At 64.4% G+C, this 57,671-nt stretch carries 48 protein-coding genes (2 of these 48 cut by a window edge); 19 read left to right on the forward strand and 29 right to left on the reverse strand.

What is annotated here, in order from left to right; all coding sequences use genetic code 11:
- The 3 genes from glcE to NCR34_RS02755 all read right to left on the reverse strand — a co-directional run.
- Window positions 1–1,060 carry the 5' portion of a glycolate oxidase subunit GlcE gene (gene glcE, locus NCR34_RS02745; protein WP_206467544.1) on the reverse strand. 29 nt of this gene lie to the left of the window's left edge, so only the first 1,060 of its 1,089 coding nucleotides appear in the window; it begins with the start codon at window positions 1,058–1,060; the stop codon falls past the left edge of the window.
- 132 nt (window positions 1,061–1,192) lie between these two features.
- A complete protein-coding gene (locus NCR34_RS02750) occupies window positions 1,193–2,758 on the reverse strand; it encodes an FAD-linked oxidase C-terminal domain-containing protein (RefSeq protein WP_241269821.1) in 1,566 nt (521 codons plus the stop codon).
- Between the two features lie 123 nt (window positions 2,759–2,881).
- The gene (locus NCR34_RS02755) at window positions 2,882–4,297 is read right to left on the reverse strand and encodes an FAD-binding oxidoreductase (RefSeq protein WP_248321222.1); all 1,416 of its coding nucleotides are present in this window, start codon (window positions 4,295–4,297) and stop codon (window positions 2,882–2,884) included.
- A gap of 202 nt (window positions 4,298–4,499) precedes the next feature.
- On the opposite strand from NCR34_RS02755, the gene NCR34_RS02760 reads away from it, so the two are divergent.
- The 3 genes from NCR34_RS02760 (at window position 4,500) to NCR34_RS02770 (ending at window position 6,314) form a co-directional block, all read left to right on the forward strand.
- Window positions 4,500–5,054 (forward strand): cob(I)yrinic acid a,c-diamide adenosyltransferase, encoded by a 555-nt coding sequence (locus NCR34_RS02760; RefSeq protein ID WP_248321224.1) that lies wholly within the window; start codon window positions 4,500–4,502, stop codon window positions 5,052–5,054.
- A 435-nt stretch (window positions 5,055–5,489) separates the two neighbouring features.
- A complete protein-coding gene (locus NCR34_RS28315) occupies window positions 5,490–5,723 on the forward strand; it encodes a hypothetical protein (RefSeq protein ID WP_502800038.1) in 234 nt (77 codons plus the stop codon).
- A gap of 60 nt (window positions 5,724–5,783) precedes the next feature.
- Window positions 5,784–6,314, forward strand: a complete 531-nt coding sequence (locus NCR34_RS02770; RefSeq protein ID WP_248321228.1) for a hypothetical protein — start codon at window positions 5,784–5,786, stop codon at window positions 6,312–6,314.
- A gap of 43 nt (window positions 6,315–6,357) precedes the next feature.
- Here NCR34_RS02770 and aroG read toward each other — a convergent pair whose 3' ends face one another.
- The 4 genes from aroG to NCR34_RS02790 all read right to left on the reverse strand — a co-directional run bounded on the left by aroG (window position 6,358) and on the right by NCR34_RS02790 (window position 14,576).
- Entirely contained in the window at window positions 6,358–7,431 is a 1,074-nt protein-coding gene (gene aroG, locus NCR34_RS02775) for a 3-deoxy-7-phosphoheptulonate synthase AroG (protein ID WP_250499249.1), read from the reverse strand.
- A gap of 327 nt (window positions 7,432–7,758) precedes the next feature.
- A complete protein-coding gene (tldD, locus tag NCR34_RS02780) occupies window positions 7,759–9,225 on the reverse strand; it encodes a metalloprotease TldD (RefSeq protein ID WP_248321232.1) in 1,467 nt (488 codons plus the stop codon).
- Between the two features lie 175 nt (window positions 9,226–9,400).
- The gene (locus NCR34_RS02785) at window positions 9,401–10,234 is read right to left on the reverse strand and encodes a carbon-nitrogen hydrolase family protein (protein ID WP_248321234.1); all 834 of its coding nucleotides are present in this window, start codon (window positions 10,232–10,234) and stop codon (window positions 9,401–9,403) included.
- A gap of 64 nt (window positions 10,235–10,298) precedes the next feature.
- On the reverse strand, window positions 10,299–14,576 hold the full coding sequence (locus NCR34_RS02790) for a YhdP family phospholipid transporter (RefSeq protein ID WP_248321236.1): 4,278 nt from the start codon (window positions 14,574–14,576) through the stop codon (window positions 10,299–10,301).
- 198 nt (window positions 14,577–14,774) lie between these two features.
- Here NCR34_RS02790 and glnE point away from each other — a divergent pair, with 198 nt between their 5' ends.
- The gene (gene glnE, locus NCR34_RS02795; RefSeq protein WP_248321238.1) at window positions 14,775–17,567 is read left to right on the forward strand and encodes a bifunctional [glutamate--ammonia ligase]-adenylyl-L-tyrosine phosphorylase/[glutamate--ammonia-ligase] adenylyltransferase; all 2,793 of its coding nucleotides are present in this window, start codon (window positions 14,775–14,777) and stop codon (window positions 17,565–17,567) included.
- 48 nt (window positions 17,568–17,615) lie between these two features.
- On the opposite strand, the gene recN is transcribed toward glnE, so the two are convergent.
- Window positions 17,616–19,268, reverse strand: coding sequence for a DNA repair protein RecN (recN, locus tag NCR34_RS02800; RefSeq protein WP_248321240.1), 1,653 nt, complete (start codon window positions 19,266–19,268; stop codon window positions 17,616–17,618).
- Window positions 19,269–19,303: 35 nt separating this feature from the next.
- Complete coding sequence (locus NCR34_RS02805; RefSeq protein WP_175939497.1) at window positions 19,304–20,197, reverse strand: NAD kinase; 894 nt, start codon at window positions 20,195–20,197, stop codon at window positions 19,304–19,306.
- Window positions 20,198–20,383: 186 nt separating this feature from the next.
- Here NCR34_RS02805 and hrcA point away from each other — a divergent pair, with 186 nt between their 5' ends.
- The 3 genes from hrcA to NCR34_RS02820 all read left to right on the forward strand — a co-directional run bounded on the left by hrcA (window position 20,384) and on the right by NCR34_RS02820 (window position 23,028).
- Window positions 20,384–21,400, forward strand: coding sequence for a heat-inducible transcriptional repressor HrcA (gene hrcA, locus NCR34_RS02810; protein ID WP_175939498.1), 1,017 nt, complete (start codon window positions 20,384–20,386; stop codon window positions 21,398–21,400).
- Between the two features lie 127 nt (window positions 21,401–21,527).
- On the forward strand, window positions 21,528–22,595 hold the full coding sequence (hemH, locus tag NCR34_RS02815; RefSeq protein ID WP_250499030.1) for a ferrochelatase: 1,068 nt from the start codon (window positions 21,528–21,530) through the stop codon (window positions 22,593–22,595).
- 25 nt (window positions 22,596–22,620) lie between these two features.
- Window positions 22,621–23,028, forward strand: a complete 408-nt coding sequence (locus NCR34_RS02820) for an RNA-binding S4 domain-containing protein (protein WP_175939500.1) — start codon at window positions 22,621–22,623, stop codon at window positions 23,026–23,028.
- On the opposite strand, the gene NCR34_RS02825 is transcribed toward NCR34_RS02820, so the two are convergent.
- On the reverse strand, window positions 23,000–23,161 hold the full coding sequence (locus tag NCR34_RS02825) for a hypothetical protein (protein ID WP_175939501.1): 162 nt from the start codon (window positions 23,159–23,161) through the stop codon (window positions 23,000–23,002). The two genes, NCR34_RS02820 and NCR34_RS02825, sit on opposite strands and share 29 nt — an antisense overlap.
- A gap of 363 nt (window positions 23,162–23,524) precedes the next feature.
- Between NCR34_RS02825 and grpE the strand changes: the two genes are divergently transcribed.
- The 5 genes from grpE to pabB all read left to right on the forward strand — a co-directional run bounded on the left by grpE (window position 23,525) and on the right by pabB (window position 29,901).
- Window positions 23,525–24,127, forward strand: a complete 603-nt coding sequence (gene grpE / locus NCR34_RS02830) for a nucleotide exchange factor GrpE (RefSeq protein ID WP_248321242.1) — start codon at window positions 23,525–23,527, stop codon at window positions 24,125–24,127.
- Window positions 24,128–24,146: 19 nt separating this feature from the next.
- Window positions 24,147–24,542 (forward strand): thioredoxin family protein, encoded by a 396-nt coding sequence (locus tag NCR34_RS02835; protein WP_175939503.1) that lies wholly within the window; start codon window positions 24,147–24,149, stop codon window positions 24,540–24,542.
- A 179-nt stretch (window positions 24,543–24,721) separates the two neighbouring features.
- Window positions 24,722–26,674 (forward strand): molecular chaperone DnaK, encoded by a 1,953-nt coding sequence (dnaK, locus tag NCR34_RS02840; RefSeq protein WP_248321244.1) that lies wholly within the window; start codon window positions 24,722–24,724, stop codon window positions 26,672–26,674.
- Between the two features lie 268 nt (window positions 26,675–26,942).
- Entirely contained in the window at window positions 26,943–28,079 is a 1,137-nt protein-coding gene (dnaJ, locus tag NCR34_RS02845; RefSeq protein ID WP_248321245.1) for a molecular chaperone DnaJ, read from the forward strand.
- Between the two features lie 22 nt (window positions 28,080–28,101).
- Window positions 28,102–29,901, forward strand: coding sequence for an aminodeoxychorismate synthase component I (gene pabB, locus NCR34_RS02850; RefSeq protein ID WP_248321247.1), 1,800 nt, complete (start codon window positions 28,102–28,104; stop codon window positions 29,899–29,901).
- A 6-nt stretch (window positions 29,902–29,907) separates the two neighbouring features.
- Here pabB and dgoD read toward each other — a convergent pair whose 3' ends face one another.
- Complete coding sequence (gene dgoD, locus NCR34_RS02855) at window positions 29,908–31,056, reverse strand: galactonate dehydratase (RefSeq protein WP_248321249.1); 1,149 nt, start codon at window positions 31,054–31,056, stop codon at window positions 29,908–29,910.
- 98 nt (window positions 31,057–31,154) lie between these two features.
- Between dgoD and NCR34_RS02860 the strand changes: the two genes are divergently transcribed.
- Window positions 31,155–31,883 (forward strand): FadR/GntR family transcriptional regulator, encoded by a 729-nt coding sequence (locus tag NCR34_RS02860; protein ID WP_371747373.1) that lies wholly within the window; start codon window positions 31,155–31,157, stop codon window positions 31,881–31,883.
- Window positions 31,884–31,950: 67 nt separating this feature from the next.
- Here the strand turns inward: NCR34_RS02860 and gloA are convergent, their stop codons facing one another.
- The 13 genes from gloA to glpK all read right to left on the reverse strand — a co-directional run bounded on the left by gloA (window position 31,951) and on the right by glpK (window position 46,295).
- The gene (gene gloA, locus NCR34_RS02865; protein WP_175939508.1) at window positions 31,951–32,337 is read right to left on the reverse strand and encodes a lactoylglutathione lyase; all 387 of its coding nucleotides are present in this window, start codon (window positions 32,335–32,337) and stop codon (window positions 31,951–31,953) included.
- A gap of 84 nt (window positions 32,338–32,421) precedes the next feature.
- Window positions 32,422–33,303: a M48 family metallopeptidase gene (locus tag NCR34_RS02870; RefSeq protein ID WP_248321251.1), complete on the reverse strand. Its 882-nt coding sequence runs from the start codon at window positions 33,301–33,303 to the stop codon at window positions 32,422–32,424.
- 87 nt (window positions 33,304–33,390) lie between these two features.
- Window positions 33,391–34,164 carry a lysophospholipid acyltransferase family protein gene (locus tag NCR34_RS02875; RefSeq protein ID WP_248321252.1) on the reverse strand — a complete coding sequence of 258 codons (774 nt, stop codon included), beginning with the start codon at window positions 34,162–34,164 and terminating at the stop codon, window positions 33,391–33,393.
- A gap of 30 nt (window positions 34,165–34,194) precedes the next feature.
- Window positions 34,195–34,746 (reverse strand): D-glycero-beta-D-manno-heptose 1,7-bisphosphate 7-phosphatase, encoded by a 552-nt coding sequence (gmhB, locus tag NCR34_RS02880; RefSeq protein WP_159835296.1) that lies wholly within the window; start codon window positions 34,744–34,746, stop codon window positions 34,195–34,197.
- Between the two features lie 3 nt (window positions 34,747–34,749).
- Window positions 34,750–36,849 carry a glycine--tRNA ligase subunit beta gene (gene glyS / locus NCR34_RS02885; RefSeq protein WP_250499031.1) on the reverse strand — a complete coding sequence of 700 codons (2,100 nt, stop codon included), beginning with the start codon at window positions 36,847–36,849 and terminating at the stop codon, window positions 34,750–34,752.
- Window positions 36,850–36,866: 17 nt separating this feature from the next.
- Complete coding sequence (glyQ, locus tag NCR34_RS02890; RefSeq protein WP_248321255.1) at window positions 36,867–37,895, reverse strand: glycine--tRNA ligase subunit alpha; 1,029 nt, start codon at window positions 37,893–37,895, stop codon at window positions 36,867–36,869.
- Window positions 37,896–38,092: 197 nt separating this feature from the next.
- A complete protein-coding gene (gene lnt / locus NCR34_RS02895; RefSeq protein WP_248321258.1) occupies window positions 38,093–39,751 on the reverse strand; it encodes an apolipoprotein N-acyltransferase in 1,659 nt (552 codons plus the stop codon).
- Window positions 39,752–39,817: 66 nt separating this feature from the next.
- On the reverse strand, window positions 39,818–40,723 hold the full coding sequence (locus NCR34_RS02900) for a CorC family transporter (protein ID WP_175939516.1): 906 nt from the start codon (window positions 40,721–40,723) through the stop codon (window positions 39,818–39,820).
- A gap of 190 nt (window positions 40,724–40,913) precedes the next feature.
- Entirely contained in the window at window positions 40,914–41,600 is a 687-nt protein-coding gene (locus NCR34_RS02905) for a gamma-glutamylcyclotransferase (protein ID WP_371747374.1), read from the reverse strand.
- A gap of 30 nt (window positions 41,601–41,630) precedes the next feature.
- Entirely contained in the window at window positions 41,631–42,095 is a 465-nt protein-coding gene (ybeY, locus tag NCR34_RS02910) for an rRNA maturation RNase YbeY (protein WP_248321260.1), read from the reverse strand.
- Window positions 42,092–43,207: a PhoH family protein gene (locus NCR34_RS02915; RefSeq protein WP_175939519.1), complete on the reverse strand. Its 1,116-nt coding sequence runs from the start codon at window positions 43,205–43,207 to the stop codon at window positions 42,092–42,094. The genes ybeY and NCR34_RS02915 overlap by 4 nt, the downstream gene beginning before the upstream one ends.
- A gap of 33 nt (window positions 43,208–43,240) precedes the next feature.
- Window positions 43,241–44,617, reverse strand: coding sequence for a tRNA (N6-isopentenyl adenosine(37)-C2)-methylthiotransferase MiaB (gene miaB / locus NCR34_RS02920; protein ID WP_248321262.1), 1,377 nt, complete (start codon window positions 44,615–44,617; stop codon window positions 43,241–43,243).
- Between the two features lie 181 nt (window positions 44,618–44,798).
- Window positions 44,799–46,295: a glycerol kinase GlpK gene (glpK, locus tag NCR34_RS02925; RefSeq protein ID WP_248321263.1), complete on the reverse strand. Its 1,497-nt coding sequence runs from the start codon at window positions 46,293–46,295 to the stop codon at window positions 44,799–44,801.
- Window positions 46,296–46,504: 209 nt separating this feature from the next.
- Between glpK and NCR34_RS02930 the strand changes: the two genes are divergently transcribed.
- Window positions 46,505–46,885, forward strand: coding sequence for a hypothetical protein (locus NCR34_RS02930; RefSeq protein ID WP_248322248.1), 381 nt, complete (start codon window positions 46,505–46,507; stop codon window positions 46,883–46,885).
- 45 nt (window positions 46,886–46,930) lie between these two features.
- Here the strand turns inward: NCR34_RS02930 and NCR34_RS02935 are convergent, their stop codons facing one another.
- The gene (locus tag NCR34_RS02935) at window positions 46,931–47,128 is read right to left on the reverse strand and encodes a hypothetical protein (RefSeq protein ID WP_175940590.1); all 198 of its coding nucleotides are present in this window, start codon (window positions 47,126–47,128) and stop codon (window positions 46,931–46,933) included.
- A 433-nt stretch (window positions 47,129–47,561) separates the two neighbouring features.
- Between NCR34_RS02935 and ggt the strand changes: the two genes are divergently transcribed.
- From ggt to NCR34_RS02955, 4 genes are all read left to right on the forward strand, one after another.
- Window positions 47,562–49,199 (forward strand): gamma-glutamyltransferase, encoded by a 1,638-nt coding sequence (gene ggt, locus NCR34_RS02940; protein ID WP_250499032.1) that lies wholly within the window; start codon window positions 47,562–47,564, stop codon window positions 49,197–49,199.
- A 251-nt stretch (window positions 49,200–49,450) separates the two neighbouring features.
- A complete protein-coding gene (locus NCR34_RS02945; RefSeq protein ID WP_248322249.1) occupies window positions 49,451–50,713 on the forward strand; it encodes an MFS transporter in 1,263 nt (420 codons plus the stop codon).
- Window positions 50,714–51,061: 348 nt separating this feature from the next.
- Complete coding sequence (locus NCR34_RS02950) at window positions 51,062–51,886, forward strand: ferritin-like domain-containing protein (RefSeq protein WP_248321267.1); 825 nt, start codon at window positions 51,062–51,064, stop codon at window positions 51,884–51,886.
- 51 nt (window positions 51,887–51,937) lie between these two features.
- The gene (locus NCR34_RS02955; RefSeq protein WP_248321269.1) at window positions 51,938–52,447 is read left to right on the forward strand and encodes a hypothetical protein; all 510 of its coding nucleotides are present in this window, start codon (window positions 51,938–51,940) and stop codon (window positions 52,445–52,447) included.
- 67 nt (window positions 52,448–52,514) lie between these two features.
- Here the strand turns inward: NCR34_RS02955 and NCR34_RS02960 are convergent, their stop codons facing one another.
- The 4 genes from NCR34_RS02960 to NCR34_RS02975 form a co-directional block, all read right to left on the reverse strand.
- Entirely contained in the window at window positions 52,515–54,014 is a 1,500-nt protein-coding gene (locus NCR34_RS02960) for a DEAD/DEAH box helicase (RefSeq protein WP_248321271.1), read from the reverse strand.
- A gap of 217 nt (window positions 54,015–54,231) precedes the next feature.
- Window positions 54,232–54,852 (reverse strand): PAQR family membrane homeostasis protein TrhA, encoded by a 621-nt coding sequence (trhA, locus tag NCR34_RS02965; RefSeq protein WP_248321273.1) that lies wholly within the window; start codon window positions 54,850–54,852, stop codon window positions 54,232–54,234.
- Between the two features lie 82 nt (window positions 54,853–54,934).
- The gene (locus tag NCR34_RS02970; RefSeq protein WP_175939527.1) at window positions 54,935–56,233 is read right to left on the reverse strand and encodes a c-type cytochrome; all 1,299 of its coding nucleotides are present in this window, start codon (window positions 56,231–56,233) and stop codon (window positions 54,935–54,937) included.
- A 21-nt stretch (window positions 56,234–56,254) separates the two neighbouring features.
- Window positions 56,255–56,998, reverse strand: a complete 744-nt coding sequence (locus tag NCR34_RS02975) for a c-type cytochrome (RefSeq protein ID WP_175940592.1) — start codon at window positions 56,996–56,998, stop codon at window positions 56,255–56,257.
- Window positions 56,999–57,432: 434 nt separating this feature from the next.
- Between NCR34_RS02975 and NCR34_RS02980 the strand changes: the two genes are divergently transcribed.
- Window positions 57,433–57,671 carry the 5' portion of a CopD family protein gene (locus NCR34_RS02980; protein ID WP_248321274.1) on the forward strand. Its footprint extends 694 nt past the window's final position, so only the first 239 of its 933 coding nucleotides appear in the window; the start codon lies at window positions 57,433–57,435; the stop codon falls past the right edge of the window.

Genomic DNA, 57,671 nt, shown 5'->3' on the forward strand with positions numbered 1-57,671 from the left:
TGAAGATGCGCGCCGGATCGAACGCGGCCTTCAACCCGCGGTGAATCTTCATGAGCGGCGCGGGCAGCGGCGTGAACACGCCCGCGTTGCGGTCGTAGGCCGAGCCCGCGCGAAAGATCGTCGCGTGGCCGCCGGCCTGCTTCGCGCTGATGCGCACGGTCTGCGGATCGGTGTCGGTGATCCACCAGCGTTGCGCGCCGCCCCATTCCATGAGTTGCGCGCCCGGCAGATGCAGCGGCTCCGCAATCGACGGCAGCGCGAGTCGCCAGAGCGCCGAGCGCGGTTCGATCACGGCGAAGAACGGGTCCGTCTGTTCGCGCAGGCCGATCCAGAAGCGGTCGGCCTCGACCGCATCCACCACTTCGCCACCGAGCGAATTGCGCGCGGTCTTCACGGCCGCTTCCGCGCCCGCCAGACGCAGCGCGAGCGTGCCGTCGCGCCACGCGCTGCCGCTGATCGGCAACGGGTGGCCGCCCCATTCATTGAGCTTGCGCACGCCGTCGGTGGCGTGCATGTCGAATTTGAGCGTGGCTTCCGCGACGGGTCGCGGCAGCACCTTCACCGACAATTCGAGAATCAGCCCCAGCGTGCCGAGCGATCCCGCGAGCAGCCGCGCGACGTCGTAGCCCGCGACGTTCTTCACCACTTGCCCGCCGAAGCGCAGCACTTGCCCGCGTCCGTTCATCACGGCCGCGCCGAGCACGAAATCGCGCGCCGCGCCGGTCCACGCGCGGCGCGGTCCGGCAAGACCCGCCGCGATGCAGCCGCCGAGCGTCGCATTGCGGCCGAAGTGAGGAGGCTCGAAAGGCAGCATCTGGCCATGTTCTCTTAACGCAGCCTCGATTTCAGCAAGGGGCGTTCCGCTTTTCGCGGTGATGACCAGTTCCGCCGGATCGTACGAAATGATCCCGCGATAGGCGCGCGTGTCGAGAATCTCTCCCTGGAGCGTCTGGCCGTACCAGTCTTTCGTGCCGCCGCCGCGAATGCGCAGCGGCGCGCCGGTCTCGCTGGCCCGGGCGATCCGCTCCGACCAGGCGGCGACGATGTCGTCCTGTTCCATGGTGTCCCGCTCTTGTGATCCGCTTTTCGTATGGCTTGCGCTACGCCTGTCCGGTCGATTGTACCGGCCGCTTAACGCAGCCGTACCCGGACAAACGTGGATAGCGAAACGCGCGGCGAGCGCGGCGGCCGATCAGAAGCGCGGCAGTTCGGGATGCGGCAGGAGGCCGCCGCGAATGTGCATCTTGCCGTACTCGGCGCAGCGCGCGCGCGTGGGAATGGCCTTGTCGGGATTGAGCAGGCGCAGCGGATCGAACGCGCGCTTGACCGCGTGAAACGCGTCGCGCTCTTCCGGCGAAAACTGCACGCACATCGAATTGATCTTCTCGATGCCCACGCCATGTTCGCCCGTCACCGTGCCGCCGAGCTCCACGCAGGTTTCGAGAATGTCGGAACCGAACGCTTCCGCCCGATGCCATTCGTCGAGATCGTTGCCGTTGAAGAGAATCAGCGGATGCATGTTGCCGTCGCCCGCATGGAACACGTTGATGCAGCGGAGCGCGTACTTCTTCTCCATCTCTTCGATGCGCGCGAGCAGCGGTCCGATGGCGCGGCGCGGCACCGTGCCGTCCATGCAGTAATAGTCGGGCGAAATGCGGCCCGCAGCGGGAAACGCGTTCTTGCGGCCGGACCAGAACTTGAGCCGCTCGGCTTCGGAACGTGAAATCTGAATGCGCGTCGCGCCATGCTCGCGCAGCACGGCGGTCATGCGGACGATTTCCTCGGCGACTTCGTCGTACGTGCCGTCGGATTCGCACAGCAGAATGGCGGCTGCGTCGAGATCGTAGCCGGCCTTGACGAACTCCTCGACAGCGCGCGTCGCGGGCTTGTCCATCATTTCGAGGCCGGCCGGGATGATGCCCGCCGCGATGATCGCCGCCACCGCGTTGCCGCCTTTGACCACGTCGTCGAAGCTCGCCATGATGACCTGCGCGGTCTGCGGCTTCGGAATCAGCTTGACGGTGACCTCGGTGACGACGGCGAACATGCCTTCGCTGCCGATCAGCACCGCGAGCAGATCCAGCCCCGGCGCATCCGGCGCGAGCGAGCCGAATTCGACGATATCGCCTTCCATCGTCACGGCGCGCACGCGCAGCACGTTATGCACGGTAAGGCCGTATTTCAGGCAGTGCACGCCGCCTGAATTCTCGGAGACGTTGCCGCCGATGGTGCAGGCGATCTGCGACGACGGGTCCGGCGCGTAGTACAGCCCGTAAGGCGCGGCGGCTTCCGAGATGGCGAGATTGCGCACGCCGGGCTGCACGGTGGCCGTGCGCGCGTACGAATCCACTTCGATGATGCGCCGAAAGCGCGCGAGCGACAGCACGATGCCGTGGCGAATCGGCATGGCGCCGCCGGAGAGCCCGGTGCCCGCGCCGCGCGGCACGATCGGCACGCCGAGCCGCGCGCAGATCTGCACGACGCGCTGGACCTGCGCTTCCGTCTCGGGCAGCACGACCGCGAGCGGCAGGCGCCGGTAGGCGGCGAGACCGTCGCATTCGTAGACGGACGTGTCCTCATCGCGAAACAGCAGGCAATGCGTGGGCAGCACGGCCATCAGCGCCTGCACGACTTCGCGCTGGCGCTCGGCGAGCTGTTCTTCCGTGAGCGCGGGCGCGTCCTCGTGCGGCAGATTCGGCGAGAATTCCGGCGCGGCGGCGTCGGAGAACTCGGGCTTGAGTTCGTCGGGTGCGTTCATGTCTCCTCCCGGCGCCTGAACATGACGGCGCGTATTCGATAAAAGTCTCTGACGCGGCGACACCCCATGTTGCGCGCTCGTGGCTTCTTCGTCCACCGGGCGCGCGGGATGCGGCGGCGTTGCTTAACGCGTGAACGCGAAGATCTTGCCCGGATTCATCAGGTTCTTCGGATCGAGCGCGTGCTTGATGGACCGCATCACGTCGATGCCGTCTTCGCCGTGCTCGTCGAGCATGAAGTCCATCTTGTGCAGCCCGACGCCGTGCTCGCCCGTGCACGTTCCGCCGACTTTCAGCGCGCGCTCGACGATGCGCCGGTTCAGGCGCTCTGCTTCGTCGCGTTCCTCGGGCTTCGCGGGATCGAGCAGCATTGCGACATGAAAATTGCCGTCGCCGACGTGTCCGACGATCGGGCAGGGCAGCGACGAGCCGAGCAGGTCCTTCTCCGTCTCTTCGACGCATTCGGCCAGACGCGAGATCGGCACGCAGACGTCGGTGGTCACGGCGCGGCAGCCGGGCTTCAGTTGCAGCATCGCGAAATAGGCGTTGTGGCGCGCGGTCCAGAGGCGGCTGCGGTCTTCGGGACGCGTCGCCCATTCGAAGTCGGTGCCGTGGTTTTGCGCCGTAATCTCCTGCACGGTCTGCGCCTGTTCCTTCACGCCCGCTTCGGTGCCGTGGAATTCGAAGAACAGCATCGGCGATTCGCGCAGCGTCAGATTCGAATGTCGATTGATGGCCCGCACCGCGAGCTTGTCGACGAACTCGACGCGGGCGATCGGCACGCCCATCTGGATCGTTTCGATGACGGCGCGCACGGCGTCGCCCATCGACGGGAACGCGCAGACGGCCGCGGAGATGGCTTCGGGCTGCGGATAGAGCCGCACCGTGATTTCGGTGATGACGCCGAGCGTGCCTTCGGAGCCGACGAAAAGCCGCGTCAAGTCGTAACCCGCCGACGATTTGCGCGCGCGCGTGCCGGTATGGATGACGCGGCCGTCGGCCAGCACGACGGTCAGCGCGAGGACGTTTTCGCGCATCGAGCCGTAGCGCACGGCGTTGGTGCCCGAGGCGCGCGTCGCCGACATGCCGCCGATGCTCGCGTCCGCGCCGGGATCGATCGGAAAGAAGAGGCCGGTGTCCTTCAGCGCTTCGTTCAGCTGCTTGCGGGAAATGCCGGGCTGCACGGTGGCGGTGAGGTCTTCGGCGTTGATCGAGACGACGCGGTTCATTTCGGACAAGTCGATCGAGACGCCGCCTTGCACCGCGAGCAGATGCCCTTCGAGCGAGGATCCGTTGCCGTACGGGATGATCGGCACATCGTGCTCGGCGCACAGCCGGACGATGGCCTGCACCTCTTCCGTGCTGCGCGCGAACACGACGGCGTCGGGCAATTGCGGATCGAACGGGGATTCGTCGCGGCCGTGATGTTCGCGCACGGCCTGGCTCGTGCTGACGCGCTCAGCGAAGTGTTGCTTGAGCGCGTCGAGCAGGGCGGCGGGAAACGGCCGGCGGATGGCATGCGGCAAGGCGGGGTGATTCACGGGCGTCTCCGGCGGATTTTTTGTCGATTTCGTGCTTCGGGCGGCGTGCGTGCTGTTTGGCGGTTGCACGGCAGGGCGCCGAAATGCTGTCTTATTCTACGCGCGGGACGCTCGCGGCGCGCGGCGTCGGGGGGGAAGCGAGGGGCGCTGCCTATAATGCTTCGGCAGATTTTTGGCGCATTTGAATGACAAAGGAGCAGTGATGGGTAACCGCCTCAGCAAGATCGCGACGCGCACCGGCGACGATGGCACCACCGGACTCGGCGATGGCCGCCGCGTTTCGAAAGACGATGCGCGCATTGCGGCGATCGGCGATGTCGATGAACTGAATTCTTCGTTGGGCGTGTTGTTGTGCGAGGCTTTACCGCCGGATGTGCGTAATGCGCTCACGCAGATTCAGAACGATTTGTTCGATCTGGGCGGCGAATTGTCTATTCCGGGACATTCGATGATCTCGGATTCGCATTTAGCGCGGTTGGATGCGTGGCTCGCGGATTACAACTCGACTTTGCCGCCGCTTAAGGAGTTTATTTTGCCGGGCGGGTCGAGAGCGGCGGCTTTGGCGCATGTTTGCCGCACGGTGTGTCGAAGGGCGGAGCGGGCGATTGTTGCTTTGGGGCGTATTGAAGTCGATGCGGTTAATGACGCGCCTAGAAGGTATGTTAATCGGTTGTCGGATTTGTTGTTCGTGTTGGCGCGGGTTTTGAATCGGGCGGATGGGGGCGTCGACGTATTATGGAAGCATACTTTAGATTGAGGACAGTCAAGAATTTTTGAAGAATTTTGAGGAAGCGGTTGCGGGAAATACGGTGATGCGCTACCTTTTCTCCGAACTGTGCGAGCTCTCGGAAAAATGGAGACCGATTAGATTGGCAGAACTAACCAAAGAGCAGATTTCCTTCTTAAGGCTGCATCGAATCCCAGAGTCATTGCTTTTCGATGCGTCCGGACTATCTAAGAAAGCGCGCGAGACAGCGATGCGCGAACTGCAAAAAAATTTTTCTATGGTGGTTCAGAGTGCGCGAAGGGTGGGCATACATTGCGCACTAAGGCAGGGCATTGCATCCAATGCGACACCTCGAAAATAGCATTTCAGCTCAGAAGCTCCGATTCGGGCTTTGTTTATCTTGCGCACTCCGAATCGACGGGATACGTGAAGATTGGCTATAGCAGAGACGACCCGCACGCTCGCATGGAAAAGCTTCGCGAACAGGCTTATGGCGGGGCTCGCGATTGGGTTATGAAGCGAGTTGTTTGGCTCGAGCGAGATGCGGGAAGTCATGAGTTCGCAATCCAATATCGGTTATCCGAGTTTCAGAGGCTAGTCGAATACGAAAAGCAACTCGGATCGATCGTGGTGTGCCGCGAAATTTTTGCTTGTCGTCTCGCCCACGCCATAAAAGTGTTTGAGCAGGTGCCGATCTGACAAGTCAGCACTGACCCGGCGTGAGTGCGTCAAATTCTCTAGTGAGCGCGTTGCCCAGAAATGTTGAACCTTTATCTGCTTGACTTGCCAGTCTATCGCGTGGATGAGCAACGCTACTATCGTGATAGGGCCGAGTTCATCGATCGCGTCCTTTCTTCGCCCGGCGCTGAGCATAGCGACAGATGGCCGTTACGTGGGAAGAGTCATGCAGATCATCTTGCCAATGCTACATTTCATCTCGAGAGATCTTTTGGAGGATGTTGGCTCTTCAACGAGATCATTGGCTATATTCGGCTTCATTTTCTCGGAAGTCAAGTGAGAGGCGAGTATTACTGTGTCGGTCATCGGCGCATCAGAAAGACCAGAAAAAAGCAGTTCGAGTTCCAAACCTGGAAATTGGCTGTAGAACGTAACATTGACGAGAAGTCGACCAACGAACAAACCTTCGCTGCGATCATGAAATATGTCGATCACTGCCGCGCTGAGTTGCCCGGCCGCTACATCGACGACAGTCAGCTCTCAAGGCTGGGACCTTTCATCGACTGGCGAGGCCTGCGCCAGATCGCACATCGAGAGGGCGCCTCCGAATAAACACCGGAGGGGCACGCTCGCGGCTCTTCATGAGGTGTGACCGTTATCTCGGGTGGCCCCTCTTGACCCGCCGCTGTTTGACCGCTTCCGCCAATCCCTCGAGCACCCCGACGCTCTCCTCCCACCCAATACAAGCATCAGTAACGCTTTGCCCGTAAGTAAGCTCGCACCCTTCCTTCAAATCCTGCCGCCCGGCGACAAGATGCGATTCCACCATCACGCCGACGATCCGCTCATCGCCAGCGGCCAACTGACGCCCGATATCCGCGCAAACCGGAATCTGATTCTCATGCTTCTTCGAGCTATTCGCATGGCTGGCGTCGATCATCAAGCGCGCCGCTAATCCCGCCTTGCCGATATCGCTGCAAGCCGCATCCACGGAAGCCGCATCGAAGTTTGGCGTCTTGCCACCGCGCAAAATGATATGGCAGTCCTCATTCCCAGCGGTCGAAACAATCGCCGAATGCCCGCCCTTCGTCACAGAAAGAAAATGGTGCGGCTGCGAAGCGGCCTTGATCGCATCCACCGCGATTTTCACGTTGCCGTCCGTGCCGTTCTTGAATCCGACCGGACACGAAAGCCCCGAAGCCAGTTCCCGATGCACTTGCGATTCGGTCGTCCGCGCGCCGATCGCGCCCCAGGAGATCAAATCCGCGATGTACTGCGGGCTGATCATGTCGAGATATTCCGTCCCCGCGGGCAACCCAAGCTCGTTGATATGCATGAGCAATTCCCGCGCGGCACGCAATCCGTCGTTGATCTTGAAGCTGTTATCCATATACGGATCGTTGATCAGCCCTTTCCAGCCCACCGTCGTGCGCGGTTTTTCGAAATACACGCGCATCACGATTTCCAGTTCGCCCGCGAACCGCTTGCGCTGCTCGATCAAGCGCCCCGCATATTCCAGCGCCGCCTTCGGATCGTGAATCGAACACGGCCCGATGATGACGATCAACCGGTCATCCATGCCATGCAGAATGCGATGCATCGATTGCCGCGCGTTGAAGATGAGATCGGACACCGGCTCCGTGCAGGGAAATTCGCGGATCAAATGCGCGGGCGGGACGAGTTCCTTCAACTCACGGATACGAACGTCATCGGTATTGTGCGGGGGCATGGCGATTCTCCAACGGCAATGTTCTGAGCAAAAAATGGAAGGCAAAAAAAAACCGCCAGACTCTCTGGCGGTTTTTCGGGAATTCGGTTTTGCGTATCTGCAACCTACGACTCACCCCTCTCGATCCGCCAGCGGCTTGAGATGCCAAAAGAAATAAAAATAAAACTTGGCGGACATGGTGAGCACAGGGCGCATTGCAAAAGGGTGACCGTCTTTATAACCTCAAACGGGCGGCGCTGACAAGCGGCCGCGCGTCGAACGCGGGAAATCCGCATCGGCGGCTTCGAACGATTCCGATCGCGCCACCGCCGATGCGGCAAAACTGCATCAAATCGTGCCACCCACCGTCATCTTCTCGATACGCAACGTCGGCTGACCGACGCCGACCGGCACGCTCTGGCCTTCCTTGCCGCACACCCCCACGCCGCTGTCGAGCGACATGTCGTTGCCGATCATCGTCACGTATTTGAGCGATTCCGGACCGCTGCCGATCAGCGTCGCGCCCTTCACCGGGTATGTGATCTTGCCGTCCTCGATCATGTACGCCTCGGACGCCGAGAACACAAACTTGCCATTGGTGATATCCACCTGACCGCCGCCGAAATTGACCGCGTACAGGCCGTTTTTCACCGACGCGAGAATCTCCTGCGGGTCCTTGTCGCCGTTGAGCATGTACGTGTTCGTCATGCGCGGCATCGGCAGCGCGGCGTACGACTCGCGGCGCGCGTTGCCGGTCACCGGCATCTTCATCAGGCGCGCGTTGAGCGAATCCTGAATGTAGCCCTTCAGAATGCCGTCTTCGATCAGCGTCGTGCACTGCGTCGGGTTGCCTTCGTCGTCGATATTCAGCGACCCGCGGCGATTCGGCAGCGTGCCGTCATCCACCACCGTCACGCCCTTCGCCGCCACCTGCTCGCCGATGCGGCCCGCGAACGCCGACGATCCCTTGCGGTTGAAATCGCCCTCCAGCCCGTGTCCGACCGCCTCGTGCAACAGCACGCCGGGCCAGCCCGGCCCGAGCACGACCGTCATCGCGCCGGCCGGGGCAGGGCGCGCTTCCAGGTTGACGAGCGCGGCATGCACGGCGTCGTCGACGTACTTCGACAGAATATCGTCCGTGAAGTAACCGTAGTCGAAGCGTCCGCCGCCGCCGCCCGTGCCGATCTCGCGCCGGCCGTTCTGCTCGGCGATCACCGTCACCGAGACGCGCACGAGCGGCCGCACGTCCGCCGCCAGCGCGCCGTCGCTGCGCGCGACGAGCACGACGTCGTATTCGCCCGCGAGCCCCGCCATCACTTGCGTGATGCGCGGATCGCGCCCGCGCGCCATCTGTTCGACGCGCTCCAGCAGCCTGACCTTCGCGTTGGCATCGAGTGAATGGAGCGGATCGGCGGGCACGTATAGATCGCGGCCCGAGACGCCCGTGAGCGTGCTCGCCGGCTTGATCTTGTGCTTGCCGCCGCCCGCCTTCGCGATCGCCCGCGTGGCGAGCGCGGCCTGGCGGATGGACTCGGGCGAAAGATCGTCGGAATAGGCGAAAGCCGTGCGCTCGCCCGACACGGCGCGCACGCCGACGCCCTGATCGATGCTGAAGCTGCCCGATTTGACGATGCCTTCCTCCAGACTCCACGCTTCGCTGCGCGTGGACTGGAAGTACAGATCCGCGTAATCGACGCGATGCGTGAAAATCTCCGCGAGCGTGCGCGTGATGAGACCCTCGTCGAGGCCGTACGGCGTCAGGAGAACGTCCTTCGCCGTGACCAGGTTGCGGATGCCGGGTTCGATGATGTTCATGCGGTGCCTATTGCGTTGATGCAGCGTGTTCGGTGAATTCGGACAATTCTACTGTCCGCGTCGTTCAGGCCATGTGCGGGACCACTTCCGCGCGTTCAAGGCCGTCAAAAAGCCTATTTTCGAGATGCGGCGCGTCAGCGCGACGTCGGGACATCGGGACGTGGCGCAGGAACGCCTACGCGATCACCCGATGCCGGTACGCCGGCAAACTCTGCCGCACGTTCGCGATGCGCTCGGGATCGATCGCGCCCGCGACGACGCCCGCGCCTTCCTCGCGCACGGCGACGATCTCGCCCCACGGGTCGATCAGCATGCTATGTCCCCATGTGCGGCGGCCGTTTTCGTGCTTGCCGCCTTGCGCGGCGGCGAGCACGTAGCATTGGTTCTCGATCGCCCGCGCCTTGAGCAGCGTCTCCCAGTGCGCACGGCCGGTGGTGTACGTGAACGCGGACGGCACGACCATCAGCGCGCAGTCGCCCATCTTCCGGTACAGCTCGGGAAAGCGCAGGTCGTAGCAGACGGAGAGGCCCACGCGCCCGAATGGCGCTTCGAAGGTCCGCACGTCCGCGCCGGGCACGATGCTGCGCGCTTCGTCGAACGATTCCTCGCCCTTTTCGAAATTGAACAGATGAATCTTGTCGTAGCGCGCGACCTGCTCGCCGTCCGGACCGAAGACGAGCGACGTGTTCAGCACGCGCGACGCTTCCGGCGACTTCAGCGGTAGCGTCCCGCCGATGACCCACACGCCATGTTTGCGCGCAGCCTCGGAGAGGAATTGCTGGATCGGGCCGTCGCCGGGCGTCTCGCGGATCGCGAGCTTGTCGGTGTCCTTGAGACCCATGAAGCAGAAGTACTCGGGCAGCAGCACCAGTTGCGCGCCGCCTTGCGCCGCCTCGGCGATGAGCCGCCCGGCCTCTGCCAGATTGCGGTCGCGATCCGGCGTGCTCACCATTTGCAGCGCGGCGACCGGGAACGGCCGCACGGTGCTTTCGCTCGATTGTTCGGTCATGTTCGTGGCGCTGGGTTGGTCGAAGAGGGACGCCGCCCGCGCGCCTTGCGACGACAACTCGCATTTATTGAGCGGCTGACGGACGCGCGACGGCAGCGGGTGATTCGATCTTACCCTGATCGCCATGCAGGCGCTGAACGACCGGCTTGGTCCACGATCCGGTGATCAAATAGTCGACCGCGAACGCTTTCTTGATCGACTGCGACAGCGCGAGGTCAGCGGCGAGCGCGCCGAGACCGAGCAGCGGATTGATCACCGCCGCGCCGAGCGCCACCGCGCCCGCGCCGACGGTCGGAATCACCTTGACGCGAAGATCCTGCGTTTTCTTCGGCAGATCGACCGAGCCGTGCACCTGCACCCGGGCGGGCGGCGTGATCATCGAAAGATCGTCGGTGCGGGCGGTGCCGTCCGCGATGCGCGCATTGCCCGTGAGCTTCTCGAACGGCAGCCCCTTGCCGACCACATCCTCGAAATGCAGCGTGAGCAGATTGGCGAGGCTGCGCAGGCTCAGAATGCCGAGCCACTTCGCGGCGGCCGGCGCCCGCAGAATCTGGCCGTGCCGCAGATCGACCGCCACGGTGCCGTCGAGCGTGGGCAGATCGACCGCGGTCGGACCGCCGTTCCAGCCCGCGTGGCCGGATACCGCACCGGTCGCGCCGTTGACTGAATGTGGCACGCCGAAGCGGTCCAGGAACTGCCCGCCGTTGTTCACGTCCAGCTTGAAATCGACCGACGTGCGGCGGGGCGTGGCATCGCCGTCGCGTGGCGGCTGCGCGCCCGGCAGCGCGCGCCAGATGGCGTTCGCGGTGAAGGTCGCGTCCGGATTGGCGAGCTGCAATTTGTCGAGCGTCCAGATCGGCTCATCGGCGACGACTTCGTTGTGCGCATCCACTTCGAGCCGGCCGAGATCGCGGCCGCGCAGAACGAGCTGATTCACGATCACGTCGATGGACGGCATGTTGCGCGGCGGCTTGCTCATCGCTTTTTCGGCGGGCGCGTTGTCCGCCTTGTCGGGAATCGCCACCTTGTCGAGCCGCGCCTGCACCGCGCCGGGGCCGCCCTTGACCGCGCCGGGCGTGAACGCGACGCTGCCCGTCACCTGGTCCGATGCGATGTTCGCGAGCCACTTGCGATCGCTCGACTCCCCGCGCGCGTCGATGGCAATGTTCTCCCAGCGCCGGTCGAGGAGCATCAGCGTGCCGATGTGCAGCGCGGCGAGCGTCGGGACGAACTGGCGGGCGGTGTCGCTCATGGGCGAAGCGGGCGGGGAGGGCGCAGAAGGCGAGGCGTTCGCGTTGGCGTCCGCGAATGTCTTGCGCCATGCATCGGCGTCGAGCGTCTTTAGGTCCACGTCGGCGGTCACGCCTTCTGCCGGCAAGTCGGCGGGCTTGTTCACAGCGATCGCGCCGCGCACGGCTTGCAAGGTCGCGCGCATGTTCATCGGCGCGGCCGGGTTTTCCGGATCGATCTTCACTTCCGCCCGGCCGATGCGCCGCAACTGGTAATGCGCCGCGAGCGGCCCGAGCGTGAGCCGCGCGTCGTGCAGATCGGACGCGGCGCCGGGCGCGGGCGCGAAGCTGAACGTGAACGGCATCGGCGCGCCCTTCGCCTTGCCGAACGGCGCGGGCAAGTCGATGCCGACGCCCGTGAGATCCGCTTTCGCCTGCACGTCGGGCAGCGCGTTCCTCGCGCCGCGCACGTGCAGTTCGTACGGCGCGGCGCCATCGATGCGCGTCAGAAGCTGCGTCACCTGCGGCGTCATGCGTCCGTTGAAACGCGCGGCGGCGTCGGTGCCGATGCGCCCGTTCACATCGAACGCGTAGCTGCCGTCGGGCCGCACGCCGCCGGTCGCGCGCACGTCGCCGCCGAGCAGTTGCGCCGTGAGCGAATCGAGCGTGACGGTCTTCGCCGCGAAGTCGGCGCGGCCGCGCAAATGCGTGAGCGGCGGCAGATTGGCATACGCGACCTCGTTGTCGGCGAAGGTCAGCGAGCCTTTGTACTCCGTGCGCAGCGGCGGCAGCGGCGGCGGCGGGCGGTAACGCGGAATGCCGAGCGTGAGCGCGAGCGACGCGTTGCCCTTCGCGTCGAGCTTGCGCGTCGCGTGCTTCGCCATCAGGCCGAGCGAGCTGTTATCGACGTATTGCAGCATGTCGGCGAGCGGCCCGTGCGCCTGGCCGTCGATCCACAGCTTCGTCTCGCGGTTGCCCGTATCGTCGATACGTCCGATCACGCGCGACACCGCGACGCCCTTGTAATGCCCGCGATGAATGTCGAAGCCGAGCTTGTTCTGCGCGAGCGTGAAGGTGCCGTCGATGCCTTCAAACGCCGGCCAGAAATTCGGCAAGCCGTTGGCCATCTTGCGCGGCGGGAACGGCGTCGGATCGAACTTGCCGCCGGTGAACGGCGCTTCGATGCGAAACACGCCGGCATCCGGAAACTTCGCGTACGGAAAGCGCGTGAGATCGCCGTGCACTTCCAGCGTGGCGTTGCGCGCGACGCCCGCCTGCAACGCGTGGCCGAGGTAGACGCGCACGCGCTCGTTCAGGCTCGTCGGCAGATAGCGCACGAGGTGCGTCGCGTTCAGATGCGCGACCTTCGCCTTCAGGTCGAGATTGCCGCGGCCGTGGCCCTGATTCCAGTACGCGGCGGTGACTTCGCCTTCGGCATCGGCGTTCTTCACGCGCAGCGTGTCCAGATGAATGGTGAACGCGCGGCGCAGTTCGCCCGGCGCGATGGCATCCGCGACGGTCCAGCTCGCGTGGCCTTGCAGCGAATCGAAGATGAGGCGCGGGTCGTCGAACGCGCCGGGAATCGTCACGGCCGCGTTCTTCGTATCGATGCTGATGGTGCCTTGCGACTCGTTCGCGTCGACCGCGCCCCACAGGTTTTCGATTCCCGGAATGCCGGCGCGCGGGTGATTGTTCGCGGTGAGTCCCGGCGGCGGCTCCTGCGCCTGCACGCTGATGCCCTGCAACTCGCCCTTGAACGCATAGTGCAGCAGCTTCGCGTCGCCTTTTTCGCGCTGGCGCTGCACTTCTTCTTCGCTGCGCGGCGGCACGCGTTCCGTGTAGATCGTGAAATTGGCGATCTGCCCGCGCGGATTGAAGCGCACGAGTTCGTTCAGCACGCGCGCCGGAACCGGCAGCGCGCGCGTGAATTCAGCGAGGATGCCGAGATCGGCTTCATCGCCCGTCACGCGAAAGAGCAGGCCGACGTTGACCGCCGCCGGCCGATACGTTGCGCTGAGCGTCCGCGAGGTCAGGAGGCGCGCGACCGGCGTGCCGTCTTCTAGCGCGGGCTGGCCGAGTTCGGCGCGCAGGTCGGACAAATTGAGCGTGTACGCGCCGTCCTTCTTGTCGACGGTCCAGCCGAAGCGCGCCACCGGAAGATCGAGTCGCGGCTGCGTCGCCCGCACGCGCAGCGCGATGTTGCCGCCCGCGAGGTCGCCGTTCGCGCTCTGCAACTCCCCGCGCGCGAAGTTGACCCAGATGCGGTTTTCGACGCGGCCATCGTAGATGGCGAACGGCAGCTTCACGTAGCGCCCGAGCGTCGGCAGATCCAGCGGACCGGTCGACAGGTACACGCGGCCCGTCCAGTTCGCGGGCGCGCCCATCGCGCTGAACGGCTCGTGGCGAAAGTCCGCGCGCAGGTCGAGCGGACCGTGCAGCACCTCGCCGTCGGGTGGGGCGGCAAGCGCCACGCGATGACGCAGGCCGTCGTTCAGCACGGTGAGCCGCAGCCGCTTGAACGCGATCTCGGGCGCGCCGCGCTGGGCGTCGCGCCAACGCAGCGTGCCGTCGCGCAGCAGAATGTGCTCTTGTCCGAGCAGCCATGTGGTGAACGCGTTAGAGCCCGTGCGATGCGTCGGAATCGTCACGCCCGCGACCGTGACTTCGCCTTTGGCGTTGCGCGCGGCGATCACGTCGGGGCCATCGACGGTCAGATCCGCCAGTTTCGGCTTGAGCTGCACGAGCGAGCGCCACGCGATACTCGCGCTCGCGTGCGGCACCGCGAGCCCCGGCGAGCCGTCGGCGGCGTCGATGCGAAGATTGTCGATGTCGATGGTCGGCTGCATGCCCGTCCATCGCGCGGACAGCCGGCCGATGCGCAACTGCGCGTGCATGCGCGTGGAGACGGCTTCCTCGATGCGCGGCCTGAACGAATCGATCTGCGGCAGCACGACATAGCGCAGGCCGAGATAGATGCACGCGACCGCGAAATACAGCACGGCCGCGATGACGAGAACGACTTTGAGAACGCGCGACAGAACGCGCTCGGCGTTGCCGCTGGGCTGGGCTTGTCCAACTTCGGTCGGGTCGACGGATCGTCTGCTGTCGGACATGCTGCGGCTGTTCGGCGATATGGTAGTTTTGCGTGTTCGACGCTGAAATGTAACACAGGGCAAGGCGCGGGTATCTGCGGCGTGCGCGCGCCGGACGGCCCGCGCAGGCCCGCCGCGCAAGCCTTTCGAGCCGCGCCGCCTACGCCCGCCCGCGCACCGAAACACTCGACGCAAAGCAACCTGCGAGCCTAACCATTCATGACCGATGTGACTCTGCGCAGTTCCGGCTACTCCACTTATGCGGCCCGCGCGTATGCCGCGCGCGCCGAATTGGCATCGAGCGTGGCGGAGTGGGCGCAGTCGCCCGTCACGCGCGAGTGGATCGAAGCGCGTCTCGACGCGCACTGCGCGCGCGCTTCGTCAAACGGCGCGCTCGACGAAGCCGCGCTCAAAACGGCGCTGCGGCGCCTCCGCGTGGACGTGTTCTGCACGGTGATGGAGCGCGATCTGCGCGGCGCGGCCGATGTCGCCGAAGTCACCGGCGCGATGACCGATCTCGCCGAAGTGACTATCCAGCGCGCGCTCGCCGTGCTGACGGCGGACCTCGAAACGCTGTTCGGCGAACCGCGCGGGCCCAACGGCGAGCGGCTCACGCTCGGCGTCGTCGGCATGGGCAAGCTCGGCGGGCGCGAATTGAACGCGTCGTCGGATATCGATCTGATCTTCGTCTACGAAGACGACGGCGAAACCGCCGGCGGCACGCGCGCGCCGCTCGCGACGCAGGAATTCTTCACGCGGCTCGGGCGGCGGCTGATCGGCGCGCTCGCGGAAATCACGCAGGACGGCTATGTGTTTCGCGTCGACATGCGGCTGCGTCCGAACGGCGATTCCGGGCCGCTTGTGTGCAGTCTCGGCATGCTGGAAGAGTACTTTTACGTGCAGGGCCGCGAGTGGGAGCGCTACGCGTGGATCAAGGCGCGGCTCGTGTCCGAGCGCGAAAGCGAGTCCGCGCAACGGCTCGCGAAGCAGCTCGACGCGATCGCCACGCCGTTCGTCTACCGCCGCTATCTCGATTACGGCGTGATCGCGGCGATCCGCTCGCTGCATCAGCAGATTCGGCAGGAAGCGCGGCGGCGCGCGTCCATGCGGCCCGACAAGGCCGACGACATCAAGCTCGGGCGCGGCGGCATCCGCGAAATCGAGTTCAGCGCGCAAGTGTTTCAGTTGATTCGCGGCGGACAGGCAGCGGATTTTCGTATCCGGCCGACGCTCGCCGTGCTCGAACGCGCGGCGGCCAACGGGCTCATCGCGCCTAATGTGCGCGATGCGCTCACCGACGCGTATCTCTTCCTGCGCACGGTCGAGCATCGTCTGCAATATCGCAACGATGCGCAGACGCACGCCATGCCCGTGGCCGACGACGAGCGCGCGCTGCTCGCGTCGTCGCTCGGCTTCGCGGATTACGCCGCGTTGATGGCGAAGCTCGACGCGCATCGCGAATTCGTCGAGCAGCAGTTCGACGCAATTTTCGCCGACAAGGTGAGCGGCGAGCGCGGCTGCGGCGTGGCGGACGATTCGGCGGCGTCGTGGATCTGGAGCAGCGCGCTCGCCGACGAATCCGCGCAGGACGAACTCACCGCGCGTCTCATGGAATTGGGCTTCGCAGACCCGGCGCCGGTGCTCGCGCGGCTGACGGGCGTCTGGAACTCGTCGCGCTATGCCGGGCTGCCGGAACAAAGCCGCGGCCGGTTCGATATCGTCGCGCAGCGCGCGCTGGAAGCCGTGCAGAACATCGACGCGGCCCGCCGCGTGGACACCATCGCGCGTCTCTTCGATCTGCTCGAAGCGACGGCGAAGCGCGGCGCGTACCTCGCGTTGCTCACCGAATATCCGGCGGCGCTCGACCGCGTGCTCTCGGTGCTGTCGGGGTCGCGCTGGGCGGCGGGCTATCTGATCCGTCATCCGCAATTGCTCGACGAATTGCTCGACGACGAAGCCATTTCCAGCCCGTTCGACTGGCCCGAATTCCGGCGCGCGCTGAATGCGCGTCTCGCCGCCGCGGAGGACGCCGAGCATCAGATGGACTTGCTGCGCCACGCGCATCAGGCCGAAGTGTTCCGCATTCTGCTACTGGATCTGGCCGGGCGGCTGACGGTCGAGCACGTGAGCGACCGCTTGTCCGAACTCGCGGACGCGGTGCTCGACGTGACCGTCGAAACCGTCTGGAAGCAGTTCCCGAAGCGGCATCGCGAGACGCCGAAATTCTCGGTCATCGCGTATGGGAAGCTGGGCGGCAAGGAACTGGGCTACGCGTCGGATCTCGATCTGATCTTTCTCTACGACGACCCCGACGACGCCGCCTCCGACATCTACGCGATGTTCGCGCGCCGTTTGATTACGTGGCTGACGGCGGCGACGGGCGCGGGCACGCTGTTCGACGTGGACCTGCGGCTGCGGCCGAACGGCGAGTCCGGGCTGTTGGTCACGAGCCTCGATTCGTTTCGCCGCTATCAGCTACGCGAGGGCGACGCGGCCAATACCGCGTGGGTGTGGGAGCATCAGGCGCTGTCGCGGGCGCGGTTCAGCGCGGGCGATGCCGACATCGGCGCGCAGTTCGAAGCGATCCGCGCCGACGTGCTGGTGATGGAGCGCGATGCGGCGGCGCTCGCGCTCGAAATCGTCGCGATGCGGGAACGCGTGGCGGCGGGGCATCCAAATCGCAGCGATCTGTTCGACCTGAAGCACGATCGCGGCGGCATGGTCGATATCGAATTCATCGTGCAGTACTGGGTGTTGCTGCATACGCGCACGCACCGCGAGTTTCTGCGCAACGCGGGGAACATCACGCTCTTGAAGATCGCGGCGCGGAGCGGCCTCATTTCGGAGCCCGATGCGGAGACCATCGGCGCGGCGTACCGGTATTACCGCAAGCTCCAGCACACGCTGCGGCTCGATGGGATGGAGAAGGCGCGCGTCGATCCGGCTGTCGTGCGCGCGGAGCGCGAAGCGGTGACACGGCTGTGGCGGCGCGTGTTTGGGGATGGCATGTGAAGCGGCGGGCGGTTGGCGCGGAAAGGGCGGCGCCGTCGCCCGCCGCGCTCACGCCGCCAGCATTTCCTTCGCGTGCTTGCGCGTCGTCGCGGTGATTTCGATACCGCCGAGCATCCGCGCCACTTCCTCGACGCGCTTCGCCTTGTCGAGAGGCGTCACGGTGCTGACGGTGCCGCCGGCATCGTCGGACGACTTCGCGACCTGGAAATGCTGATCGCCGCGCGCGGCCACTTGCGGCAAGTGCGTGACGCACAGCACCTGACGGTCGCGCCCGAGTTGATGCAGTAGCCGTCCGACGACTTCCGCGACGCCGCCGCCGATGCCCGTGTCCACTTCGTCGAAAATGAGCGTCGGCGTCGGGCTCGCGGTACTCGCGATGACCGCGAGCGCGAGGCTGATACGCGCCAGTTCGCCGCCCGAGGCGACCTTCGCGAGCGGCCGCAACGCGACGCCAGCGTGACCGGCAACGCGAAACTCGATCTGCTCCAACCCGTTCGCGCCGCCTTCCGCGAGCGGCACGAGCGCGACTTCGAAGCTGCCGCCCGCCATCGACAGTTCCTGCATGCCTTCAGTGACCGCTTTCGAGAGCGACTTCGCTGCCTTCGCGCGCGCCTTCGAAAGCACGTTCGCTTCGGCGAGGTACGCGTCTTTCGCTTTCGCGGCGGCGGCGTTCAGCGCGTCGAGATCGGCGGCGGCGTCGAGCGCGGCGAGCTGACGGCGGCGCGTTTCGTGTTCTTCCAGCAAGGCTTCGGGCTGAAGACGGAACTTGCGCGCCGTCGAATGAAGCTGATCCATGCGCTTTTCGACTTGCGCGAGCCGGTCCGGATCGAGCTCCAGCCGCTGCGCATAGTGCGACAGCGAGTACGACGCTTCCTGCAACTGGATCTCGGCCGGTTCGAGCGAGGCGAGCGCATCGTTGAGCGCCGGGTCGATGTCGGCGAGAGCGCGCAGCTTCGAAATGATGGCGCCGAGCTGGGAGATCATCGCGTCATCGGATTCGGAAAGCGCGCCGAGCGCGTTCTGCACGCCGTCGATCAGACTCGCCGAATGCGACAGCCGATGATGCTCCGCGCTCACTTCCTCCCATTCGCCGGGCTGCGGCGCGAGCTTGTCGAACTCGCTGAGTTGCCAGGCGAGGCGTTCGCGCTCCAGCTGCAGTTCGCGGTCGCGGCTTTGCGCGGCGTCGACGGCCTGCTGCGCTTCGCGCCAAGCCCGCCACGCGCGATTCACGGCGGCCGCCGTATCGACCAGACCGGCATGCGTATCGAACAACTCGCGCTGCGCGTCGGGCCGCATCAATAACTGATGCGCGTGCTGGCCGTGGATATCCACGAGCATCTCGCCGACTTCGCGCAATTGCGTGAGCGTCGCCGGCGTGCCGTTGATGAATGCGCGCGAGCGGCCGCTCGAATCGATCACGCGGCGCAGCATTACCGTGTCGCCGTCTTGCGAAAGCGCGTGCTCGTCGAGCCAGCGAACCACTTGCGCGTGCGTGCCGAACTCGGCGGTGATGTCCGCGCGCGGCTCGCCGGTGCGCACGACGCTCGCGTCGGCGCGCGCGCCGAGCGTGAGTGCGAGGGCGTCGATCAGAATCGATTTGCCCGCGCCGGTTTCACCCGAAAAAACCGTGAAGCCCGAATCGAATTCGATGTCGAGCGCGGCGACGATGACGAAGTCTCGAATGGAGAGATGACGGAGCATGGACGCTTCGGGAAGGGTTCGGCTTAGTTGTGCGGTCAGACAGACGAGTCCTGGGAAGGATGCTCGTTCCAGTGCAGTTTCTTGCGCAGCGTGGCGTACGTGCTGTAGCCGACCGGATGCAGCACGGGCACGGTGTGCCGGGAGCGCCGCACCTCGATGGCGTCGTTCAGTTCGACGGCGGTGAACGACTGCATGTCGAAGTTCACGTTCACGTCGCGCCCGCCAATGATCTGGATGGTGACCTTGGAGTCGTCGGGCAGCACGATCGGACGATTCGAGAGCGAGTGCGGGGCGATCGGCACGAGCACGAAGCCTTGCAGTTGCGGATGCAGGATCGGCCCGGCGGAAGACAGTGCGTACGCCGTGGAGCCGGTCGGCGTCGCGACGATCAGCCCGTCGGAGCGCTGGTTGTACATGAAGTGGCCGTCCACCGAGACGCGCAGCTCCGCCATGCCCGAGAAGCCGCTGCGATTCACGACTACGTCGTTGAACGCGAGCGCGTGATAGATCGGCTTGTCGTTGCGCACGATGCGCGCTTCGAGCAGGCTGCGCTCCTCGCGCTCGAATTGCCCCGCGAGCATTTGCGGCACGCGTTCGCGCATTTCCTTGAGCGGAATGTCCGTGATGAAGCCGAGCCGCCCGTGATTCACGCCGATGAGCGGCGTTCTGTACGGCGCGAGCTGACGGCCGACGCCGAGCATGGTGCCGTCGCCGCCGAGCACGACAGCGACATCCGCCCGCGCGCCGATCTCCGCGATGGACAGCGCGGGATAGTCGGTCACGCCGACATCCTTCGCGGTGCCGGCTTCGAACACCACGTCGAAGCCCTGGTTCGCAATGTGCTCCGCGAGTGATCGCAGCGGCGCCTCGATGCCGGGCGTGTTGGTGCGCCCGACCAGGGCGACGGTCTTGAATTGGCCAATTTCCATGCCGGCATTACACCATAGGTGGAAGGCGAAAAGAACCGGGGCCGCGCGGTCTCAGGCAGCCCCGGTTTGTCGCTAGAATGGAGCGGACATTGAACGATCGGCGCGCCGCCGGACGCAGCCCGAAACGGCGCGAGCCCGCAGCGGCAGCCGTCGCCGCGCTTTGACACGTTGCGTTAAAATTTGCCCATGCTAGACCCACGTGCACAAACCCTCCTGAAAACGTTGATCGAGCGTTACATCGCCGAAGGTCAGCCGGTCGGTTCGCGCACGTTATCACGTCACTCCGGCCTCGAACTGAGTCCCGCCACCATCCGCAACGTGATGTCGGACCTCGAGGACCTCGGCCTCGTCGCCAGTCCGCATACGTCGGCGGGGCGCATTCCGACGCCGCGCGGCTATCGCCTGTTCGTCGATACCATGCTGACGGTCGAAGCCCCGCAGGACGAGGCGATGACCACGGCCGTCAAGACGCGTCTGCAAGGCGAGGAGCCGCAGAAGATCGTCGCGGCGGCGGCGAGCGTGCTGTCCAGCCTGTCCTCGTTCGCAGGCGTGATCCTCACGCCGCGCCGCAGCCACATGTTCAAGCAGATCGAGTTCATGCGGCTGTCGGACAAGCGCATTCTGCTCATCATCGTGACGCCGGAAGGCGACGTGCAGAACCGCATGATGGCCACGCAGCGCGACTACTCGCCCTCGCAACTCACGGAAGCCTCGAATTACATCAACGCGCATTTCGCGGGCCTGTCCTTCGACGAAGTGCGCCGCCGGCTGCGCGAGGAAATCGACCAGTTGCGCGGCGACATGACCACGCTGATGCAAGCGGCGGTCGTCGCGAGCACGGCCGAGACCGATCCCGGCGAGACCGTGCTGATTTCCGGCGAGCGCAACCTGCTCGAAGTCGCGGACCTTTCGTCCGACATGGCGCGCCTGCGCAAACTCTTCGACCTCTTCGACCAAAAGACGAGCCTCCTGCAGTTGCTGGATGTATCGAGTCACGCACAGGGCGTGCAGATTTTCATCGGCGGGGAATCGAACCTCGTGCCGATCGAGGAGATGAGCGTCGTGACCGCGCCGTACGAAGTGAACGGCAAGATCGTCGGCACGCTCGGCGTGATCGGCCCGACGCGCATGGCCTACAACCGCGTGATTCCCATCGTCGATATCACGGCGCGCCTGCTGTCGATGTCGCTCAGCCAGCAATAGCGCCCCGTCACGGCATCTTGCCGCGCCGCCGAATGCGCCGCCACTAGGCCGTTCGGCCGATGCAGCGTGCTGGAACGCGCCGCTATAATGGCCGTCACCTTTCGATGACTTTCGGCCGCCTTGCCCTATGCGTTTCGACCTCGAGTTGCCCTCGCAGCCCAGCGCCTCGCATCGCGTCGCGGTGCTGCTGATCAATCTCGGCACGCCGGACGCGCCCACGCCGCGAGCGGTGCGCAAATATCTCGCGCAGTTTCTGAGCGATCCGCGCGTCGTCGAAATTCCCTCGTTCATCTGGCAAATCATTCTGCGCGGCATCATCCTGCCGTTTCGCGGGCGGGCATCGGCAAAAAAATACGCGCAGGTGTGGATGCCCGAAGGCTCGCCGTTGCGCGTTTATACGGAGCGGCAGGTCGAAGGCTTGCGGCGGCTTTTTGCGGCGAACGATTATCACGTCATCGTCGATTACGCGATGCGCTACGGCACGCCGGGCATCGGCGCCATGCTGAATCAGCTGAAGCTGGAAGGCGCCGATCGCATTCTGCTCGTGCCGATGTATCCGCAGTATTCGTCGTCGACCACGGCCACCGCTTTCGACGACGCCTTCACGGCGCTCAAGCGCGTGCGCAATCAGCCGGAGATCCGCACCATTCGCCATTACGCGGACCATCCCGCGTACATCGCGGCGCTCGCCGAGCAGGTGCGTGAATACTGGCGGCTGCACGGCCAGCCGGACTTCGCCTCGGGCGACAAGCTCGTGCTGAGTTTTCACGGTGTGCCGAAGCGGACCATGGACCTCGGCGACCCGTACCACGACCAATGCCAGTTGACCGGCTCGCTGCTCGCCTCCGCGCTGGGGCTCACGCCGGTGGAATGCCGCGTGACGTTCCAGTCGCGCTTCGGCCGCGCGGAGTGGCTGCAGCCGTACACCGCGCCGACGCTCGCGGAACTGGGCGCGGCCGGCGTGAAGCGCGTGGACGTGTTCTGCCCCGGCTTCACGGCGGACTGCCTCGAAACGATCGAGGAAATCGGCATCGAAGTGCGCGACGAATTTCTGCAGGCGGGCGGCAAGGAGTTCCACCGCATCGCCTGCCTGAACGCGTCGCCGGCGTGGATCAAGGCGTTAGGCGAGATCGCGGCACAACATCTGCAAGGATGGCCTGTACAGGCCACGCAACCGGTGACGGTGGCGGACTGAAACCGCTCATCGCACGAGAATCACCATGAATTACAAGATCACGACGGAACCGGGCGCGCGCCTGCGCATCGACAAATGGCTGTGGGCCGCGCGTTTCTTCAAGACGCGCTCGCTCGCGAGCGACGCAGTGGAGAAAGGCCGCGTGAGAATCGGCGGCGCGAACGTGAAGCCGTCGAAGGACGTGCGCGTGGGCGATATCGTCGAGATCGATATCGAGCGGATCGTGTGGCAGGTGCAGGTGCTCGGCCTGTGCGACGTGCGCGGTCCCGCGCCCGTGGCGCAGACGCTCTACGCCGAGACGGACGAAGGCCGGACCAAGCGACTCGCGGAAGCGGAACGGCGCAAGACGTTTCGCGAGCCGGCCGCCGGCATGCAGGGCAGGCCGACGAAGCGCGACCGCCGCATCATCGACAGATTTTCAGGTTCGGATTGAAGAATTCTTCGACCGTCGCGTGAACGCCGCCGTATTCGGTGGTGCGGGCGGTCAGGGCGCCGGACATGCAGATGGTCGTGGTTCCCGCGACGAGTACCAGGGCGACCACCGCGATGGCAAAGGTCAGTTTCATGGTACCCCCGGGAAACGGGAACGGCGGCTGGACGACCGCGCGAGGATCAGGAAATTGGCGACGCGTAAGCGGTTTGAAGCAATCGTAGGATTAGGGTAAACGTGCGTCCTGCGGTGCTTGATCGAAGTGTAGGTGAGCCGCTCGATTCCCTCAATCTCAATTTACGCGATGCGGCGAAACGTCCGTTACCGCTTATTTCGCGCGCGCCCGGGCTGGCACACTGACGTTCAATTTTGATCTGACAAACCCTTGAAAACTTTTCCGCTGCCCCAATTTCGGCAGCTAGCGCAAGGAAGCGCGTCGGCCGCTCAATGGCCGGCGGCATTCCCGATCCATCCAATCACGGTAATGACACTCAGCGACATGGAAAACACGCAAGAGAATTCAGCGAGCCAGAACCCCACGCCCGCCGACGAAAACGCGCGCCAGGCCGCCGACTCCACTCAGGCAGGCACGCAGGCCGCCTCGGCAGACGGCACTGCTGCGCCGGAAGCCGCCACGAACAGCACGAACGCCACTGAAACCGCGCTGGCGGAAGCGCAGGCCCGCGTAGCCGCGCTGCAGGAAGAATTCCTCCGGGCAAAGGCTGAAACGGAAAACGTACGCCGCCGCGGCCAGGAAGACGTGGCGAAGGCGCACAAGTTCGCCATCGAAAACTTCGCCGAAAATCTGCTGCCGGTGCTCGACAGCCTCGAAGCCGCGCTGGCGGATCAGTCGACGGACCTCGCCAAGGTGCGCGAAGGCGTCGAACTGACGCTGCGCCAGTTGACCGGCGCGCTGGAAAAGGGCCGCGTCGTCGCACTGAATCCGGTCGGCGAGAAGTTCGACCCGCATCGTCATCAGGCTATTTCCATGGTGCCGGCAGATCAGGAGCCGAACACCATCGTTGCCGTGCTGCAGAAGGGCTATATCATCGCCGATCGCGTGCTGCGTCCGGCGCTCGTCACCGTCGCTGCGCCGAAGTAAGCCCACGAGGTCCGCGATCATGGCCAACGTGCCCGTCGATTCGACCGCTTTCTCCGTCTTCGAGATGCAGGAACTGGACGCCGCCGGCTTCGACGGCGGGCTGGCGTCGGCGGGCGACGAACTGGCCGTCGTGTTTTTCTGGGGCCTCGACTGCTTCAACTGCGAGATCGCGAAAAAAGCGATGCTCGCGCAGCCCGACGCCATTCGCGCGCTCGGACTGAAGTGGTTTCACAGCAATGTGTACGAGCATCGGGAGCTAGGCCGCCGCTTCATGTTGCACGGCGTGCCGACGTGGTTCTTCTTTCACCGCGGCAAGCGGCTCGGCCGCGCGACCGGCTGGCACGGTCTTGCGCAGTTCGAGGCGGCAGTCGCGGCGGCGCGCGAGAAAATCCGCGCGGCGGCAGCAAAAGAATGACGCGAGCCGGAGCGCAAAAAGTTATAGACCGCATTGCATTCAGGGTCTTGAAAACGAAATCGGCGCTCTTATCTTGCGTACAGGTATGAATTTTGGGCGTTCGGCCCGTTGAATCGGCCGCAAAAGCCGGCGTTCCCCGGCCGCAGCGCCAAAGCGATCAAAGCTAGGAGAGTATAAAAATGGGCAAAATCATCGGCATCGACCTCGGCACCACGAACTCGTGCGTGGCGCTGATGGAAGGCAATCAGGTCAAGGTCATCGAGAACTCGGAAGGCGCGCGCACCACGCCGTCGATCATCGCGTACATGGATGACAACGAGATCCTCGTCGGCGCGCCTGCCAAGCGTCAGTCGGTCACGAATCCGCGCAACACGCTGTACGCAGTCAAGCGCCTGATCGGCCGCCGCTTCGAAGAGAAGGAAGTGCAGAAGGACATCGGCCTGATGCCCTACAAGATCGTCAAGGCCGACAATGGCGACGCATGGGTCGAAGCGCACGGCCAGAAGCTCGCGCCGCCGCAAATCTCGGCGGAAGTGCTGCGCAAGATGAAGAAGACCGCTGAAGATTACCTCGGCGAGCCGGTGACGGAAGCCGTCATCACGGTTCCGGCGTACTTCAACGACAGCCAGCGTCAGGCAACCAAGGACGCGGGCCGCATCGCCGGTCTGGAAGTCAAGCGCATCATCAACGAACCGACGGCAGCCGCGCTCGCGTTCGGCCTCGACAAGGCCGAAAAGGGCGACCGCAAGATCGCCGTGTTCGACCTGGGCGGCGGCACGTTCGACATCTCGATCATCGAAATCGCGGATGTGGACGGCGAAATGCAGTTCGAAGTGCTCTCGACGAACGGGGACACGTTCCTGGGCGGCGAAGACTTCGACCAGCGCATCATCGATTACATCATCGGCGAGTTCAAGAAGGAGCAGGGCGTCGATCTGTCGAAGGACGTGCTCGCGCTGCAACGCCTGAAGGAAGCCGCTGAAAAGGCGAAGATCGAACTGTCGTCCACGGCGCAGACCGAAATCAACCTGCCGTACATCACGGCGGACGCGTCGGGTCCGAAGCACCTGAACCTCAAGATCACCCGCGCGAAGCTCGAAGCGCTCGTGGAAGACCTGATCGAGCGCACGATCGAACCGTGCCGCATCGCTATTAAGGATGCGGGCGTGAAGGTCGGCGATATCGACGACGTGATTCTCGTCGGCGGCATGACGCGCATGCCGAAGGTGCAGGAAAAGGTGAAGGAGTTCTTCGGCAAGGAACCGCGCCGTGACGTGAACCCGGACGAAGCCGTGGCCGTGGGCGCCGCGATTCAAGGTCAGGTTCTGTCGGGCGACCGCAAGGACGTGCTGCTGCTCGACGTGACTCCGCTCTCGCTCGGCATCGAGACGCTCGGCGGCGTGATGACGAAGATGATCAACAAAAACACCACGATCCCGACGAAGCACTCGCAAGTGTATTCGACGGCGGACGACAATCAGAGCGCCGTGACGATCAAGGTGTTCCAGGGCGAGCGTGAAATGGCCGCAGGCAACAAGCTGCTCGGCGAGTTCAACCTCGAAGGCATTCCGCCCGCACCGCGTGGCGTGCCGCAGATCGAAGTGACTTTCGACATCGACGCGAACGGCATTCTGCACGTCGGCGCGAAGGACAAGGCGACTGGCAAGGAAAACAAGATCACCATCAAGGCGAACTCGGGTCTGACGGACGCCGAAATCGACAAGATGGTGAAGGACGCCGAAGCCAACGCCGAGGAAGATCACAAGCTGCGCGAGCTGGCCGATGCCCGTAACCAGGGCGACGCGCTGGTCCACAGCACGAAGAAGGCGGTTGCCGAGTACGGCGACAAGGTCGACGCTTCGGAGAAGGAAAAGATCGAAGCCGCGCTGAAGGACCTCGAAGAGGCGTTGAAGAACACGTCGAGCGACAAGGCGACGATCGAAGCGAAGATCGAGGCGCTGGCTACCGCATCGCAGAAGCTCGGCGAGAAGATGTACGCCGACATGCAGGCGCAGCAAGGCGCGGCGGGTGCGGCTGCGGGTGCCGCCGGCGCGGAAGCGGCATCGGCTGGCGCGAGCCAGCAGCATGACGATGTCGTCGACGCCGACTTCAAGGAAGTGAAGAAGGACTAAGCCGCAGAGCGCGTGGATGGCAACGTTCACGCGCTCGCGGTCTTTTCGCGGGCGGTATCGCGCGAAAACACCGCGGCAGGACGCGTTGAGCGTCTGACGTGAAACGCGCCTGGCGAGCCGAACGGCTCGACCGGGCACATTGTTTTTTTGGGGCGTCTTGCTGAAGGCGGGTTTCTGCAGCGAGGCGTCAGAGGTTACGCGCGGGCCGTTTGGTCCGAAGCATTCGAGAGGAACCGTCGCGGTCACTCCGCGGCGGCATGGAACCGACATGGCGAAACGGGATTACTACGACGTTCTGGGCGTTGCGAAGAACGCGAGCGACGACGAGATCAAGAAGGCGTATCGCAAGCTCGCGATGAAGTATCACCCTGACCGCAACCCGGACAACAAGAAGGCGGAAGAGAACTTCAAGGAGGCGAAGGAAGCCTACGAGATGCTCTCCGACCAGCAAAAGCGCGCCGCGTACGATCAATACGGTCACGCGGGCGTCGATCCGAACATGGCGGGCGCGGGCGCGCAAGGCTTCGGCGGCTTTGCCGATGCGTTCGGCGATATCTTCGGCGACATCTTCGGGCAGGCCGCGGGCGGCGCGGCGCGCGGCGGTCGCGGCGGTCCGCAGGTGTATCGCGGCGCGGACTTGCGCTACAGCATGGAGATCACGCTGGAGCAGGCCGCGCACGGTTACGACACGCAGATCCGCGTGCCGAGCTGGGTCAACTGCAACGTCTGCCACGGCTCGGGCGCGAAGCCCGGCACGAAGCCGGAAACCTGTCCGACGTGTCACGGTCAGGGCCAGGTTCGGATGTCGCAGGGCTTCTTCAGCATCCAGCAGACGTGTCCGAAGTGTCACGGCAGCGGCACCTACGTTCCCGACCCGTGCGGCAACTGCCACGGCGCGGGCAAGGTGAAGGAAACGAAGACGCTGGAAGTGAAGATCCCGGCGGGCATCGACGACGGCATGCGCATCCGTTCGGCGGGCAACGGCGAGCCGGGCATCAACGGCGGGCCGAGCGGCGACTTGTACGTGGAGATCCACATCAAGCAGCACTCGGTGTTCGAGCGCGACGGCGACGACCTGCATTGCCAGATGCCGATTCCGTTCACCACGGCGGCGCTCGGCGGCGAGATCGAAGTGCCGACGCTGGCGGGACGCGCGAGCTTCACCGTGCCCGAAGGCACGCAGTCGGGCAAGACGTTCCGTCTGCGCGGCAAGGGCATCAAGGGTTTGCGTTCGAGCATCGCGGGCGATCTCTACGTGCACGTGCAGGTGGAAACGCCGGTCAAGCTCACCGAGCAGCAGCGCGATCTGCTGAAGCAGTTCGAGAAGTCGCTGACGGAAGGCGGCGCGCGGCATAGCCCGCAGAGCAAAAGCTGGTTCGACCGGGTAAAGAGCTTCTTCGACTGATGCAGTCGATACGAGCATTGCCATGAAAATCGAAGCACGCAGCGCGGTGTTCGCGCTGCTCGACGATTGCGACGCGACCGCCGAAAGGCGGTCGAGTCGTTTGTACGCGGACTTTTCGCACGAACATGTGTGCGAGGACGGGCGCGAACTCGATGCGGTCTGCGCCGCCATCGAACGCGATCTGACAAGCGGACTGCATGCAGTCGTCGTCGCGGATTACGAGTTCGGGCGCAACCTTCAGTTCGGCAGCATCGGACGCGGCGGCGATCACGTGCTGCGTGTGCTTATGTTCCGCTCGTGCGCGCTGCTGTCACGCGATGAGGCGAGCGAATGGCTCGCGTCGCAGGATGCGGAAAGCGCCGAGCCCTCGGTCGCGGGCGTCGGCGGCATCGAGCCGAGCATCACCCGCGACGAATTCGATCACGCGATTGCTGCCATCAAGCACGCGCTAGAAGAAGGCGAATCGTATCAGGTCAACTACACGTTCCGGCTGAACTTCGATGTGTTCGGCTCGCCGCTCGCGCTGTATCGACGGCTGCGGGAGCGGCAGCCGGTCAGGTACGGCGCTTTGATCGCGTTGCCGGACGGACGCGCGGTCGTGTCGTGTTCGCCGGAGCTTTTTGTCGAGAAGCATGGCGACGTGCTGCGCGCAAAGCCGATGAAAGGCACCGCGCCGCGCGACTCGGACCCCGCCGCGCTGCGCTGCGACCCGAAGAATCGCGCGGAAAACGTGATGATCGTCGACTTGCTGCGCAATGATCTTTCGCGTGTCGCGGCGACGGGCTCTGTGCATGTGCCGGCGCTTTTTTCCGTGGAGCCGTATGCGTCGGTCTGGCAGATGACGTCGACGGTCGAGGCGCGCGTATCGCCGGACACGTCGTTCGCCGCGATCGTGCGGGCGCTCTTTCCGTGCGGGTCGATCACCGGCGCGCCGAAGTACCGCACGATGCAACTCATCGATCAGATCGAAAGCACGCCGCGCGGGCTTTATACCGGTGCGATCGGCTGGCTCGATCAACGCGGCGATTTCTGCCTCTCGGTCGCCATTCGCACGCTGGTGATCGACGCTGATCAGAAGCGCGGCGTGCTCGGCATCGGCGCGGGCATCGTGCTGGATAGCATTGCAGAGAGCGAGTACGAGGAGTGTCTTCTCAAGGCGCGCTTTCTGACCGGCGCGGACCCCGGTTTCGAACTCTTCGAGACGACGTACGCCACGCGCGACGAAGGCGTGCGCCACTACTCGCGTCATGTTGCGCGACTCGAAGCGAGCGCAGCGTATTTGGGCTTCCCCTTCGACAAGCGCGCTCTGGATGCCCAAGTCGCGCAGCAATGCGCGAGCTTCGAAGCGGGCAAGCCGTACAGATTGCGCATCGCGCTCGGCAAGAGCGGACGCCTCGCGCTGACGAGCGCGCCGCTCGCGCCGTTGTCGTCGGATACGGTGGGCGTGCTTCTCGCCGCAGACCGAGGCTTCGCGCCGCAGTCATCCGCCGATGTATTGCTTCGCCACAAAACGACGCGTCGCGCCGACTACGACCGCGCGTGGAAAGCCGCCGAAGCCGAAGGCGCGTTCGACATGCTGTTCACGAACGAGCGCGGCGAACTGACCGAGGGCGGCCGTTCGAGCGTGTTTGTGAAGCTGGACGGAAAGTGGTGGACGCCACCTTTGAGCGCCGGCGTGCTGCCGGGCGTCATGCGGGCGGTGCTGATGGAGGAACTCGGCGCGTCGGAACGCACGCTGACCGTGCGAGACATCGACCGCGCCGAAGGCTTGCTTCTCAGCAATGCGCTGCGCGGCGCGGTCGAGGCAAGGCTCAAACGCTAAGGGCGATCACCACTCCGCGACGCTGCCGTCCGCGTGACGCCACACCGGATTACGCCAGCGGTGCCCGACCTTCGCCATCTCGCGCACCTTCTCCTCATTGACCTCGATGCCGAGTCCCGGCCCTTGCGGAATCGACACCATGCCGTCGTCGTACTTGAAGACTTCCGGGTTCTTGATGTAGTCGAGCAGATCGTTGCCCGTGTTGTAGTGGATGCCGAGACTCTGTTCCTGGATGAACGCGTTGTAGCTCACGGCATCGATTTGCAGGCAGGTCGCGAGCGCGATCGGGCCGAGCGGGCAATGCAGCGCGAGCGCGACATCGTACGCTTCCGCCATCGACGCGATCTTGCGGCACTCCGTCAGCCCGCCCGCGTGCGACGCGTCCGGCTGGATGATATCGACATAGCCGCCCGCGAGAATGTGCTTGAAGTCCCAGCGCGAATAAAGCCGCTCGCCGAGCGCAATCGGCGTGCTCGTCTGATTGACGATATCGCGCAGCGCCTCGACGTTTTCGGAGAGCACCGGCTCCTCGATGAACATCAGCTTGAACGGATCGAGCTCTCTCGCCAGCACCTTCGCCATCGGCTTGTGCACGCGGCCATGAAAGTCCACGCCGATGCCCACGTTCGGGCCGACCGCCTCGCGCACGGCGCGCACGTTGTCGATCACGCCTTGCACCTTGTCGAACGTGTCGATCATCTGCAGTTCTTCGGAGCCGTTCATCTTCACGGCCTTGAAGCCGCGTTCGACGACCGCGCGCGCGTTGTTCGCGACATCGCTCGGACGGTCGCCGCCGATCCACGAATACACCTTGATCTTGTCGCGCACCTGGCCGCCGAGCAGCGCGTGAATCGGCACGCCATGATGCTTGCCGAGAATGTCCCACAGCGCCTGATCGACGCCCGCGATCGCGCTCATGCCGATCGGGCCGCCGCGATAGAAGCCCGCGCGATACATCACTTGCCACAAGTCTTCGATATGGCGCGCGTCCTTGCCGATCAGATAGTCCGCGAGTTCGTCGACGGCGGCGGCCACCGTGTGCGCGCGGCCTTCGACGACGGGCTCGCCCCAGCCGGTAATGCCTTCGTCGGTTTCGATCTTGAGGAAGCACCAGCGCGGCGGAACGATAAAGGTTTCGAGTTTCGTGATTTTCATGTGAGCGTCTCCAGCAAGGGTCTCCATAGTAGCAAAAAGCAGCGCGTCTGGTCGTATTAATAGTACTATTGGCGGCAGGCGCGCTTTGGGCGTCGCACGTGTTCGAGCATAATCACGCTCGAATCAACGAGACCGACGAGGAGTGGATCATTCACCGCGATTTGCATGGCCGCGTGGCGCACGAACTGGGCATGGCCATTCTGCGAGGCGATTTCCCGCCCGGCTCGCCGTTGCCGCGCGAAGCGGATCTGATCGAACGCTTCGGCGTGAGCCGCACCGTGCTGCGCGAGGCGCTGCGCACGCTGACATCGAAAGGGCTCGTCGAATCACGGCCGAAGGTGGGCACGCGGGTGCGCCCGAAGGACGCGTGGAATCTGCTCGACGCCGACATGCTCGACTGGTACTCGCGCGTCGCGCCGCCCATGCTCTTTGCGCTGAAGCTCCAGGAAATGCGCGAGATGATCGAGCCGTATGCGGCCGCGCTCGCCGCCGGCAATCACGAGCCGAGCACGCTGGAACGGCTGGAACGCGCACATCGCGCGATGACGGAGGCGCGCAACGTCGACGAATGGGTCCGCGCCGACCTCGACTTTCACCTGTGCGTGCTGGCCGCGTGCAGCAACGAGTTGCTGGTGCCGCTGGGCGCGCTGATCGCGCGCACGCTCGAAGGCCAGTTGCGCCTGAATGCGAAGCGCGCCGACGTGTTCAATGCATCGCTCGCCGAACATACGGCCGTGTTCGACGCCATCGCCGCTCGCGACGCCGCTGCCGCGCGGCGCGCGATGGCGGATCTGCTCGGCGTGACACGCGACCGTATCGAAGGCTGACGGCAGGCGAAAAAAAACGCGCGGCGACAGAAGTCGCGGCGCGCTTGCCTTGTCGCTGAACCAGCGATCAGGAATGCTTTTCGATCAGCTCGACCTTGTAGCCGTCCGGATCTTCGACGAACGCGATCACCGTCTTGCCGCCCTTCACGGGACCGGCTTCGCGCGTGACCTTGCCGCCCGCTTCGCGGATGCGGTCGCACGCCTCGGCCGCATTATCCACTTCGAGCGCGATATGGCCGTAAGCCGTGCCCATCTCGTACTTCTCGACACCCCAGTTATACGTCAGTTCGAGCACGCTGTTCTCGCTCTCGTCGCCGTAGCCGACGAACGCGAGCGTGTACTTGTATTCCGGGTTCTCGCTCTGGCGCAGCACTTTCATGCCGAGAATGCGCGTATAGAAATCGATGGAACGCTGCAGGTCGCCGACGCGCAGCATCGTGTGGAGGAGTCGCATGGTGGGGGTCCTGTTGTGATGAACGGCGGCGCAAAGCCGCGATTGCGGGTATGCGAAATTGTACCGTTCGGCCAGAACGCGTGCTTACAGCGTCGGCAGCAGGTCCGGCGGATGGTGCTTCAACGTATGCCGCGCCTCGCGAAACTCCGGGAAGATGGATTCGACGGTACGCCAGAAACGCGGACTGTGGTTCATCTCGCGCAAGTGCGCAAGCTCATGCGCGACCACGTAATCGATGATCGACAACGGGAAATGAATGAGCCGCCAGTTGAGGCGAATCTTGCCGTCGCTCGAACAACTGCCCCAGCGCGTCGCCGCTGACGACAACGCATACGCGCGAAACTCGACGCCGAGCTTCTGCGCATACACCGCGAGCCGCTCGCCGAAGATGCGCTTCGCTTCGCTTTGCAGCCAGCTTTGCACGCGGTCCTTGATCTGCTGCGCGTCGGCGAGCGCGGGCAGGGCGAGCGCCAGCACGTTGGTCTCGGCATCGAAGGACAGCGCGCTCGCGGCCGCGTTCAGCGACACGCGAATCGTCTTGCCGAGAAACGGAAACTCTGCGCCGTCCTTCCATTCGATGCGCGGCAGCGCGCGTTCCTCGACGCGCGTTTGCCATTCGGCCAGCTTGCGCAAAATCCAGCTTTGCTTGTCGACGATGGCGCTTTCGATATCCGCGATCGTCACCCAGCGCGGCGCGGTGATCGTGAGCCCGGTCGCGTCGATGCAGAAGCCGATGGTGCGCCGCGCCGAGCGTTTGAAGCGGTAGTCCAGCGCCCGCGCGCCGAGCACGATGCGCCGCAGCCGCACGCCTTCGGGCAGCGGCACCGGCTTGGCAGTCGGCTCTGAAGAGGGAAGCTCGCCGCGCAGCGGCGCGGGCGCGGCGGCGGGCGCATGCTCGAACGGAAGATCGAGTTGCAGTGTATCGAGCGCGACGGCGGGGCGCTGTCGCGAGGGAGTCTTCTGCATCGGCTCGGCTTTGCGCTCGCGGCGCAGGAATGACGACAGGAACGAATAAGGCACGCCGCGGCTCTGACTTTCGAGTGCGAGGCCGCGTCAGCGGCCCGCGCCCGCAGCGCCGGCTCGATGCGGCTCATTGCCCGGCGCGGCATAAGCGAGCGGATCGATACGGCGCATCTCCGTTTCGATCCAGCTCTCGACGCGCGCATTCACTTCTTCGGGCGAGAGTCCGGCGGTATCGATGGGCTTGCCGATCGACACCGTGACTATACCCGGATATTTCATGAACGAATTGCGCGGCCAGACGTGCCCGGCGTTATGCGCAATCGGCACGACAGGCGCGCCCGTGGCCACGGCGAAGCGCGCGCCGCCCGTCTTGTACTTGCCTTGCGCGCCGACGCGCGTGCGCGTGCCTTCCGGAAACATGATGACCCACGCGCCTTCGTCCATGCGCGCGCGGCCTTGGCGCGTCACCGAGGCGAATGCGTCGCGGCCCTGCGAACGGTCGATGTGCACCATCTTCAGGAGACCGAGCGCCCAGCCGAAAAACGGCACGTACAGCAACTCGCGCTTGAACACATAGCAGAGCGGGCGCGGCATCAGCGCCGGAAAGGCGAGCGTTTCCCATGCGGATTGATGCTTCGACAGCAGCACGGCGGGGCCATTCGGCAGGTTCTCCATGCCTTCTATCCTGTAGCGAATGCCGACGAGATACCGCAGCACGACGATCGTCGACTTGCACCAGCCCGCCGCCATCCAGTAGCGGTTGTGCGCGCGCATGAACGGAAACGCGATGAAGCAGGCGGTCGCGTACGGAACCGTATACACGACGAAGTACAGCATCAGCAGCAAAGAACGGATGAAGCGCATGAAGCCCCGAGAGTGCGTGACGAAAAGCGGTCAGTCGTGGTGCCGCGCGAGAAAGTCGAGCGCGAACGCGCGCAGGTCCTTGTGAACCTGCGTGCCCTCGGGCAAGTTGCCTTGCGCGAGCGTTTTTTCGCCCTTGCCGGTCAGCACGAGATGCACCGGAAAGCCGAGCGCCGCGCCTGCCTGAAGATCGCGCAGCGCGTCGCCGACAACAGGCGTGTCTTCCGGATCGATCTCGAAACGGTCGATGATCTGCTGCAGCATGCCGGGCTTCGGCTTTCTGCAATCGCACTGGTCTTCGGCCGTATGCGGACAGAAGAAGATCGCGTCGATGCGTCCGCCCACTGCCGCCGCCGCGCGGTTCATCTTCTGATGCATGGCGTTAAGCGCGGCCATGTCGAACAGACCGCGCCCGATGCCCGACTGGTTCGACGCAATCGCCACGCGGTAGCCCGCCTGATTCAGTCGCGCGATGGCTTCGAGACTGCCGGGAATGGCAACCCATTCGTCCGGCGACTTGATGAACGCGTCCGAATCGACGTTGATGACGCCGTCGCGGTCCAGAATCACGAGTCGTCTGTTCATGACTTACGCCGCGAGCTTGGAGATGTCGGCCACGCAGTTCATCTGCTGATGCAGCGCGCCGAGCAGGGCGAGGCGATTGTTTCTGAGCGCCGCGTCTTCCGCGTTCACCATCACGTCGTTGAAGAACGTATCGACGCTCTCGCGCAGCGCGGCAAGCGCGCTCAACGCTTCGGTGTAGTTGCGCGCGGCGAGCTGGCTTTGCACGCGCGGCGTCACGCTCTGAATCTGCGCGTACAGATTCTTCTCGGCCGGCTCCACGAGCAACTCAGGATTCACCGACGAAGGCGCGCCTTGCTCAGACTTCCTGAGGATGTTCGTGATGCGCTTGTTGGCCGCCGCGAGCGATGCCGCTTCCGGCAGCGCCGCGAATTCGCGCACGGCATCAAGACGCGCGACGATATCGTCGAGACGCGTCGGGTTCAGGCTAAGAACGGCCTCGATGTCGTTCGCTTCGAAGCCGCGTTCGCGCAAGAGGCCACGCAGACGATCCAGGAAGAACGCATACACGGCTTCCGTCGAATCCGCGACTTGCGGCATGCCGGCGAACTGGCGCTGCGCGGCGGCGACGAGATCGCGCAGGTCGACCGGCAGCTTCTTTTCGAGCAGGATGCGCAGCACGCCGAGCGCATGACGGCGCAGCGCGAACGGATCCTTCTCGCCCGTCGGCGCGAGACCGATGCCCCAGATGCCGACGATGGTTTCGAGCTTGTCCGCCAGCGCGACCGCCGAGCCCACGCCCGTGGACGGCGTGTCGTCGCCGGAGAAGCGCGGCTGATAGTGCTCCGAGCACGCGAGCGCGACTTCTTCCGGCTCGCCGTCGTGGCGTGCGTAGTAGGTGCCCATCGTGCCTTGCAACTCGGGGAATTCGCCGACCATGTCGGTGAGCAAGTCGGCCTTTGCAAGACGCGCGGCGCGGCGCGTGAGCGCGGCATCGACGCCGATCATCGGCGCGATTTCGCCCGCGAGCGCTTCGAGACGCTGCACGCGTTCGAGCGTCGAGCCGAGCTTGTTGTGATAGACCACGTTCGCAAGCAGCGGCACGCGCTCTTCGAGGCGCTTCTTCTTGTCCTGCGTGAAGAAGAACTTCGCATCCGCGAGACGCGGACGCACCACGCGCTCGTTGCCTTCGATAATCTCGGCGGGCGTTTGCGTATCGATATTGGACACGATCAGGAAACGCGAGCGCAGCTTGCCGTTCTGGTCCGTGAGCGCGAAATACTTCTGGTTCGTCTGCATCGTGAGGATCAGACATTCCTGCGGCACTTGCAGGAACTCCTCGTCGAAGCGGCACTGATACACCACCGGCCATTCGACGAGCGCGTTCACTTCGTCGAGCAGCGACTCCGGCATCACGACGCGGTCTTCGCCCGCGAACGCCTGCAATTGCGTGCGGATGGATTCGCGGCGGTCATCGAAATTCGCGACGACATGCGCCTTCGTGCGCAGCGTTTCCGAGTAGTCGTCGGCGCTCGGAATCGCGACGAAGCCCTGCGACAGAAAGCGATGGCCGATGGTCGTATCGCCCGCATCGACGCCGAGCGCGCTCACCGGCACGACGTTGCGGCCGTGCATGGCGACAAGGCGCTGCACCGGACGCACGAATTGCACGTTGGTGCCGTCCGGACGCTGATACGTCATGACCTTCGGGATCGGCAGCTTGGTGAGCGTTTCGTCGAGCGCGGCTTGCAGGCCGTCGGCGAGCGTCGCGCCGGGCGCGGCGTAGCGCAGGAAGAACGCCTCGGCCTTGCCGTCCTGCGCGCGTTCGAGTTCGGCGAGCGGAAAGTCGGGAAAGCCGAGCGCGGCGAGTTTCTTCGCGAGCGGCGGCGTGGGGTTGCCTTCCTTGTCGAGCGCGACCGAGACCGGCAGCACTTTTTCGCGGACCTGCTTCTCGGGCGCGACATCGCGCACGTTGCGGATCAACACGGCGAGGCGGCGCGGCGTCGCGTACTGTTCGAACGATACGGCGCCTTCGATCAGATCGCGGGCGGCGAGCCGCTCGACGATGCCTTCGGCGAACGCGGTGCCGAGACGCGCGAGGGCTTTCGGCGGAAGTTCTTCGGTGAGCAGCTCGACGAGCAGGGAAGCGTGATTGGATTGCGTCATTGTTCTGTCTTGCCTCGTCAAACCTGATCGTTGTTGCGCGTTTCGCCCGGCGGCGCGCTTTCCACCTTCAGCGGCGGCGCCCAGGCCGGACGCGCGGCTTCCTGCTGATCGGTGACGAGCTCCGCGGCGGCGTGCACCGGATTGCCGAGCATCGGGAAGCCGAGACTTTCGCGGGAATCGTAGTAAGCCTGCGCCACGAGACGCGAGAGCGCCCGAATGCGGCCGATATACGCCGCGCGCTCGGTCACGGAAATCGCGCCGCGCGAATCGAGCAGATTGAACGTATGGCCTGCCTTTAGCACGAGTTCATAGGCAGGCAGCGCGAGCTTCGCCTCGATCATCTTCTTCGCTTCGGCTTCGTAGCTGTTAAAGAAGTTGAAGAGCAGATCGACGTTCGCGTGCTCGAAGTTGTAGGTGGACTGCTCGACTTCGTTCTGGTGATAGACGTCGCCGTAAGTCAGGCGACGCAGCACCTTGCCGCTCGGGCCGTCTTCTTCCCACTCGGTCCAGACGAGGTCGTACACGTTCTCCACTTTCTGCAGATACATGGCGAGGCGTTCCAGACCATACGTGATCTCGCCGAGCACCGGCTTGCAGTCGAGGCCGCCTACCTGCTGGAAGTACGTGAACTGCGTCACTTCCATGCCGTTGAGCCACACTTCCCAGCCGAGTCCCCATGCGCCGAGCGTCGGGTTCTCCCAGTCGTCCTCGACGAAGCGCACGTCGTTCTGCTTCAGATCGAAACCGAGTGCTTCGAGCGAACCGAGATACAGGTCGAGGATGTTCTCAGGCGCGGGCTTGAGCACGACCTGATACTGATAGTAGTGCTGCAGGCGGTTGGGGTTCTCGCCGTAACGGCCGTCCTTCGGGCGGCGCGACGGCTGCACGTAGGCCGCGCGCCACGGCTCCGGACCGATCGCGCGCAGGAAGGTGTGCACGTGCGAGGTGCCCGCGCCGACTTCCATGTCGATGGGCTGGAGAAGCGCGCAGCCCTTGTCGTTCCAATAGGACTGCAGCGTCAGGATGATTTGCTGAAAGGTGAGCATGGTTGCCTTTGATACGGACCGGGCGCGCGCCGAAAAACGCGCGGCTCCGAGGCTCGGCCGAAGTGCTAAAACCTTGAATTTTAGCTGGAACGCGGGACCGGCGGGACTTTTTGGGAAGGAGGGCGCTTGACCGCGCTGCGCGCCTGTGCGCTGTTGCAGCCCGTATTGCGCGCAAAAGCAGCGTTGCGATACACGCGTCAGACCCGACGCTTCTTCCCCGGCGCAAACGCAAACCCGACCGCCAGCAACAGCAGCGACACGACGATCACCGTCGCATTACCGCTCGTCACATACGGCGTGCGTCCCGACGTGCCCTGCACGCGCGCTTCGAGCACGCCGGTCGTGAACGTCGGCAGGCGCGACACGACATCGCCGTTTGCCGCGATCACCGCCGTCATGCCCGTGTTCGTCGCCCGCAGCGTCGGCCGGCCGGTTTCGATCGAACGCATGCGCGCGATTTGCAAATGCTGATCGAGCGCGATCGTGTTGCCGAACCACGCCAGATTCGTCGAGTTGACGAGAATGCCCGCGGGCGTTTCCTGTTCGCGCAGCGTGCGCGCGATCTCTTCGCCGAAGATGTCCTCGTAGCAAACATCGACGGCGACCGGCTGGTTATGCACGAAGAACGGCTTCTGCGTGACTGGACCGCGCGCGAGATCGCCGAGCGGAATGCCCATCAGGTTCACGAACCAGTGAAAGCCGAGCGGCACGAATTCGCCGAACGGCACGAGATGATGCTTGTCGTAGCGATACACATCGTTCACGCCCGGCGTGATGCCGAAGAGGCTGTTCGTGAAATCGGTCGGGCGTCCGTCCGGCTGAATCGTGACGCCGATCGCGCCGAAGAGAATCGACGAATTCGTGCTGTCCGCGAAACTGCGGATCACGCTCGCGAACGCCGGCGGCACCTGAACAGCCAGCACGGGCAGCGCGGTCTCCGGCGTGACGATCAGATCGGCCGGCTTCTCGGTGATGAGCCGCTTGTAAAGCGCGAGCGATTCGTCGACGCCCGCCTGCTCGAACTTCATCTCCTGCTTCACATTGCCTTGAAGCAGACGCACGTCGAGCGGTGCGTTGGCAGGCGTCGTCCATTGCGCGAGCGAGAGCAGCATGCCGGCGACGATTAGCGCAAGCGCCGTCAATGCGGGCGCCAACGCGCGCCGCCGCATCCCGCGAAACGCGACCACCGCCTGAACGATGCATGCAGCCACGAGCGCGAGCACCCACGCGACGCCGTACACGCCGGCAATCGCGCCGAAGCCGGCAAGCGGGCCGTCCACTTGCGCATAGCCGCTCGCGAGCCACGGAAAGCCGGTGAACACGAGTCCGCGCAGCCATTCGCCGAGCGCCCAGGCGCTTGCGAACGCAAACGCGCCGTGCCAGGTGGGCGTGTAGCGCGGCGATGCGTCGATCTCGCGGGCGGTGGCAGCGTCTTCATCGCCGAAGCGGGCGCGTCCCGCGACGAGCGACCAGACGAGGCTCGACAACGCCGGATACACCGCGAGATACAGCGAAAACAGCGCGACCGCGGCGGCGGCGAGCGGCGCGGCCATGCCGCCATAGTCGTGCATGCTCACGTACAGCCACCAGACGCCCGTGACGAAGTTGCCGAAGCCGAAGGCCCAGCCGGTTGCCGCCGCGCTTTTCCAGCCGCTCGTGCGCGACAGCCACGAAAAGAAGCACGCGAAGATGACGAGTTCGATCCAGCCGCCGTGGGGTGTCGGCGCGAACGACAGCGTGTTCGCCGCGCCGAGCACGGCGGCGACGAGGTAATGCCAGAACGGGAGCGCGCGCGGCGCAGCGGAAGCTGTGACGTCGCGTTGACGCGACAGGGAGCGAAACGGTGAATCGGCCATAAATTGCTAGGTCGCCGGTGGCGAAATGATATTTCTTGAAGCGCGTGGCGGCGCGCGCGCCGCCGATCAGTCGCGCAGCTCGCTCTCGTCGTCGCCGGGCTGACGCGGCTGCTGCGTGAGATTGGGCACGCGCCGCACGAGCAGCACGTGAACCTGGCGGGCGTCGCCGCGAAGAATCTCGAACACGAAGTCGTCGATGCGCACCTTCTCGCCGCGATGCGGCACGCGCCCGAACCGGTGCGTGACGAGCCCGCCGATGGTGTCGACTTCCTCGTCGGAGAAGTCGGTGCCGAATTCTTCGTTGAACTGTTGAATGCCCGTCAGCGCGCGCACGCGGAACTTGCCGTCCGGCGACGCGATGATATTGCCGGTTTCCTCGTCGAAGTCGTATTCGTCCTCGATGTCGCCGACGATCTGTTCCAGCACGTCCTCGATGGTGATGAGGCCCGCGACGCCGCCGTATTCATCGACGACGATCGCAATGTGGTTGCGGTTCACGCGGAAGTCGTGCAGCAGCACGTTGAGGCGCTTGGACTCGGGGATGAACACGGCGGGGCGCAGCATGCCGCGCACGTCGAACTCTTCTTCGGCGTAATAGCGCAGCAGGTCTTTCGCGAGCAGCACGCCGATGACGTTGTCGCGGTTGCCCTCGTACACCGGATAGCGCGAGTGCGCTTTTTCCAGCACAAAGGGAATGAATTCGGCGGGCGTTTCCGCGATGTTGATGGCGTCCATCTGGGCGCGCGGAATCATGATGTCGCGCGCGCAGAGATCGGACACCTGAAAGACGCCTTCGATCATCGAAAGCGAATCGGCATCGAGCAGGTTGCGCTCGTGCGCATCCTGGAGCACTTCGAGAAGCTCGTCGCGCGACTCGGGTTCGTGCGAGATGAAATCGGTCAGACGCTCGAGCAGCGAGCGTTTTTCCTGCGGTTTGTCGGCGTGGCGTCGACTGGGATAGGGTTCGTTCATAGCGGAGCGCCCGGGAAGACCCGGGCGCGAATTAACAGAAACTTAAGCATACACCAAGGTAAAACGCGGCCTGCGTGGTGCGGCGCGCTTAGCGAAACGCTCCACGATGCTAGCCGATCGATATGCGAAACAGGCGTCAGGCGGGCATCGTTAGCCGATCGGCCGACCCTCTCTTCGGCCCGCGAGAAGATCACTCGCCGCCCTGGCAACGTCGGAGCAGCGCCTCGAGCGCGCGGTCCGGCATGCCGCATTCGCGCAGGGCTTCCACGGTGCGGCTCACGTAATCGAGCGTGGTGCCGTAGCGACCGCTCGCGCAGCCGAACACCGTGCGGATGACCGGATCGGCCAGCTTGCCCGTGTACGAGGTGGCGTCACGGCGCATGACGAACGCGAGCGCCTGCACGCGTCGTCCGTCGATCAGCGTGCACGGCAGCCACGCCGGACGATACGAGGCCATGGCCATCTCGCGTCGCCAGAGGACTTCCAGATGCTCCTCCGTGTCCGGCCCGCCGAGGCGGAACGCCATGCCGGTGCAGGAGCCGCCGCGATCGAGCGCGAGCACGAGACCCGGCTGCTCCGGCGTGCCGCGATTCACGCGCGACCACAGATACAGCCCGCGATGATAGCCATGCACTTTGCCGCGCACGGCTTCGAGCGTCGGCAGTCCGGGATTCCAGATAAGCGAGCCATAGCCAAAGAGCCACAGGTCCGACCTGCGGTCCCAATGTGAAAGCGCCGCTTCGCGCGATGCGGCGAGTTCCTCATCGGTGAGAAGCGGCGTGTCGAGTAGCGCGGGCGGATAGTCCGGGCGGGGCTGCGGCGGATCGAGCGGCGGGCTCTCGATAGCGGGCGTGGACTCGGGTGTCTTGTCGTTCACGGTGCGGACGGGGCAGCGGATCGGCGGAAGTCAGACCAATGGCACGTAGGGATCGGGGAAGCCGAGAGACTGCATGATATCCGTCTCGATGGATTCCATCTCTTGCGCTTCGCTTTCGATCTCGTGATCGTAGCCCTGCGCATGCAGCGTGCCGTGCACGATCAGATGCGCGTAGTGCGCGGCGAGCGGCTTGCCTTGCTCGCTGGCTTCCCGTTCGACCACCGGACAGCACAGAATCAGATCGCCCGAAACGGGGTCGTCTTCGGATTCCGCATATGCGAAGGTCAGCACGTTCGTCGCGTAATCCTTCTGCCGATACGTGCGATTCAGCATGCGGCCTTCTTCTTCGTCGACGAAGCGGACCGTCAACTCGGCGTCGGCAAAGAGCGACGCCTTGATCCAGCGGGCGACCGTCGCGCGGGACAACAGCGCCTTGTGCGACGGAAACGCCTTTGCAGCCGGGAACTGCAGGTTCAGCGTGAGACTCGGCTTCATGCAGGTTTTTGCGACTGCTGCGCCGCCCGCGCTGCCTCGGCGAGCGCGGCGTCTTTTTGCGACTGCGCGTCGTAAGCCTCGACGATGCGCGCGACAAGCGGATGCCGCACCACGTCCGCCGACGTGAAATGCGTGATGGCGATGCCGCGCACTTCCGACAGCACGTGCTGCGCTTCGATCAGCCCGCTCTTGTGGCCGCGCGGCAGGTCCACCTGAGTCGTGTCGCCGGTCACGACCGCCTTCGAGCCGAAGCCGATACGCGTAAGGAACATCTTCATCTGCTCGGGCGTGGTGTTCTGCGCCTCGTCGAGAATGATGAACGCGTGGTTCAGCGTGCGGCCGCGCATGTAGGCGAGCGGCGCGATTTCGATCATCTGGCGCTCGAACATCTTCGCGGTCTTGTCGAAGCCGAGCAGATCGTAGAGCGCGTCGTAGAGCGGGCGCAGGTACGGATCGACCTTCTGCGCGAGATCGCCGGGCAAAAAGCCGAGCCGCTCGCCCGCTTCGACGGCCGGGCGCGTCAGCACGATGCGCTTGACCTGATCGCGCTCCAGCGCATCCACGGCGCAGGCGACGGCGAGATACGTCTTGCCCGTGCCGGCCGGCCCGATGCCGAACGTCACGTCGTGCGCGACGATCTGCTTCAGATACTGGCGCTGCATAGGCGTCCGGCCACGCAGGTCGGCGCGGCGCGTGTACAGCGTCGGGCCGTGATCTTCGTCCTCGCCGAGATCCATCGTGGCGCTCGGCTCGTCGAACGGGTGATCCGGATCGCCGCGGAAACGCGGGTCGTTCTGTCCGTCGTCCTCGCCGTTCTGGCCGGCTTCTTTCGCTAGCCGCGCCGCATGGCTTGCCTCGACGAGCGCGAGCTGAATATCGTCGACGGAAATCGGATCGCGGGCGCGGTTGTAGAAGTTTTCGAGCGCCGCGAGCGCGACTTTGGCGCCCCGGCCACGAATCGAAATCTTGTGCCCGCGTCGCGACAGCGTCACGTCGAGCGCCTGTTCGATCTGTCGCAGATTTTCGTCGAGCGGGCCGCAGAGGTTCGCGAGCCGCGCGTTGTCCTCGCGCGGAGCGGTGAATTCGAGATGCTGCTGGGGAGCGTTCTTCAAGGCGGGGTGGGTGTCCTGTCCGGTCTCGTAGGATTAATTGGCAAGCTCGGGGGCGGCCGTCTCGGGTGTGAGCACGAGCGCGCCGCGCAGCGAATGCGGATACGCGTGGTTGATCTCGACATCGATCATCTGGCCGATGAGTCGCGCATGCGAGGCGAGCGGCGCCGGGAAATTCACGACGCGATTGTTCGCCGTGCGTCCGGCGAGCTCGCTCGGATCCTTGCGTGACGGGCCTTCCACCAGAATGCGCTGCACCGTGCCGACCATCGAATTGCTGATTCTCACGACGTTTTCCTCGATCGTCGCCTGCAAATGCTGCAAGCGCCTGAGCTTGACCTCGCGGGGCGTGTCGTCATGCAGGTTTGCAGCCGGCGTGCCTGGTCGCGGGCTGTAGATGAACGAGAAGCTCGTGTCGTAGCTCATTTCCTCGACGAGTGCCATCATCTTCGCAAAATCGTCCTCGGTTTCGCCGGGAAAGCCGACGATAAAGTCCGTCGACAGCGACAAATCAGGGCGAATCGCCCGCAGCCGCCGGATGACCGACTTGTATTCGAGCACGGTGTATCCGCGTTTCATCGCCATCAGGATGCGGTCGGAGCCGTGCTGCACCGGCAAATGCAGGTGCGAAACGAGCTTCGGCACCTTCGCGTAGGTGTCGATGAGGCGCTGCGTGAATTCCTTCGGGTGCGAAGTCGTGTACCGAATGCGTTCGATGCCCGGCACCTCCGCGACGTACTCGATGAGCGTCGCGAAGTCCGCGATTTCGTGCGCCCCGGCGGTCAATGCGCCCCGGTAGGCGTTCACGTTCTGGCCGAGGAGCGTCACTTCGCGCACGCCCTGATCGGCGAGGCCGGCAATTTCGGTCAGCACGTCGTCGAGCGGGCGCGATACTTCCTCGCCGCGCGTGTAAGGCACGACGCAATAACTGCAGTATTTGCTGCACCCTTCCATGATCGAGACGAACGCGCTCGGGCCCTCGACGCGCGCCGGCGGCAGATGATCGAACTTTTCGATCTCCGGAAAGCTGATGTCGACTTGCGCGCGGCCCGTGGCGCGCCGCTTGTCGATCATGGCCGGCAAGCGATGCAGCGTCTGCGGTCCGAAGACGATATCGACGTAAGGCGCGCGCGCCACGATCGACGCGCCTTCCTGACTCGCGACGCAACCGCCGACGCCGATCAGCAGGTTCGGATTCGCTTCCTTCAGTTCCCGCACGCGGCCGAGGTCGGAGAACACTTTCTCCTGCGCCTTTTCGCGCACGGAGCACGTATTGAAGAGAATGACGTCCGCGTCTTCGGGCGTGTCGGTCTTGACGAGTCCTTCAGCGGCACCGAGCACGTCGACCATTTTGTCGGAGTCGTACTCGTTCATCTGGCAGCCGAAGGTCTTTACGTAAACTTTCTTGGTCATGAATGGTCGCCGGTCGCAGTGGTTAACCTGGGGGCGTATTGAGAATGATGAAATTGAGCGGTTTTGCGCGAAACTGCGCCACTTTCGCTTGACGTTAGCCGCATATTATAGCCCGTAGCGCCTTGTGACGCTTGTCGGCCGGTAGAGCGGTGCCGGGCTGCGGCTAGACGGTCGGCTTGCATCAGGCATCCGCCCAGGCCTTCGCTGCGGCGACCGCTCGCCGCCATCCGGCAAGACGCGGCTCGACGTCGGACGCCGGCATCGACGGTGTGAACCGCCGGTCCAGCTGCCATTGCGCTTTCAGTTCTCCGACGTCCTTCCAGTAGCCCACTGCGAGCCCGGCGAGATAGGCTGCGCCGAGCGCGGTGGTTTCCGCGACGCGCGGGCGCACCGTGTCGACACCCAACATGTCGGCCTGGAACTGCATCAGCAAGTCGTTGGCGCACGCGCCCCCGTCTACGCGTAGCTGCGCGATGGGCATGCCCGAGTCCGCTTCCATGGCTCGCAACACGTCGAGCGATTGATACGCGATGGATTCGAGCGCCGCCCGCGCGATATGGCTCGACGTTGTGCCGCGCGTGACGCCGAACAAGGTTCCGCGCGCACGCGCATTCCAGTGCGGCGCGCCGAGCCCGGCAAAGGCGGGGACCAGATACACGCCGTCGCTGTCGGGCACGGCGCGCGCAAGCCCTTCGACCTCGCTCGCGCTTCGGATGAGCCCGAGTCCGTCGCGCAACCATTGCACGACTGCGCCGGCGATAAAGATGCTGCCTTCGAGCGCGTAATCGACGCGATCGCCGATCTGCCACGCAACCGTCGTCACGAGGTTGTTGCGCGACTCGATTGGTTTGTCACCCGTATTCATGACGAGAAAGCAGCCCGTGCCGTACGTGTTCTTCACCATGCCGCTTTCCGTGCACATCTGGCCGAAGAGCGCGGCGTGCTGATCCCCCGCGATGGACGCGATCGGGATTTCGGCGGCGAGAAAACTGCCGTGCGTGGTTCCATACACCTCCGATGACGCGCGCACTTCGGGAAGCATGCTGCGCGGAATGTCGAAGGCGTCGAGCAGCTCGTCGTCCCAGCGGCGCGCGTGTATGTCGAAGAGCATGGTGCGCGACGCGTTCGTGATATCGGTGATGTGCATGCCCCGGCGCGTGAAGTTCCAGACGAGCCAGCTATCCACGGTTCCGAACGCAAGCCGTCCCTGCCGGGCTTTGTCCCGCGCGCCTTCGACGTTATCGAGAATCCAGCGGATTTTCGTCGCGGAGAAATAGGCGTCGATAGGCAGGCCGGTTTTGGCGCGGACCATCGGTTCGAGGCCCCGCGCCTTGAGTTCGTCGCAGAGCGCGGCGGTGCGGCGGTCCTGCCAGACGATCGCGTTGTACACCGGCTTGCCGGTCTCGCGATCCCAGACGATGGTGGTCTCGCGCTGATTGGTGATACCCAAAGCCGCGATCGACGATGCGCTCAGTCCCGCGCGCGTCACGGCTTCGGCCGCGACGCCCGCCTGAGTCGACCAGATCTCCTGCGGATCGTGCTCGACCCAGCCGGCACGAGGATAGATCTGCTGAAACTCCTTCTGAGCGACGGACACGATGTTCCCGCTCCTGTCGAACAGCATGGCGCGCGAGCTCGTCGTGCCCTGGTCGAGCGCGAGGACGATTTGATCCTGCATGGTCATCTCCGAGGTTGAGCGGGCATCCGCCATGCGAAGTCCGCATGCGCAATCTATCGGAGGCGCGGCGCGCGGACAACCTGGCCGAATGGCATAAGCAAAATGGACGGTCCATGCTCGCCGTGATTCGGCCTATGCCATTCGGCCGAGTGGCAAGGACGCGGCGATCGTCCGATACTGGCGGCTCAATCGAGCTATGGGTGACTGCAATGCGAAAGTGGATCGCGACGGGCACGGTTGCGGCAGCCGTACTGGCCGGCTGCGTAACGACGCCTAGTCTGGAGGGATCGTTCGGCGCGCCGTCTTTCGGCGCGCTTCAGGACATGTGCGGGATGGCGTCGACGGATTGGGGCGCCGACGCGCAGTCCGTGTACTCGGCTTTCTTTGACGCGTACGTCGCCGAGCGGCGCGGCGCGCTATCGAGAGATCGCTTCTGCGCGTTTCAGACCGGGATCGCGGAACGGCATCGCGCGTATCTCGCGAACCCGGGCCCGACAGCGCAGACTGCGTGGGCCAACTTCCTGCTGGATCAGCGCGCGCAGGCGCTGAGTTGGCGAGCGGCCGTCGATCCGACGTTGCGAGGGGGATAAAGCTTGGGGAAGGGACGCGGCCGGCGGCACGCGTCCCGCACGCTGCTACGAGAACCGCTTGAAGGCCTTGATGGTGGAATCGCCGGTTGCGGTGAGCCGCCATTGCTGTCGGCCGGAGGCGAGTTGTTCGAGCTGGACGAGCTGGCGTTCGAGCAGGGCGTCGAGTTCCTCGCGTTCCATGTCGACTTGGTTGGGCGCTTCCTGAACCAAAAGCAGCGTGGCAAATTCGTGCGGACTCAGCATCGTGTTCTCCATGACGACCGAAACGCAAGACGGCCAGCGGCGGCGGGCCGGCTCCTCGCTTCGAAACGTTGCGCGGGAAAACTGCAACTGCCGGGCAGCACGTCTATTTCTTCAATGCGCTGCCGGGAATTCGGATTGTAGGCAAGCGTCTGAGGAGTGCCAATCATACCGGTGAAAATTTCGGCTTTGACTTTTGGCGCCTTCGAAAGCGGTTGGTCAGAGAGGCCGATTTGCAGAATCCACGTGAAGACTGCGCTGCACTGCACACTGAAAGAGCACGCCGCGAACTCATGCTGTCGTTTCATTAATCTATACGATAAATGAATTTGTTCCGGCTTACGGTGGCAATGCAATATGCTTCTTTTGCCGCATCAACGATTAACTGTCAGTGTGCCTTGCACGCGTATCGCCGCCCGTAACTCGGATTTCATTCATGAACCGCTTCAATTGGCAGAACCCGTATCCCACTCCGCGCCTTCCCGTGTTCGCGCGGAACATCGTTTCGACCTCGCATCCGCTCGCGGCGCAAGCCGGCCTGCGCACGCTGTGGAAAGGCGGCAATGCCGTCGACGCGGCCATCGCGGCAGCGGCGGCCATCACTATCGTGGAACCGGTATCGAACGGTCTGGGCGGCGATGCTTTCGCGCTGGTGTGGGACGGCAGCAAGCTCCACGGGCTGAACGCGTCGGGCGTGGCGCCGGCGGCGTGGAACGTCGACTACTTCCGCCGCAAGTATGGCGAAGAAAACGGCCTGGCACGCCAGCCCAAGCGCGGATGGGACACCGTGACGGTCCCGGGCGTCATCGCCGGATGGGAAGCATTGCATGCGAAGTTCGGGTCGCTGCCGTTCGCCGATCTGATGGAGCCGGCCATCGAAATCGCGGAGCGCGGTCATGCGGTGGCGAGCATCGTCGCGTACAAGTGGGCGGCGGCAGTCCCTGAAATGAAAGATCAACCCGGCTTTGCGGATGTGTTCATGCCGCACGGCCGCGCCCCCGAAGTCAGCGAGCTCGTGCGCATGCCGGGTCACGCCAATACGTTACGCGCGCTCGCGGAACACGGTCCGCGCGCGTTCTACGAGGGCGAAGTCGCCGAACGCATCGCGGCGTTCGCACGCGAGGGCGGCGGCGCAATGACGCTGGACGACCTTCGTAGCTATCGCGCGGAGTGGGTCGAGCCGATCAGCAAGGATTATCGCGGCTACACGGTCCACGAGATTCCGCCGAACGGGCAGGGTATCGCGGCGCTCATCGCGCTCGGCATTCTCGACAAGTTCGATGTCAGCGCGCTGACGGTCGATCGAATCGAGTCGCAGCATCTGCAAATCGAAGCCATGAAGCTCGCGTTCGCCGACGTCTATCGCTACGTCGCCGATCCGCGCTCGATGGAAGTCACGCCCGAGCAGATGCTGGATGACGCCTATCTGACCGAGCGCGCGAAGCTCATCGACCCGGCGCGAGCCACGCAGTTCGACTTCGGCATGCCGAAGGCGGGCGGCACCATCTATATGTCGGTGGCCGACGAGCGCGGCATGATGGTCAGCTTCATCCAGTCGAACTACATGGGCTTCGGCTCGGGCGTGGTCGTGCCGAATACCGGCATCTCGCTGCAGAACCGTGGCTGCGGCTTCTCGATGGACCCGAAATCGGCGAATGTCGTCGAGGGCGGCAAGCGCCCGTTCCATACGATCATCCCGGCATTCCTCACGCAGGAAATCGATGGCCGCCGCGACGCGGTGATGAGCTTCGGCGTCATGGGCGGCGACATGCAGCCGCAAGGGCATTTGCAGTCGATCGTGCGCATGCTCGACTACGGTCAACAGCCGCAGGCGGCTTGCGACGCGCCGCGCTGGAAGGTGAACCGCGATTTCACCATCGACATCGAAGCTACGCTCGATCTCGAGACGGCTCGCGCGCTCGAGGGCATGGGCCATACGATCAAGTCCATCGACGATCCGTACATGGACTTCGGTTCCGGCCAGTACATCTGGAAGCTGGATCGCGACGATCCCGACCGCGGTTACGTCGCAGCGAGCGACAGCCGCCGCGACGGCCTCGCTGCCGGCTTCTAGCAACACTTTACGGCTGCCTGCGTTCGCGCAGACAGCCGGCCTTCCATGAGTTTTCGCCTTCGCACGGCGGCAAGCGCCGTGCGAACGGTGGCGCACGTCCGCGCATTGCTGCAATGAGCCGAGAGCACGAGATGACGCAACACGGAAAGACTTTGAACGAAGCGGTGCACGAAACACCGCTTGCAGGCCGCCCGGCCGTTGCCCATGGCGCCGACATTTCGCATCCGCCGGCCGCCACGCTGTCGAAGGCGATGGTTCGCCGCATCGTGTTTTCGTCGTCCGTCGGCAATGCGCTCGAATGGTTCGATTTCCTCGTCTACGGCTATTTCGCGGCGATCATCGCAAAAGCGTTCTTCCCGTCGCATGACGAATGGCTTTCCACGATGCTCGCCATCGGCACCTTCGGCATCTCGTTTCTGATGCGTCCGCTGGGCGCGATCGTGCTCGGCATCTACGCCGATCGCAACGGCCGCAAGGCCGCGCTGACGCTCGCCATTCTGCTGATGATGATCGGCACGCTGACCATGGCGGCGATGCCGTCGTATCAGCATATCGGCATTGCGGCGCCGCTTTTGATCCTGCTCGCGCGGCTGATTCAGGGCTTCGCCGTGGGCGGTGAGTTCGGTAGCGCGACGGCGTTCATGGTCGAGCACAGCCAAGCGCGTCGCGGCTATTACGCGAGCTGGCAGTTCGCGAGTCAGGGGCTTGCCGCGATCATGGCCGCCGCGTTCGGCTCGCTCTTGACCGCGTGGCTGCCGCAACCGCAGCTCGAGTCGTGGGGGTGGCGCATTCCGTTCGTGTTCGGCCTGCTCATCGGGCCGGTCGGCTATTACATCCGCTCGCACCTCGACGAAACGCCGGAGTTCCTGGCGTCCCGGCCGGCCCGCACCGACGCTCGCGCGCCGGGCGTCTCGTTCTCGAATCAGTGGATCAACTTGCTGCTCGCGGTCGGTATCGTCGCGCAATCGACGGTCGGCGTGTATGTGCTGCAACTCTACATGCCGATGTATGCCGTCAAGCAACTGCATTTGCCCGCCACGGCGTCGTTTGCCGTGGTCGTGCTCAACGGCGGGCTGCAGTTCATCTTCTCGCCGATCATGGGCGCGCTGTCCGACCGGCTCGGGCGCATTCGCATCATGCTCGGCACGTCGATCATCATGGGCGTTGCCATCTATCCGATGTTCGCGTGGCTGCAGGCTTCGCCGACGGTCCTCTCGCTCGTCGTGCTTCAGTCGGCAGCAGGCATCCTGAAAGCCGCGTATTCCGGTCCGATGCCCGCGCTGATGTCGGAGATTTTCCCCACGCGCGTGCGCTCGACGGGCTTGTCCATCGGCTATGCGCTCGGCGTGACGCTCTTCGGGGGATTCGCGCCGACCATCGTCGAGGCGTTCATCCACGTCACCGGCGACAAGCTCGCGCCGAGCTACTACGTGCTGCTCGCGGCGGTGTTGTCGGGCGTCTCGCTCGCGATCGTCGCCTGGCGCATGCGCGGCGGCGCGCGACACGCTGCATAGCATCTGCTTCCTGTGAACTAGCTTACGACGGCGGCTTCGGCCGCCGTTGTGCTTTTTGACGCGCCTCGAACTCCATCGCGGCGGCACACTTCCTGCTCTATGCTGCGCCACCGAAGCCGCGCATCGAGACGTAGAAAATTGACGCACGGCAAGGCGCGCATGGAACCGCGCAGCGCGGCGCAAGTCTGTCCCCATGTCTGCAAACTCGTTGCAGGACGGCTAAGATGAAAAAGCACAAGCCGCTAACACTTTGATTCGAAGACGCTGGGACGACGTCGCAGCGTCGTATGAACCTCGACCGTCTTTTTTGGCCGGTGGCGCGTTCAGTTCAGCCAGGGAGCGCGATACATGCATACAGCTAGCACCCACGTGATGCCGTGGCGCATCGAAGATATCGATCTGAATCGGATCGACCGACAGAAGGCGGCGTCCAACGAACATCTTCTCTTGTTGCTCTGTGCCTGCTCGTTCATCGAGAGCGGCACGGATCTTTATACGAGCAACCTCAGCACCTACTTTCGAGACGATCCGGAGATCGCGGCGTGGCTCAACAACGAGTGGGAGCCCGAGGAGATGCAGCACGGCCGCGCGCTCAAGACGTACATCAACCACGTCTGGCCGGAGTTCGACTGGGACACGGCGTTCAAGAACTTCTTCGCCGAATATTCGCTGACGTGTTCCTACGAGCAGTTCGAGAAAAAGCGCGCGCTGGAGATGGTGGCGCGCTGTGTCATCGAGACGGGAACGGCCACGCTGTATCGGGCCATCAACGAATGTTCAGACGAGCCGGTGCTCAAGGAGATCACGGACAACATCCGGGTCGACGAAGTGCGTCACTACAAGCATTTCTTCCGCTTCTTCAAGAAGTGGAACAAGATCGAAGGCAATGGCCGGCTGGCGGTGCTCGGCGCGCTGGTGCGTCGCGTGGCCGAGCTGAAGAGCGAGGACTCGGAGATCGCGCTGCGGCACGTCTTCGCCATTCGATACCCGGAGCGCGTCAAGGATTCGACCTACAATCGCGAACTCTTCGCGCAGGTCAATGCGTTGGTTCGGCGGAATCTGTCGGCTGATCAGTGCATCAAGATGCTTCTGAAGCCGCTCGATTTGCCCGCGCGCATCCAGCCGGGCGTGCACTATCCGCTCGCGAAAATCACGCAACTCTTCTTCCGCTAACGCTCGATGCGTGCGGCGGCGCATGCCGTTTCACTCAACCAGCCTACGTCAATGACCGACTCCACCGCAGCGAAGACGCTGTCTTTGCAGACCGTCTTCGACGAATGGCCCTCCGATCTGCGCGCGTTATTCGACGGTACGTTGACCGGCGCGCCGAGCGGCTTCACGGCGTCGCTGTCCGCCGTGGACGACGGCGGGCGCATTCGCACCGCGCTATTGAGCGCGGGCGAACTGCTCGCCCCGGACGCGCGTACGCTGTGCTTCGCGCTGTGGCCGTCGTCGCGTACCGCGCGGGCGATTGCGTCGAGCGCGAGTGCAACGCTCGCTTTCGTTTTTGACGAGGCGTTCCATCAGGTGCAGATCGACGCGCGGCGCGTCGCGCTCGACGACGTGCCGCTCGCGTGCTTCGTCGGGACGATTGAAAGCGGGGAGATTCAGCGCGTGCCGTATGCGCGGCTGACAGGCGGCATCACGTTCGAACTGACAGATACCGAGCAGGTCATCGCGCGCTGGCGCGAGCAACTGGACTGGCTGAAGCAGGCGGCGAGCGCCGCTGCCTGATTGCTTGTTGCTTCTTTCGCGAGCCGCGCGCGTTGGCGGCTCGCTTTCAAGATGACGTCGCCGACGCTCAGCGCCCGCGTCCGCCGGTGCGCATGCCGTCGCGGCGCGCGCCGCCGTTGTCGTTGCGCGACTTGCCGCCGAGGAGCGCGCCGGGATTGCCGGCTTTGGCGCGCGGGGCCGGAGCGTGCCCGGCTGCGTGCGCGGCTTCGGGACGGCGGGGCGCCGGCTTGACGCCCGCGTTCGCGTGGCCGGCCGGTTTAGCGCTGGCCGGCTTCGAGCCGCGGCCGTCGCGCTGACCCTGACCGCCGCCGTTGCCCGCTTTCGGCGCACGCGCCTGATCCTGCGATCCGCCATGCGCGCGGCCGCCTTCGCGCGGACCGCCGCGCCCCTGGCTGCGGCGCTGAATCGGCTCGGGTTTCGCGTTCGGGTCCGGCTCGAACCCGGCAATCACTTCCTGCGGAATCGGGCGCTTGATGAGGCGCTCGATATCCTTCAGCAATTGCAGTTCGTCGACGCACACGAGCGACACCGCTTCGCCTTCCGCGCCCGCGCGACCCGTGCGGCCGATGCGGTGCACGTAATCTTCCGGCACGTTCGGCAGGTCGAAGTTGACCACGTGCGGCAACTGGTCGATGTCGATGCCGCGCGCCGCGATATCGGTCGCGACGAGCACCTGCAACGTCTGATCCTTGAATTCGGCGAGCGCCCGCGTGCGCGCGGACTGGCTCTTGTTGCCGTGGATGGCGAGCGCGCTGATGCCGTCCTTCGTCAATTGCTCGGCAAGACGGTTCGCGCCGTGCTTCGTGCGCGTGAAGACGAGCACCTGAAACCAGTCGTGCTGGCGAATCAGATGCGTGAGCAGTTCGCGCTTGCGATCACGATCGACCGGATGGATCTTCTGTTCGATGCGCTCGGCCGTCGTGTTGCGGCGCGCGACTTCGATCAGCGCGGGCGAATCGAGCAGGCTGTCGGCGAGCGCCTTGATCTCGTCGGAGAACGTGGCCGAGAACAGCAGGTTCTGGCGCTTCTGCGGCAGACGCGCGAGCACGCGCTTGATGTCGTGGATGAAGCCCATGTCGAGCATGCGGTCGGCTTCGTCGAGCACGAGAATTTCGAGCTGCGAAACGTCGATCGTCTTCTGCTGCATGTGATCGAGCAGACGGCCCGGCGTCGCGACGACGATATCCACGCCACGGCGCAGCGCGTCGATCTGCGGATTGATGCCGACGCCGCCGAACATCACGGTCGACCGCAGCTTCAGATACTTGCCGTAGGCGCGCACGCTTTCTTCGACCTGCGCCGCGAGTTCGCGCGTCGGCGTGAGAATCAGCGCGCGCACCGGGCGCTTGCTGCCGGCCGCGGCCGGCGCCATTTGCGAGAGACGTTGCAGGATGGGCAGCGTGAAGCCCGCCGTCTTGCCGGTGCCGGTTTGCGCGCCGGCGAGCAGGTCGCCGCCTTTCAGGACGGCCGGAATGGCCTGAAGCTGGATCGGAGTGGGATTCGTGTAGCCGAGTTCGTTGACTGCGCGAAGGAGAGGTTCTGACAGACCGAGTGAATCAAAAGACATAAATAGATGTTCGAATCGTTGTGGCGAACGGCGTGCAGGCGGCTGGCAACAGCGGCGATGATGTACGACGCTCGCGATGAATCGGGCGGCGGCCTTGGTGCGCGGTACTCGACCGCCTGGCTGTGCCGCAAGGTTCGACGCGCTATCAAGACACGCCGGCTGGCTGTAAGTTGCATCGCGTTCCTTCGCGATGCGGGCGCTTTGCCCCGTTCAAGGCTCACGCGACATAGCGCGCGACGCTCACGAACTGACACAGACTGCCCGCCAGCACGAACAGATGCCAGATACCGTGGCCGTGCCGGATGCGCTCGTCGTTGATGAAAAACCAGATGCCGGCGGTGTAGATCAGACCGCCTGCCACCAGCCACGCAGTGCCTGCGGGCGGCAGCGCCGTCAAGAGCGGATGAACGGCTACGAGCGCGAGCCAGCCCATCAACACGTACAGCACCATCGAAACGCTGCGGGTTCTTCGCCCGAGCGTGAGTTCCTGCGTGATGCCGAGCACAGCAAGCCCCCAGCTCACGCCAAACAGCGACCAGCCCCACGGGCCGCGCAAGGTCACCAGTGTATAGGGTGTGTAGCTGCCGGCTATCAACAAGTAGATGGCCGAGTGGTCGCACTTTTGCAAGACCGCTTTCATGCGCGGCGTGCGCGCACAGTGGTACAGCGTCGAGATCAGGTACAACGTGCACAGCATGGCGCCGTAGATCGCGAAGCTCACGACCTTGTAGGCGTCGCCATCGAGCGCGCCCATCGTCACGAGCGTCGCGAGTCCCGCGACGGACAAGATGACGCCGATCAGATGGCTGATGCTGTTGAAACGCTCGCCTGCGTGCATGACTGGTCCACCAAAGACAAAAGGCGCAGCCCCAACATGAAGGCTGCGCCCCGTGCGTATTGTACGCTGTCTCGCGCGAATGTCAGTCGAGCGGCGCCGAACGCAGGTTGCTCACCTGTTGCGGCGACACCGGCGTGCCGTGGTTGCCCCACGACATACGGATGTACGTCACGACCGCGGCCACTTCCGTATCCGACAGCGACTGCGCGAACGGCGGCATGCCGTGCGGCATCGGATTGCCGTCCGTGCTCGGCGGATAGCCGCCGTTGAGCGTCATGCGAATCGGGTTGACGGCAGACGGCATCTGGATGGACTGATTGTTCGCGAGCGGCGGGTAAGCGGGCGGCTTGCCGAGACCGTTCTCCGCGTGACACTTCGCGCAGTTCTCGGTGTAGACCTTCTTGCCCATGGTCAGCAGCTCGCCGCCGAACTTCTCGGACGTTTCCAGTTGCAGCGGTTCCGGCGCTTCCTTCTTCTGCGGGATCGACTTGAGATACGTCGAGATCGCGTTGATGTCCGCGTCGGTCATGTACTGCAGGCTGTTGTGGACCACTTCGGCCATCGGACCGAACACCGCGCCGCGCTGCGACACGCCGCTCTTCAGCAGGTCGTTGATGTCCTTGATGTCCCAGTCGCCGAGACCGGCTTCCTTGTTCGACGTGAGCGACGGCGCGTACCAGTTTTGCAGCGGAATCAGGCCGCCCGCGAACGCAGCGGAGTTGACCGGGCCGCCCATCGCGTTGATCGACGTGTGGCACATGCCGCAGTGACCGAGACCTTCGACGAGATACGCGCCGCGGTTCCATTCGACCGATTTGGTCGGGTCCGGCTTGTACTCGCCTTCGCTGAAGAACAGCGTGCGCCAGCCGATCAGCAGATTGCGGTTGTTGAACGGAAAGCGCAGTTCATGCGGACGGCTCGGCTCGGACACCGGCGGGACCGAACGCAGGTACGCGTAGATCGCGTCCGAGTCGGCGCGCGTCACCTTCGTGTAGCTCGTGAACGGGAAGCCGGGGTACAGCAGGCTGCCGTCCTTCGAGCGGCCCGTGTGCATCGCGCGATAGAAGTCGTCGGAAGTCCACTTGCCGATGCCGTACTTGTCGTCCGGCGTGATGTTCGGCGTGAACATGGTGCCGAAGGGCGTCGCCATGGGCAGGCCGCCCGCGAACTGCTTGCCGCCGCGCACCGTGTGGCACGCGATACAGTCGCCGGCGCGGGCGAGATATTCACCGTGCTTGACGAGCGCGGCCTGATCCGCCGGAGTCGCCGCGACCGCGCCGCCCGAATGGAGATTGTCGCCGCCCGACCAGAGGACGGCGCCGGCTGCGACGGCTGCCACCACGACAGCCGAGGAAAGTGCGAACAGGGACTTGCGTTTCATTGTGTTGTCGCTCCAGACGCCTTATTGCGGTTCGCTGCCGCAGACGAGCGGCATCTTCAACGAGCCAGCGGGCGCGGGCACCGGGTTGGCGGGTGCGGTTTGCGTGGAGAGCCATGCGGCGACGGCGGTCACGTCGTCATCCGACAGGCGCGAAGCGATCTGCTGCATGCAGTCGGGCGCCTTCGCGTGGCGCGTGCCCGACTTCCATGCGCCGACCTGCGCGCTGATGTAGTCCGAATGCAGGCCGACGAGACCCGGGATGGCGGGCTGCATGCCGGTCAGCGCCTTGCCGTGACATGCCGCGCAGGCGGGAATGTTCTTCGACGGATCGCCGTTCAGCACGATCTGCGAGCCGCGCGCGAGCGTCGTGCCCGACACGTTCGTCTTCGCGGGCGGCGGATACGGCGGACGCTGCTGCGAGAAGTAATTCGCGATCTGATGAAGGTAGTCGTCCGAGAGATACGTGACGAGGTAGTTCATCGGCGGGTACTTGCGCCGCCCTTCGCGGAAATTCTGGAGCTGGTTGTACAGATAGTCGGCGGGCTTGCCGGCAAGACGCGGGAAGTAGTCATTGTCCGTGCCTTCGCCGTGCACGCCGTGACATGCGGTGCAGCCTTGCACGCGGGCTGCCATGGTATCCGGCGCGATAGGCTGGTTTTGCGCCTGGGCAAGCGCCTGGCCCGCGCTGAGAACGCCGGCGCTGCCGATCAGTGCCAAGGCGAGCAGCGGACGGAAAATGCGTCTTGAAAACACGCGACACTCCATGAAATTCGGGGACCTGCCGAGCTTCGTGCGGCTCGGTGCGAAGGTGGCGAACCACGGCCACGCGTAGGGTGGCGGAGGGTGGCGGACCACAGCCACAGCGGCTCGATGAGCCTCTGATGCGACGCGGAATTCTATCATCGATGCCTGATGGTGACTATTTGACACAACTTTTCGGGCGCTCTGAGGCGGAATCGCGACAATATGCCGCGCGACAGACAAGAACTTTGACATTGCATTGAATTCATTGCTTATCAACAAAGAGTCGACACGAGCACCACCGCGTCGCGCCGAAGTCTGTAGCGTCCGATGCAATGCGCGCTCCGGTTTGCGTGCGTTCGTTTAGACTTCGCGAGCCGCTTTCTTGCCGACGCACCGATGACCCGCCCGGATCTCCTCACAGCAATTCCCGTTCACGCCTCGATGGCCGCCGCATCATGAGCGGCGATTCGTTGTCCTTTTTGCAGATGGTGTTCGCCGCGCTGTCGGATGTGGCGTTCGCGTGCGCGCTCGGCGGGATGCTGCTCGACGCGTGGCTGCATCGCGAACGCGTGGCTGCTGCTGTGTCGCCGACGCAGCGCGGCGGGCGGCGCGCGTCGCGTGTGGGCATTGCGGCGGCGCTCGCGTTCGTGCTGTGCGGCTTCGTTTCGCTGTGGCTGGAGTCGGCCGCGATGAG

Source organism: Caballeronia sp. GAWG1-5s-s, assembly GCF_023631445.1.
Lineage (GTDB): Bacteria > Pseudomonadota > Gammaproteobacteria > Burkholderiales > Burkholderiaceae > Caballeronia.

Bases quoted from the DNA above. Each gene is read 5' to 3' on its own strand.
- miaB (WP_248321262.1), bottom strand. From the start codon at position 44,617: ATGACCAAGAAAGTTTACGTAAAGACCTTCGGCTGCCAGATGAACGAG.
- recN (WP_248321240.1), bottom strand. From the start codon at position 19,268: ATGCTCCGTCATCTCTCCATTCGAGACTTCGTCATCGTCGCCGCGCTC.
- NCR34_RS02825 (WP_175939501.1), bottom strand. From the start codon at position 23,161: ATGAAACTGACCTTTGCCATCGCGGTGGTCGCCCTGGTACTCGTCGCG.
- glyS (WP_250499031.1), bottom strand. From the start codon at position 36,849: ATGACGCAATCCAATCACGCTTCCCTGCTCGTCGAGCTGCTCACCGAA.
- aroG (WP_250499249.1), bottom strand. From the start codon at position 7,431: ATGCCCCCGCACAATACCGATGACGTTCGTATCCGTGAGTTGAAGGAA.
- glyQ (WP_248321255.1), bottom strand. From the start codon at position 37,895: ATGCTCACCTTTCAGCAAATCATCCTGACGCTGCAGTCCTATTGGAAC.
- NCR34_RS02935 (WP_175940590.1), bottom strand. From the start codon at position 47,128: ATGCTGAGTCCGCACGAATTTGCCACGCTGCTTTTGGTTCAGGAAGCG.
- grpE (WP_248321242.1), top strand. From the start codon at position 23,525: ATGGAAAACACGCAAGAGAATTCAGCGAGCCAGAACCCCACGCCCGCC.
- NCR34_RS02790 (WP_248321236.1), bottom strand. From the start codon at position 14,576: ATGTCCGACAGCAGACGATCCGTCGACCCGACCGAAGTTGGACAAGCC.
- NCR34_RS02970 (WP_175939527.1), bottom strand. From the start codon at position 56,233: ATGAAACGCAAGTCCCTGTTCGCACTTTCCTCGGCTGTCGTGGTGGCA.
- NCR34_RS02945 (WP_248322249.1), top strand. From the start codon at position 49,451: ATGGTTCGCCGCATCGTGTTTTCGTCGTCCGTCGGCAATGCGCTCGAA.
- hrcA (WP_175939498.1), top strand. From the start codon at position 20,384: ATGCTAGACCCACGTGCACAAACCCTCCTGAAAACGTTGATCGAGCGT.
- ybeY (WP_248321260.1), bottom strand. From the start codon at position 42,095: ATGAAGCCGAGTCTCACGCTGAACCTGCAGTTCCCGGCTGCAAAGGCG.
- dnaK (WP_248321244.1), top strand. From the start codon at position 24,722: ATGGGCAAAATCATCGGCATCGACCTCGGCACCACGAACTCGTGCGTG.
- NCR34_RS02960 (WP_248321271.1), bottom strand. From the start codon at position 54,014: ATGTCTTTTGATTCACTCGGTCTGTCAGAACCTCTCCTTCGCGCAGTC.
- gmhB (WP_159835296.1), bottom strand. From the start codon at position 34,746: ATGAACAGACGACTCGTGATTCTGGACCGCGACGGCGTCATCAACGTC.
- glnE (WP_248321238.1), top strand. From the start codon at position 14,775: ATGACCGATGTGACTCTGCGCAGTTCCGGCTACTCCACTTATGCGGCC.
- NCR34_RS02785 (WP_248321234.1), bottom strand. From the start codon at position 10,234: ATGACCGAACAATCGAGCGAAAGCACCGTGCGGCCGTTCCCGGTCGCC.
- NCR34_RS28315 (WP_502800038.1), top strand. From the start codon at position 5,490: ATGGAAAAGCTTCGCGAACAGGCTTATGGCGGGGCTCGCGATTGGGTT.
- NCR34_RS02900 (WP_175939516.1), bottom strand. From the start codon at position 40,723: ATGAACGAACCCTATCCCAGTCGACGCCACGCCGACAAACCGCAGGAA.
- gloA (WP_175939508.1), bottom strand. From the start codon at position 32,337: ATGCGACTCCTCCACACGATGCTGCGCGTCGGCGACCTGCAGCGTTCC.
- pabB (WP_248321247.1), top strand. From the start codon at position 28,102: ATGAAAATCGAAGCACGCAGCGCGGTGTTCGCGCTGCTCGACGATTGC.
- hemH (WP_250499030.1), top strand. From the start codon at position 21,528: ATGCGTTTCGACCTCGAGTTGCCCTCGCAGCCCAGCGCCTCGCATCGC.
- NCR34_RS02820 (WP_175939500.1), top strand. From the start codon at position 22,621: ATGAATTACAAGATCACGACGGAACCGGGCGCGCGCCTGCGCATCGAC.
- NCR34_RS02950 (WP_248321267.1), top strand. From the start codon at position 51,062: ATGCATACAGCTAGCACCCACGTGATGCCGTGGCGCATCGAAGATATC.
- ggt (WP_250499032.1), top strand. From the start codon at position 47,562: ATGAACCGCTTCAATTGGCAGAACCCGTATCCCACTCCGCGCCTTCCC.
- NCR34_RS02750 (WP_241269821.1), bottom strand. From the start codon at position 2,758: ATGAACGCACCCGACGAACTCAAGCCCGAGTTCTCCGACGCCGCCGCG.
- NCR34_RS02760 (WP_248321224.1), top strand. From the start codon at position 4,500: ATGGGTAACCGCCTCAGCAAGATCGCGACGCGCACCGGCGACGATGGC.
- trhA (WP_248321273.1), bottom strand. From the start codon at position 54,852: ATGCACGCAGGCGAGCGTTTCAACAGCATCAGCCATCTGATCGGCGTC.
- NCR34_RS02975 (WP_175940592.1), bottom strand. From the start codon at position 56,998: ATGGAGTGTCGCGTGTTTTCAAGACGCATTTTCCGTCCGCTGCTCGCC.
- NCR34_RS02770 (WP_248321228.1), top strand. From the start codon at position 5,784: ATGTTGAACCTTTATCTGCTTGACTTGCCAGTCTATCGCGTGGATGAG.
- NCR34_RS02835 (WP_175939503.1), top strand. From the start codon at position 24,147: ATGGCCAACGTGCCCGTCGATTCGACCGCTTTCTCCGTCTTCGAGATG.
- glpK (WP_248321263.1), bottom strand. From the start codon at position 46,295: ATGCAGGATCAAATCGTCCTCGCGCTCGACCAGGGCACGACGAGCTCG.
- tldD (WP_248321232.1), bottom strand. From the start codon at position 9,225: ATGAACATCATCGAACCCGGCATCCGCAACCTGGTCACGGCGAAGGAC.
- NCR34_RS02870 (WP_248321251.1), bottom strand. From the start codon at position 33,303: ATGCAGAAGACTCCCTCGCGACAGCGCCCCGCCGTCGCGCTCGATACA.
- NCR34_RS02875 (WP_248321252.1), bottom strand. From the start codon at position 34,164: ATGCGCTTCATCCGTTCTTTGCTGCTGATGCTGTACTTCGTCGTGTAT.
- lnt (WP_248321258.1), bottom strand. From the start codon at position 39,751: ATGGCCGATTCACCGTTTCGCTCCCTGTCGCGTCAACGCGACGTCACA.
- NCR34_RS02805 (WP_175939497.1), bottom strand. From the start codon at position 20,197: ATGGAAATTGGCCAATTCAAGACCGTCGCCCTGGTCGGGCGCACCAAC.
- NCR34_RS02955 (WP_248321269.1), top strand. From the start codon at position 51,938: ATGACCGACTCCACCGCAGCGAAGACGCTGTCTTTGCAGACCGTCTTC.
- dgoD (WP_248321249.1), bottom strand. From the start codon at position 31,056: ATGAAAATCACGAAACTCGAAACCTTTATCGTTCCGCCGCGCTGGTGC.
- dnaJ (WP_248321245.1), top strand. From the start codon at position 26,943: ATGGCGAAACGGGATTACTACGACGTTCTGGGCGTTGCGAAGAACGCG.
- NCR34_RS02930 (WP_248322248.1), top strand. From the start codon at position 46,505: ATGCGAAAGTGGATCGCGACGGGCACGGTTGCGGCAGCCGTACTGGCC.